Genomic DNA, 57671 nt, shown 5'->3' on the forward strand with positions numbered 1-57671 from the left:
TTCGGCTGAGCCATCCCACGCTCCTCCACAAGCAAACGTGATCAACTCCAGCCACCACCTTGCCACAACAAGATCATTCTGCAAGGACCCCTAAGTACGCACGGGGTCCTGACCAGCAGAAACGGTGCTCACCAGGCCGGGCGGAGCGGGTAGTGGGCGTCGGTGTCGTCCAGCCGGACGCCGAGGACCTGGTGGAGCTGGACGATGTTGCGCTCGAAGCCCAGCCGGCAGGCGGCCATGTAGAGCCGCCACACGCGCGCCCGGTCGAGCCCGGCCTCCGCGACCGCCTCGTCCCAGTGCTCCTCCAGGTTCTTGCACCAGCCGGCCAGCGTCAGCGCGTAGTGCTCCCGGAGGTTCTCCTCGTGGCGCACCTCGAAGCCGTTGTCGTTCATCGCCGACACCAGCGTGCCCACCGGCTCCAGCTCGCCGTCGGGGAACACGTAGCGGCCGATGAACTTGCCCGGCCGCGAGCCGTGGCTGCCGTCCGGCCGGGTGATGCAGTGGTTGAGCAGCCGCCCGCCGGGACGCAGCTTGCTCGCCAGCAGCGAGAAGTAGCCCGGCAGCTGCGCCAGGCCGATGTGCTCGGTGAGCCCGATCGAGCTGACCGCGTCGAAGCCGGTCTCGGCGACGTCGCGGTAGTCCAGGTAGCGCACCTCGGCGAGGTCCGCCAGGCCGCGCTCGGCGATGGCCTTCTGCGCCCACTGCGCCTGCTGCCGCGACAGCGTCACGCCGAGCGCGCGCACGCCGTAGTGCTCGGCCGCGTGCATCACCATGCCGCCCCAGCCGCAACCGACGTCCAGCAGCCGCATGCCTTCCTGCAGGCCGAGCTTGCGAGCCACCAGGTCGTGCTTGGCGAACTGCGCTTCCTCCAAAGTGGACGTCTGCTCGGGGTAGACGGCGCAGGTGTAGGCCATCGACGGGCCCAGCACCCATTCGTAGAACCGGTTGGACACGTCGTAGTGGTACGCGATCGACGTGCTGTCCCGGCGCTTCGAGTGCCGCCAGCCGCGCGGGCGGTGCTCGACCACCGGCGGGCGCACCGGCCACCACAGCCGGTACCCGACGAGCTTCACCGCCAGCTCGCGGCGCAGGCTCGGCGAGATGTCGTCGAGCGCGACGGACGGGAACGCGGCCAGCGCGGTGTACATGTCACCGTGCACCTCGATCGCCCCGGTGACGTAGGCGCGCGCCAGGCCGAGCTCGCCCGGCGCGGCGGCGAGATGCGAAAGCGCAAGCGGTGAACGGATTTCCACGCACACGTCCGCCCCGGGTCGTCCGGCGCGGCTGCCGTCGAACGCGCGGATCTCCACCGAGAGGTCGCTTCCGAGGATGCGCGCGAACACCTCTGCCCAGCCCATCAGCGGATCTCCTTCCTGCTCACTTTTTCCCCACGCATTTCTCGTAGAGGCCGGGAAGCCGGCCCTGCGGGTCGTAGCGCTCCTTCAGCTGCCGGTATGCGGGGCGGTTGTAGAGCTGCCAGAACTCCGCTTCCTCGAAGTAGGAGTCGGAGTACAGCGACTTGTGCCCGTCGAGCTCGGTCACCGCGCGCTCGATGGCCCGGTTGAACCGGCCCGGCGCCTCGCCGCGCCGCAGCGGCACCGTGGCCCAGAAGCCGACGTTGACGTACAGCGCGTCGGGATCCATCGGGTACAGCGGCCAGCCCTTGCCATCGCGCAGCTGCACCGGGCACAACCAGACGGGGGCGATCCCGATGTCGCGGTGGAAGAACTCCAGGAACTCCGGCAGCCGCTCGACCGGGATCTCCACGTCCTGGATCACCGGCTCGTTGAGCCCCTTGCCGCGCAGCGTCGCGATCCGGTCGGTGACCGCGTGGCGGCGGTCCCAGGCCACGATCCGGCGGTACACGTCGGAGCGGCGGTACTGCCGCGGCCAGAACCGGCGGACGAGCGGGTGCTGCGCGCCGAGCGCGCGGGAGCACCAGAACCAGTCGGTGTCCCAGCGCCACAGGTACTCGCGGATGCCCAGGTAGTCGACCTGCCGCTGCTGGATGGACCGGTAGTAGACCTGCTGGCCGGTGTAGTCGCTGACGAACGGCGCCTTGTCCACATAGGACCCGAGCGTCAGGTACTGCTCGCGGGCGCCGAACACGGTGCCGTCGAGGAAGTCGACGGGCTCCCCGTCGTAACTGCGGTCGCGGCAGATCTCGGCGATCGCGGTGGCGCACTCCTGCGCGGAGCCGAAGCGCACGTGCCGCAGCCGGACGTACGGCTTGACCTGCTCCAGCTCGATCTCCAGCCGCAGCGCGTAGCCGAGCGTGCCGTAGGAATTGGGGAATCCGCGGAACAGGTCGGCGTGCTCGTTGTCCGGGCGGGCCCGGACGATCTCACCGGATCCCGTGAGGATCTCCATCTCCCGCACCGATTCGTGCGGGAGGCCGTTGCGGAAGGAGGTGGACTCGATGCCCAGCCCGGCGACCGCGCCGCCGAGCGTGATCGTCTTGAGCTGGGGCACCACGAACGGCATGTGCCCGGACGGCAGCAGCGCGTCGACGATGCTCTCGTAGGTCGCCATGCCCTGCACCTGCGCGGTGCGCCCGGCGGAATCCACTTCCAGCACCCGGTTGAACCGCCCGACGTCCAGCCCCGGCCCCTGCGACGGCGCGCGGAAGCGGAACAGGTTCGAGGTCGGTTTGGCCAGGCGCACCGGCGCGCCGGCCGGCAACCGGCCGTACTGCGCTACCAGAGCGGATACTTCGTCGGAATGGCTTCCTGCCGCGACTGTTCCCCGATCGGCCATGTCCCGACTCTATTGCCGGTCAAGCCCGCAGGCATCCCGCTTTACGCGGCGCGAACACGACCGCAACGCGGACAAAGAGGCCAAATCGACCGGGCCGGAACGAGGCCGCCGACCGGCGGAGATCGCAAAAGGCCAGGTGATCAACGCCGAGCGGCCTTATACCAGGCATACTTGCTTGTCGCATGCAAGTGAAACAGGATTTAGATCACATCGAATGCACCCGTTCGTGTGGCGTCACTCCGATCGGCGCAGCGCCCAGGCCCGCAGGCCGCGGAAGCTCTGCACCTTCGTCGGCCCCACCGAGATCAGCCGGTATTCGGCACGCCCCCGCAGGGCGGCCGCCACCTCCCGGTCGACCAGCACCGAAGCGGGGCGGGCGACCGAGGTGAGCCGGCTCGCGATGTTCACCGTCGACCCGTAGACGTCGCCGAAGCGCGCGAGCACCGGGCCCATCGCGAGCCCGATCCGCAGCGGCGGCAGCAGGTCGGTCTTGGCGATCTCCTCGTTCAGCGTCAGCGCGATCTCGGCGGCCTCCGCCGCGTTGTCGGTCACGAACAGCACCTCGTCGCCGACCGTCTTGACCACCCGGCCGTAGTTCTCGGCGACCACGCCGCCGGCCAGCGACTCGAAGCCGTCGATCAGCCGGGCCAGCTCCAGCTCGGTGAAGTCCCGGATCAACCGGGTGTAGCCGACGAGGTCGGCGAAGCCGATCACCTGCACCCGCTCGTCGGCGCCGGGATCGCGTTCGGCGAGCTCCCGCGCCGCGGTGGCCGCCAGGTGCCGCCGCCACACGTAGTCCTGCATCCGCTCCATCACCGGCAGGATCACGTCGGCGACCTGCGCGGTGGTCGCCACGTCCACCGCGAACTGCTCGCCCAGCAGCGACTTGAAGATCCCGACCTGCCACTCCGCCAGCCTGGACATGGTCTGGGCCAGCGACCGCGCCACCGCCGACTCCAGCTCCGGCGGGATCACCTCCGCCGAGACGAGCTCGACCAGCGAGCGCAGCGCGGCGACGTCGGCGTCGGTGAACACCACGGCGTCGTCTTCGACGTGCGCGAAGCCCATCGCCTGCCACAGCTGCTCGGCGCGGCTCACGGGCACCCCGGCCGCCGCGGCGACCTCGTCCTTGGTGTAGCGCGCGGGCCCGCCGAGGATGGTCTCCTCGACCTCGTGACCGCGCATCGACGGCCTACCGCGCGGTTCGGACAACGAGCACATCGCAATCGGCCCGGCGGCACACCTCGGACGGCACCGAGCCGAGGATGCGCCCCTTCAACGTGTTCAGCCCGCGGCTGCCCACCACCAGCAGGTCGGCGGCCTCCTTCTCGGCGGCGGCCAGCAGCACCGACACCGGCGCCCCGACCGAGGCGAACGTCTCGACCGCCGCCGCACCCGCCGAGCGGGCGACGTCCACCGCCTCGCGCAGGGTGTCCTCGGCCGGGGCCGAACCGATCACCTGGAACGCCTCGTCGCCGAGCGCGTCCTTCGCCTCCTCCACCTCCCGCGCGCTGCTCGGGTAGTAGGCGCAGACGATCACCAGCCGGGCCGTCGATTCGCCGGCGACCCCGGCGGCGCGGGCCACCGCGCGCAACGAGGGCGCCGAGCCGTCGGTCCCGACGACGACGGTTCGGTAACTGGACATCACAACTCTCACTTCCGCCGCGGGGCTGGCCTCGGGTGGACTCCGGCGTGAACACTAACGATCGCGATGCCCGCGGGTCACGGGTCGCTACCGATCAAGCCCGGCTGTGAGGCAGGCTTCGACCCCTCACCGGCCAATTTGTCCGGTCGGCCAAAACGGCCTGGAAACTCTCATCCGACCCCACAAGCAGATTGCGCATCGTCGACGCGTAGGTTTCGCCGCAACGTGCAAACCCATTGGTGATGCAGGACACGGACGACGTTGCGCGGGACGTCCACCGGGCCGGATCACGCCATGTACGTACCGTTTCGCGAGAACAAAATGCATCGGGAGAAGCCGTGACCACACCAAGTCTCCAACCCGGGCGAGGGATATTCCGCCGCAAGCCGATCGACTCGATCATCGAGGACGGCGGTGACACCGGGCTCAAGCGAACGCTGGGCCTGTGGCAGCTCACCGCGATCGGTGTCGGCGGCATCATCGGCGCCGGCATCTTCTCCCTGGCCGGCGCCGTGGCCAACGAGAAGGCCGGGCCTGCGGTGCTGATCTCGTTCCTGATCGCGGGCATCGCCAGCGCGGCCGCGGCGTTCTCCTACGCCGAGTTCGCGGGCATGATCCCCAAGGCCGGTTCGGCCTACACCTACGGCTACGCGGTGCTCGGCGAGGTCGTCGGGTGGCTGATCGGCTGGGACCTGCTGCTGGAGTACACCGCGATCGTCGCGGTGGTCGCCATCGGCATCTCCGGGTACTTCAACGAGCTGCTCGGCTTCCTGAACATCGATCTACCACTGTGGATGATGGGCGCGCCGGGCACCGAGGAGGCCGGCGTAGCGGCGGGCAGCTACAAGATCAACCTGTTCGCGGCGCTGCTGTGCCTGCTGATCGCCTTCATCCTCAACCAGGGCATGAAGAGCGCGGCGCGCTTCGAGACGCTGCTGGTGTACCTCAAGGTCGCCGTGGTGCTGGTCGTGATCGTCGTCGGCGCCTTCCACATCAACGCCGGCAACTACAACCCGTTCTTCCCGTTCGGCATCAGCGGCGCGTTCGCCGGTGCGGCGACGGTGTTCTTCGCGGTGTTCGGCTACGACGCGATGAGCACGGCGGCCGAGGAGTCCAAGGACGCGCAGCGGCACATGCCGAAGGCGATCATGTACTCGCTGGCCATCTCGATGGTGCTCTACGTGCTGGCCTGCCTGGTGCTCACCGGCATGGTCCCGTACCAGCAGATCAGCAGCGAGAGCGCGTTCGCCACCGCCTTCGCCGACGTCGGCCTGCCGGTGCTCGGCGCGATCATCGCGGTCGGCGCCATCCTGGGCATCCTCACCGTGCTGTTCACCTTCATGCTCGGCGTGACCCGCGTGGGCTTCGCGATGAGCCGGGACGGCCTGCTGCCGCAGTGGTTCTCCAAGACCCACCCGGTGAAGCAGGTGCCGAGCCGCTTCACCTGGCTCATCGGCATCGCCTCGGCCGGGATCGCCGGCCTGCTGCCGATCGGCGAGGCCGCGGAGCTGACCAACATCGGCATCCTGCTGGCGTTCGTGATCGTGTGCGCCGCCGTGATCGTGCTCCGCTACAAGCGGCCGGACCTGCCGCGCGGCTTCAAGTGCCCGGGCATGCCGATCGTGCCGATCATCGGCATCGTGTTCTCGATCTGGCTGGTCACGTTCCTCGACCCGGTGACCTGGCTGCGGTTCGCCGCCTGGTTCGCCATCGGCCTGGCGATCTACTTCGCCTACGGCTACCGCAAGTCGAAGCTGAACGAGGTCACCGCGACCGAGCCGCCGAAGTGACCTGCTGACCCCGGTCCACGACCGGAACCCGGAACGCCGGATGACGCCCCTCCCCCTGCGTCGTCCGGCGTTCCGGCGTTCCGGCGCAATTTCAATGGAAATCGAAGGTCCGATTTCCATTGAAATTGCGGAAATGGAAGTTGTTGTCCGCGAAGCGGAATGAGTCGCGATCGATCAAGGGTGTTCGCTGTGTCTCAGCGTGCACTGGATCACAGCGCGGCGGGGCTCCGGCGTCCTAGGGTTTTCCGGGCGTCGCCGGAAGTTCCCGGGGGCGTTGGAGTTCCTGCCGGGCCTCAATGCCGAGGGGTACTTGTGACGCGCGTTCGCGAACTGAGCCCGTATGTCGAGCTGCACCGAGCGCAGTGGCGGGAGCTGCGCGATTCCCTGCCCCTACCGCTGTCCGAGGACGAGCTCGTCGCCCTGCGCGGGCTCGGCGAGCCGGTCGACCTCGCCGAGGTCGCCGACGTCTACCTGCCGCTGTCGCGGCTGATCAGCCTCCAGGTGGCGGCCCGCCAGCGGCTGCACGAGACCACCACGACGTTCCTGGGCGAGGAGACGAACGGCACGAAGGTTCCGTTCGTGATCGGCATCGCGGGCAGCGTCGCGGTCGGCAAGTCGACCACCGCGCGGATCCTGCGCACGCTGCTGGCTCGCTGGCCCGACCACCCGCGGGTCGACCTGGTCACCACCGACGGCTTCCTGTACCCGAAGGCCGAACTGGTGCGCCGCGGTCTGATGCACCGCAAGGGCTTCCCGGAGAGCTACGACCGGCGGGCGCTGCTGCGCTTCGTCACCGAGGTGAAGTCCGGCGCCCCGGAGGTCACCGCGCCGGTCTACTCGCACGTCGCCTACGACATCCTGCCCGGCGAGCGGAACGTGGTCCGCAAGCCGGACATCCTGATCATCGAGGGCCTGAACGTGCTGCAGCCGGGCCCGAGCCTGGCGGTGTCGGACCTGTTCGACTTCTCGATCTACGTCGACGCGCACACCGACCACATCGCCCGCTGGTACACCGACCGCTTCCTGGCACTGCGCAGCACGGCGTTCGCGAACCCGGACTCGCACTTCCACCACTTCTCGGAGCTCTCCGACGAGGAGGCCCGCGCCGAGGCCGAGCACCTGTGGCGCACGATCAACGAGCCGAACCTCGTGGAGAACATCCTCCCGACCCGCCCCCGCGCGACCCTGGTGCTGCGCAAGGACGTCGACCACTCGATCAACCGGGTCCGCCTCCGCAAGCTCTGACGGTCTCCGAGCTCATACCGCGAAGCGGTGCGGGCGGCAGGTGCTCAGACACCCAGCCCGTTACAGCGCGAGCGGCGCGGAGCCGAACGCGACGTTGAAGCGGTCGCACCAGATCACGACGCTGCTCAGACCGGAGACCTGTGCGTCGGCCGGGATCACGTAGTTCTGATTGCCCCGGTTGGCCTTCAACGGGCCGAGCGCGACGTAGCGGCCGTCGTCGTACTTGCCCCAGTCACCGCCGGCGGCCTGATCGGTCAGCCACACGTGCAGGTCCGGGCCGTCGGAAGTGCCGAGCTGATCCAAGCGCAGCAGCAGCGCTCCGTCCGGGAGCCGCAACACCCGAGCCGTCCCGGTCGTCTCGTGCTCCTGCGTGACGAACGCTCCGGCCGCCAGTTCCACCGGCCCCGCAGGCGGCGGAGCCGACGACTCCGCAGGCCGGGCCGTCGGAGACGGCACGACCACCGTCGCCGCGGGCGGCAGCGCCTCGTCAACTGTGCGGCTGGTCCACAACCGCCACGGCTGGAAGGCCCACGCCCCAACCGCGACCACGACGGCGACCACGACCACCACGGCCCAGGTGGCCGGATGCCGCAGCAAGGATCGACGAGTCGTTCTCATGCCCGAACGCTACTGCCACCAAGCCCGATTCGTCCCTTACCGAGTCCTTACGGCCCCGAGCCCGGGAGGCCACCGGTCGAAGCGGTGGGAATGGCGGGGCGCGAGGTGGTGCTCGCGAAGGTGAGGTCGGCGAGGAGCTTCAGCGCCGCTTCCGAGGACGAGCCGGGCTCCGCGTTGAACACCGCGATCCGCTGGCCTTCGTCGTCGGGGATGTGCAGCAGTTCGGTGCCGAGCGTCAACGTTCCGACCAGCGGATGGTGGTACGATCTGCGGTCGTGGGCGCAGCCGCTGACCGGGTGGGCCGCCCACAGCGCGGCGAACTCCGGGCTGTTCATCGTCAGTTCGCCGATCAGCTCGGTCAGCTTCGGATCGTCCGGGTAGCGCCCCGCGATCAGCCGCAGGTCGGCCGCGGTGTCCTTGGCCTTGCGCGCCCAGTCGCCGAACAGCTCGCGCAGGTGCGGGTCGAGGAAGAACAGCCGCGCCCAGTTGGGCCGGTCCGCGACCCGCTGCGGGGCTACGTCGAAGCCGTGGAAACCGACATCCAAGGCCAACGTCTCGCCGCCTGACCGCGCCCACCAGGCCAAACGCACTCGCGAGTGTTTCTTCTGGTAAGAACCGGAATTATCACTCACGAGTGGCAGCAGGTGATCTGCGGCTCAGTGATCGAGACGCCCGGCCTTGGCCTGCCGGAGGAAGCCCGCCCAAGCGGCGGAGCCGAACAACAGCGCGGGACCTTCCGGATCCTTCGAATCCCGCACCCCGGTCACCGAATCCACAAGACCGACCTCGACGCAGTCGCCGCCGTTCGGCCCGCTGTAGCTGCTCTTGCGCCACACCGTGCCAACCTCGACGCACTGGCCGCCACCGTGCCCGCTTCGACTGCTCTTCCGCCAAGTGCCAGCTAACTCCGTGGAATCACGAACGTGGAAGTCGGCCATCGGTCAGCTACCCCTCAAAAGATCGATCAGCAGTCCCTTGGAATCATGCGCGGACAGTGCCTGCTCGCTCAAGTAGCCGAAATCTTCGTTGAACTGCGCGATCTCCTCGGGCTCCTCCAGATAGAGGCCGCCGCGTTGGTTCTCCACGTACACGACACCGGGATCGTTCGGCCGCGGAAATCCGAGCCACTTGAAGGACCCCAGATGTCCTCTGCCCGGCCCCGCGCTGAACGGCATCACCTGGAGCGCGACTTGAGGGTGGTCGCACATCTCGATCAGGTGCTGGAGCTGTTCCTTCAAGACGGAACCGTCACGGTAAGACCGGTGAAGCACGGATTCATCGACGATTGCGTGCAAGGACAATGCATCCGCGTCTCGATGCAGCGCGCTTTGACGTTGCAGACGAGCGTCCACCTGACGTAGCAGCTTGGCCTCAGCCATGAAGTTGGCACCATGGATCATCGACTCCGCGTATGAACGGGTCTGCAACAAGCCGGGAATGAACCCGATATCCCACTGCCGAATCACGCTGGCTCCCCACTCAAGTCCGATGTAGAGGGAGAACCAGTCAGGGATGGCTCGGTTGCCGTCCCACCAGCCCTTCTCCTTCGCGATCTCGGAGAGTTGCAGGTACCAGCCGATGCGCTCCGGCAGTACGCCGAGGAACGGCAGCATCACTTCCAGGTCCGGGCCACTGACCGCGTTCCGCATGCTCTCGATGTGCGCGATCTTCGCCGGATTGCACCGCAGGCGCTTAGCGACGTCGGACTGCTTGAGCCCAGCGGCCTCCCGCAGCCGCTTCAGTTCCTGTGCCAACCAACGTCGTCCGACGGTCGGGCTGATCGTTTGCGGTTCCCGAGACTCGGAGTCGTTCACTGCTCACCTTCCAGGTCCGAGCGATCACCAACCACCCAAACGGGGAACTTGTGTCCGTCAACACTACGCGTCAAATTGACTATAGTCACTCTTGGCTCACGCAACACTACTTTTCGCAACTGTCACCACTGTCTCGGGGAGGCGTTATGCGTTGTGCGATTGCCCTGTACCAGGTCGTGAACCCGGACTCGATAGGCGCTTACGACAAGCTGCTGCTCGCCGAGCCGCTTCCCGGCGACGAGGCACCGGAGGTGTGGCGTGCGTGCCTGCACGACTGGGCCGTGGCGAAGCTCCGGCGCGATGATCATCGGTTCGGGGTGTACTTCGCCGCCGTCGTCCCGGTCGACGAGCGGGGCGAGCCGGACGAGGACAAGATGCACGACCTCGTGCTGAACGATGTCGACCCCGTCGAGCACCACCTGTGGTGGTCCGGCGTCGGCGAGCTCGTCGAGACGTCGTGAGGATTGCGGCGTTTTCGCGCGAAACCGGCGCTTCGCAGGCGTGGCGAACGACGGTTTCGCGCGAAAACGGCGCCTTCAGCGGCGGGCGGCCCGGCGGGACAGCAGCAGCTGGAGGTGGGCGCTCAGGCGTTCCGTCGGGTTGGTGAGGTCGATGCCCGTGATCTCGCCGGCCCGGCGGACCCGGTAGCGCAGCGTGTTCGGGTGCACGTGCAGGCCGTCGCTGGCGCCCCGGACGTCGCCGAACGCCTCCAGGTACGCCAGCAGCGAGCGGGCCAGATCGGTGCCGTGCTCCGCGTCGTGCTCGTGCAGCGCCGCCAGGCGGGAGTCGCGGAAGCGCTCGTTGCCCTGCAGCACCGTCAGGATCTCGCTGATCACCACCTGCGCCCGGACGTCCGAGATCGTCGCGATCTCCGCGCGCAGGTCGTGGGTCATCGCGTCGAGGATGCGGTCCGCCTCGGTGCGCGACTCCGCCACCTCGTCCAGCGTCCGCGCCGCCGAGCCCACGCCCACCTGCACCCGCGCCCGCAGGTGCTGCTTGGCCGCCGCCACGATCTCCCGCGTCAGGCTCAGCGCCGACGCCACCGCCGAGCGTTCCGGCAGATCCGGCAGCAGCACGTACACCCGCGAGCCGATGGTGGTGACCAGCGCGCTGCGGCGGTACGCCGAGGCGTGCACCGAGATCAGGCTGGTCATCTCGGCGCGCTGCAGCTCCAGTTCGGAGCGGTCCGCGCTGGCCTCCGGCGGGCGCAGCGTGAACACCACGACCACCGCGGGCTTCGCCGGGTCCGCGCCGATGTTGTCGGCCACCGACTGGGCGTCGATGAGGCCGTCGAGCAGCCCGGTCAGCAGGTTCTCCCGGAACCGCGGCCCGGCGGTGGCCTCGGTGCGCTGCCGGATCAGCTGCAGCGCCGCCACTCGCGCCGCGCCCAGCAGCGCCCGCTCGGAGTGCTCCGACAGCGGCCGCTTGCCCTCCTGCACCCAGATCGTGCCCAGCGGCTGGGTGCCCGCGTGGATGCCGACCGCCATCCGGCGGCGGATGCCCAGGTCGGGCCGCTCGTCGATCCGCACGACGTCCTCACCGGCGCGCAGCCGCTGGTAGACGCCCCACTCCCGGAGCATCGCCAGGTACGGCTCCGGCCCCTGCCTGCCCAGGATCGACAGCCGGCGCAGCTCGTCGACCTCGTCGTCCGAGCGCGAGTAGGCGAGCACCCGGCTCGCGGTGTCCTCGATCGCGACGATGCCCTCGGTCATCGCCGCCACCGTCTGGGCCAGCGAGAACAGGTCGCCCAGCGCCTCCCCGAGGTCCGCGTCGGTGGTCAGGCGGGCGTTGTCGACGGCCGAGCGCGCGAAGGACTCCAGCCGCTCCCAGCGGACCTCGGGCCGCACGCCCAGCAGCGCGATCCGGCAGTCGATCGCGGTGTCCCGCAGGGCTCGCGCGTCGGATTCGGAGTCGACCTTCACCGCCACGGCCGCCGCGCCGTCGCGCGCCGCCGCGCGCACCAGCCGGGCGGCCGCCCGGCCCCGTGCGCCGATGACCAGCACGAAGTCGCCGTTGCGCCCGCTGCCGGACTCCTCCTCCGGGTCGACAATGACGACGTCGCGCACCTCGACCTCGAAGCCGCGCGGCGCCGCGAGCACGTCGACCAGCGGCTCGCCCACGGCGATCAGGAGTTGGCGCAATGGCACCCCCACCACGGCGACGCCCACCGCGTCCACCGCCGGGGCGTTTTCGACCTCGTCCAACCCACGAACCCCACTTGTTCAACCGGACAATCCGATATTGACAACGATAGCCGAATGGACAAGCCCGGGGCGCTAACGAAACCTTAATCTCCCAAGTAACAGGACCCTTGTCCCAGACAGCGACTCTCGCAAGGAGGCGAAATTGGCCATGGACGCCATCACTTCGGTCCCGGTGCCCTACAACGAGCCGGTCAAGGGCTACGCGCCCGGCTCGCCGGAGCGGGAGTCGTTGCAGAAGCGGGTCGCGGAGCTGGAGTCCGAGCGCATCGAGCTCACCCAGACCATCGGTGGCGTGCAGCGCCTCGGTGGCGGTGACAAGTTCGACGTGGTCCAGCCGCACGACCACCAGCACGTGCTGGGCACCGCCGCGCAGGCCACCACCCAGGACGTCGCCGACGCCGTGCAGGCCGCCAAGGACGCCGCCCCCGCGTGGGCCGCGACGTCGTTCGACGAGCGCGCCGCCGTGCTGCTGCGCGTCGCCGACCTGCTCGCCGGCCCGTGGCGCGACACCATCAACGCCGCCACCATCCTGGGCCAGTCCAAGTCGGTGCAGCAGGCCGAGATCGACGCCGCCTGCGAGTTCATCGACTTCCTGCGGTTCAACGTGCACTACGCGCGGCAGATCATCGCCGAGCAGCCGCGGTCGGTTCCCGGCGAGTGGAACCGCATGGACTACCGCCCGCTGGACGGCTTCGTCACCGCGATCACGCCGTTCAACTTCACCGCCATCGCCGGCAACCTGCCCACCGCGCCCGCGCTGATGGGCAACACCGTGGTGTGGAAGCCGACCCCCTCGCAGCAGTTCGCCGCGCACTTCACCATGCGGCTGTTCGAGGCCGCCGGGCTCCCGGCGGGCGTGATCAACCTCGTCACCGGTGACGGCCAGGCCGTCAGCGAGGTCGCGCTGACCGACCCGGGCTTCGCCGGCCTGCACTTCACCGGCTCCACCGCCACCTTCAAGAAGCTGTGGCGGACCATCGGCGACAACCTCGACAGCTACGGCAGCTACCCGCGCATCGTCGGCGAGACCGGCGGCAAGGACTTCATCGTCGTGCACCCGTCGGCCAACCCGACCCCGCTGGCGACGGCGTTCACCCGCGGCGCGTTCGAGTACCAGGGCCAGAAGTGCTCGGCGGCGTCCCGCGCCTACGTCCCGCGCTCGATCTGGGAAGGCGGCCTGCGCGACGAGCTGGCCGACCTGACCCGCTCCGTCCGCTACGGCGACGTCACCGACTTCTCCTACTTCGGCGGCGCCGTCATCGACGCCCGCGCCTTCGCCAAGCACAAGGCGGCCCTGGACCGCGCGGCCAAGAGCGACTCCATCGAGGTCCTCGCCGGCGGCGGCTACGACGACTCGGTCGGCTACTTCGTCGAGCCCACCGTGCTGGTCTGCGACGACCCGGCCGACGAGGTGTTCACCACCGAGTACTTCGGGCCGATCATCGCCGTGCACGTCTACGACGACGCCAAGTACTCCGAGATCCTCGACGTCGTCGACGCCTCCAGCCCGTACGCGCTGACCGGCGCGGTGTTCGCCACCGACCGCAGCGCCATCGAGCTGGCGCACCAGAAGCTGCGCGGCGCGGCCGGCAACTTCTACGTCAACGACAAGCCCACCGGGTCGATCGTCTCCCGCCAGCCCTTCGGCGGCAGCCGCGCCTCCGGCACCAACGACAAGGCCGGCTCGCTGCTGAACATCCAGCGGTGGACCAGCCCGCGGGCGATCAAGGAAACCTGGGACGCCCCCACCGGTATCTCCTACCCCCACATGGGCTGAGCGTTCGGGGCGCCCTCGGCCGAGGGCGCCCCGAACCCCCGAGCAGTTCCCCACTCCGGACCCTTCGCCCGTTCGGCGAACCGCGGCACGCACTTTCGACTGCAGGCAACGCGGAAGGCAGGAGATCCCCGAAACCCCCGAGCACAGCTGCAAAGAAGGAGACCACGATGCTGCGCAGCACCCTGCTGGCCGCCGCCCGTTCCCAGGGCGTGCGCCGACTCGTGGAGGCCAACCCGCTGACCAAGCCGGTCGTCGAGCGGTTCGTGGCCGGCACCACGCCGGAGGACGCGGTCCGGGCCACCCGAGCCCTGCGTGACCAGAACATGTACGTCACGCTCGACCACCTCGGCGAAGACACCCTCGATGCGCAGCAGGCCACCGACACCGTCCGCGCCTACCAGCAGATGCTGGAGGTGCTCGCCGCCGAGGGCCTGGCCGACCGGGCCGAGGTCTCGGTGAAGCTCTCCGCGGTCGGGCAGTTCCTGCCCACCGACGGCGAGAAGATCGCCCTGGACAACGCGCGGCTGATCTGCGAGGCCGCGGCCGCCGCCGGCACCACGGTGACCCTCGACATGGAGGACCACACCACCACCGACTCGACGCTGGGCATCCTCCGCGACCTGCGGGTGGACTTCCCGTGGGTCGGCGCGGTGCTGCAGGCGTACCTGCACCGCACCGAGCAGGACTGCCGCGACCTGGCCGGCGAGGGCTCCCGGGTCCGGCTGTGCAAGGGCGCCTACTCCGAGCCGGCCTCGGTGGCCTACCAGGGCAAGTCCGAGGTGGACCGCTCGTACGTCCGCTGCCTGAAGATCCTGATGGCGGGCGAGGGCTACCCGATGGTGGCCAGCCACGACCCGCGGATGGTCGCGATCGCCGCCGACCTGGCCGCGCGGTCCGGGCGCAGCGCGGACAGCTACGAGTTCCAGATGCTGTACGGCATCCGGGCCGAGGAGCAGAAGCGGATCGCCGCGGAGGGCAACAAGCTGCGGGTGTACGTGGCCTACGGCGACGAGTGGTACGGCTACTTCATGCGCCGCCTCGCCGAGCGCCCGGCCAACCTGGTCTTCTTCCTGCGTTCGCTGATCTCCCAGAACTGATCCGGCGCCCCCGAACGGCCCGGCCCGATTCCCTTTCGGGCCGGGCCGTTTCCCATGCGCCGCAGATCACGTCGGCACGCCCGGTTCGCCTCGTTAATCTGAATCTTGAAAGATTCTTCGCGTTTCTGGGTGGGACAACATGCGCAGGCCGGCCGCAACGCTCTTCCGGATCGCCGTGGCGCTCGCGGCCGCCGTCGGGATCTACCTGAGCACGAAGGACGGCAGCTTCACCGGCTCCCTGGTGTACTTCACCATCCAGAGCAACGTCGTGGTGGCCGTCGTGTTCGCCTGGGCCGCGGTGGCGACGGCGTGCGGAGCGGGACACCCGCCGAAGTGGCTCAAGGGCGGCACGACGCTCTACATCGCGATCACCGGGCTGGTCTACAACCTGGTGCTGGCCGGGCAGCCGTTCCAGATGACCGCGGCGCTGTCCGGCACCTGGGAACTGGGCAACCAGCTCGTGCACCTGGTCACCCCGATCGCGGCGGCGGTCGACTGGCTGCTGTTCGACGAGCACCGCCGGTTCCGCTGGGCCGACGCGCTGCGCTGGCTCGCCTACCCGTTCGGCTACCTGGCCTTCGCCCTGATCCGGGGCGCGCTGCTGGACCGGTACCCGTACCCGTTCCTGGACGTCAACGCCCTCGGCTACGACGGGATGGCGCTCAACGTGGTGATCTACGGCGGAGCGTTCTGGCTCCTCGGCCTGGCGATGGTGGCCGTCGACCGGGCGCTCCCCCGCAACGCGCCCGCGGTCGCAGCCCCTGCCCTGCCACGCGTCGCGGCGTGACCTTCGCGCGGTTTCAATTGAAACCGCACACCCCACCGGAAACGTGCCTCCCGGGAGATTCCACAGTTTCAATTGAAACTGGGCCTCGGCCGGGGGTGTCCGCAGTTTCGATTGAGCGTTCTCCATCCTGGTCGGCCCGCAGCCGCGGGACGCAAAGCCGCACTTCGATGGATGCCGCATGCGCCGCAGGCGCATAGCCCACCCCCGCAACTGGCACCGCCGCGGGTTCACCGTGCCCACCCCTCCGGGGTTCTCCCGGCGAGGACGGCCCCTCCGCCGTGTATTGGACATACATCAGGAGGGGCACCCACAGCCAGGGAACCTCTGAGGTTCCGCTACCCGCACCGCCACGCAAATTGAGGTTGGAAAAACCTCGATGAAACTGCGGATCATCTGGTCAGGCGCGCTGCTTCCGGCGGTGGTGGAGGTTCGCCAGGGCCGTCACCGCGAAGGCGCACGCGCACGCCACCAGCATCGCCAGGGCCATGCCGAGCTTGTTCGTCGCGATGAACGGCGGCACGAACGCCGGCAGGTAGGCCGTCGCTTCCGAGCCCGTCCAGCCCACCAGCGCGCCGCCCGCCGCCGCGCTCAGCAACGCGCCCGCGAAGACCCGCTTGTCGGCGAACAGGAACGGGTAGGCCGCCTCCACGAAGGTGCCGAAGCCGAAGTTGACCGCCGCGCCCGAGGCCGCCAGCGCGCGCTCGCCGCTGCTGCGCGGCAGCACCACGTTCGCCAGCGTGATCCCGAGGCTGACCATCACCAGGCCCACCATGTCGATGGCGCCGAAGAAGCTGTGCCCCTTCTCCCCCATTTCGACCAGCACGAGCGGCAGGATCACCGCGTGGTAGACGCCGCCGATGATCGCCGGCCACATCACCAGCCCAGCCACCGCACCGGCCAGCAGCGGGTTGAACTCCACCAGCGCCTCGATGCCGGCCTTGACACCGTCGCCGATCGCGCTGGTCAGCGGTGCGAGCGCGAAGTGGACGACGAGCCCGCCGAGCAACCCGGCGAGACCGCCGGTGACGATGTTCGCCGTCGTCGCCGGGAACCGGCGCGCCAGCGTCCAGGTGAGCAGGTACGACGCCAGCACACCGGCGAGCACGCCGCCCACCAGGCCGCCGAGGATGCCGCCCTGCGCCGACAGGATCCCGGCCACCGCACCGGCGACCAGCCCGACCTCGCCGAGCCCGGAGACGCGGCGGGCGGCGACGGCCGCCACGACGATCGGCAGCCCTTCCATGAGCGTGTCGAAGACCGGTGACAGGAAGTCAAGACCGGGGATCTTGCTGATCGCCAGCACCAGGGCCATCGCGATGAACGCCGGGATGCTGCCGACCATGATCCCGCGGATGCTGATCCGCCGCCACGGGCTTCCTTCGGCCACAGTGGACGGTCCACTGCCGATGACCGGCCGGTACTTCAGGCCCCAGCGGCGGGCGAGCCCGGACACGTAGGACACCGCGCGGGTGGCACTGGTCGTGCCGGTGGTGCCGGAGCCGGCGACCAGGTCGACGCCGAGGGCCTGCGCGGTGGCCAGCGAGGTGCCGCCGGTCCCGCTGGCCGGGGCGCGGACCTCCGCAGCCGCGGTGACCGCCTGGCCGTTGGCGCCCGACGGGTCCGCGCTGACCAGGATCAAGCCGTCGATCTCACCGGAGCGCAGCGATTGCGCGAGGCGCTCGTCGTGCCCCGCGGCCGCCTCGTTGACCTCGGCCAGCGAGCCCTGCAAGGCCGGCGCGGGCCCACCGGGTTCCAGCGTCCACAGGGTCGCCGCGGTGTCGTCCGAGGCGCGGTCCATCGACGACTGGGCGGCGACGAACTGCACCGCGGCCAGCTCGATGCCCGCGGCGTCCAGCTGCCGCGCGATGTCGGCCAGCAGCCGGGCCGGGTCGTCGCCGCCATGGCTGTGCAGGTTTCCGCCGCTGCTGCCGATGATCGCGACGCGCTTCGGGCCGTCTCCGGTCGACTGGGCCATCGAACCTCCGGGTGTAGCGGGAGAAACCGCCGGGCAGCGCCCAGGCCGCAGGCATACTAACAACCACTACTCGTCCGATCGGGTGATCGCGAACGGCCGATCGCCCGCACCGCCGACCACCCGACTAGGACTTGGCGGCTTGGCGGCGGGCCCGGTGGTTGGCGACGTTGAGGCGGTTGCCGCACAGCTCGGGCATGCAGTAGCGGCGGCGGCCCGCCCGGCTGGTGTCGACGAAAACCCCGTTGCACACCGGCTAAGCGCAGTCCCGGAACCGGTCGTGCCCCAGCGCGCGCAGAGCGCCGAGCAGCCCGGTTCCCACGAGGACCGCCAGCTCGTCGGCCAGCGACGCGTGCGGCGCGGTCGCGACGTGCCACTGCCACCGGCCGCCGTCGTCGCGGTGCAGCGACGGGCCGGTGGCGGCGCGCGCGACCAGTGCCGTCGCACCTTCGACGAGCCGGTCCTCGTCGGCTTCGATGACGGCCCGGACCTCTTGGCGGAGCGCGCACCTGATCGAGGACGAGCCGCGGGAAACCGCGGCGGCACTGCTCGACTTCTTCGGCCGGCCCTCGGTTTCCGCAGCTCTGCGGCCGTGAGCGTTTTGGGGTGGTATAGCGACACAAAACGCTCACGGCACCGTTCGGGAGCCGCGGAGGACTATTCGGAATTGCTTTTTTCACGGAGCAGGTGCAGTGGCGGAACCGCAGGTCAGTGGCGCCTTGGATGGCATCCTCGGCGATTTGTCAAGTCGGCCTTCGGCCAGAATCCACGGCATTTGTCAAATAGCTCGCTGAACTGGATTTCTGGGCAGCACAACGATTTTTGTGTACCGTTCGTCGGCAGCGGGAAATCATGGCATCGCGGTCGGGGGACAACTGTGCCCGCCGACCGGCCTGAACGGAGGACACCCATTACCGCTCCGGCAAGCACCAGAAGAACCGGCATCCCGGCGCGGCTGCAGGCGACCTTCCGGCCCCACGGCCCGCTGCCGTCCGCCGGGCAGCTCGCCCTGTGGGGCACCGACGACCCGTCCACGGCGGCGGCCGAACTCGGCTTTCCCCTTGGTGCGCAAGGGGAACTGCCGACCGTCCTGCCGTCCGGACGCGGGGTCGGGGCAGCCGACGTGCCCGCCGTGCTGATCCCGGTCGGCGACGCGCTCGCGCCGCTGGCGGCGCTGCCGAGCCCGGACCGGTGGCCGGGCTGGCACCGCCCCGGCGACTCGCTGATCGCCTGGAGCGTCGCGGCGAAACTGGCCCTGGAGCACGTCGCCGCCGGGCACCTCGTGCCCGAGGTGCGCGACGACATCGCCTGCTGGCGCCTGGCCAATCCGCACGACGACCGGCTCGCCGCGCTCGCCGAGGCCCTGCCCCCGGCCGCGCACGCGCTGCGCCGCGGCGACGCGCTCTGGACCGCGGCGGAACTCCTCGTCGCCTTCGGCGACGCCGTCGCGGACGCGTGCGCGCGGAGCGCCGCGATCGCCGGGAACGGCTCCTGGGGAGGCAGGTGGGTCACCGCGCTGACCGGCCCGGATCCGGCGGTGCGGCTCGACGAGCAGGCCAGGTCCGAGGTTCTGGCCTGGGCCCGGCCGCTTCCGGCGGGCCCGGCCGGTCCGCTCGGTGGCCGGCTCCGCCTGCGCCTGGAGGTGCCCGCCGACGACGGCGCGCCGTGGGCGCTGAGCTTCCACCTCCAGGCCGCCGCCGACCGGACGGTGTCGGTGCCGGCCGCGCGGGCCTGGTCGGCGGGCTCCGCGACGCTCCGGTTGCCGGGCGGCTCCATCGGCGCCCCGCAGGATTCGCTGGTGCGCGGGCTGGCCGAGGCGGCCCGGGTCTTCCCGCCGCTGGACGCGGCGCTGTCCGAGCAGCGCCCGACCGAAGCCCTGCTGAACATCTCGCAGGCGGCGAAGTTCCTGGCCACCGGCGAGGCCGAGCTGACCGCCGCGGGCATCGCCGTAGACGTGCCGACCGATCTCACCGGGGTGCGCCGCCTGCGGGCGCGCCTCCACTCCCCGGATTCGGCACGGTTCCGCTGGGAGGCCGCCATCGGCGACCAGGCGTTGACGGCGGACGAGCTCGACGAGCTGATCGCGGCGGGCCGCCCGCTGGTGCGCTGGCGCGGCCGCTGGGTGCGCGTCGACGCGCACGAGGCGAAGAACGTCCGCGCCGTGCTTGGGAAAACGCACACGCTGTCGGATTCCGAAGCGCTGGCGGCGGTTCTGGAGGGGCGCCGGGCCACCGAGCTCGGCGAGGTCGAGGTGTCCGCCGGCGGGCGGCTGCGGACGCTGGTCGAGCGGCTCGGCGAGCCGTCCCGGGAACCACGGCTGACCGGCATCGACGCGACGCTGCGCGGCTACCAGCAGCGCGGCGCGGCCTGGCTGCAGAGCATGGCCGAGCTGGGATTCGGCGCGGTGCTCGCCGACGACATGGGACTCGGCAAGACGCTGCAGACCATCACGCTGCTGGCCGCCCGCGCCGGCGCGCGGCCGCAGCTGGTGGTGTGCCCGACGTCGGTGGTCGACAACTGGCAGCGCGAGCTCAACCGATTCGCCCCGAAGCTGCCGGTCGTGCGCCACCACGGCCCGCGGCGACCCATCACGCCGGAGGCGTTCACTCCCGGCTCCGTCGTGATCACCACCTATCCCCTGCTGCGCACCGACGCCGCACTCCTGTCCGAAGTGGACTGGGAGGTCGTTGTGCTGGACGAGGCGCAGCAGATCAAGAACCACGCCGGGCAGACCGCACAGGCCGCCCGCCGGCTGCGCGCGGGCGCCCGGGTGGCGCTGACCGGCACGCCGGTGGAGAACCGGCTCGCCGAGCTGTGGTCGATCATGAACTTCGCGAATCCCGGCCTGCTGGGCGGTTTTCCCCGCTTCAAGGAGCGGTTCGCGGTGCCGGTCGAGCGCTGGCAGGACGCCGACGCCGCGCGGCGGCTGCGTTCGGTCGTCGCGCCGTTCCTGCTGCGCCGCCTCAAGACCGAGGTCGCCACCGACCTGCCGCCGAAGGTCGAGTCGGTGGTCACCTGCACGCTGACCGACGAGCAGGCCGCGCTGTACCGGAAGACGGTGCGGGAAACCTTCGACGACGGCCTGGGCGCCGGCATCGGGCGACGCGGGCGCATCCTCAAGCTGCTGACAGCGCTCAAGCAGATCTGCAACCACCCCGCGCACTTCCTCGGCGAGACCGGGCCGCTCCCGGGTCGCTCCGGGAAGCTCACCCGCGCCACCGAGATGCTGGCCGAGGTGGTGGCGGCCGACGACCGGGCGCTGGTGTTCACCCAGTACCGGGTGATGGGCGAGCTGCTCGCCGAGCACCTGGCCGCCGAGTTGGGCCTGCCCGCGGTGCCGTTCCTGCACGGCGGCGTCTCGACGGCGCGGCGGCAGGCGATGGTGGACGCCTTCCAGCACGACGACACCGCCCCGCCACTGCTGATCATCAGCCTGAAGGCGGGCGGCACCGGCCTGAACCTGACCCGCGCGACGCACGTCGTGCACTACGACCGGTGGTGGAATCCGGCGGTGGAGGACCAGGCGACCGACCGCGCGCACCGGATCGGCCAGTCCCGCCGCGTGCACGTCCACAAGCTGGTCGCGCACGGGACGCTCGAAGAGCGGATCGCCGACCTGCTGGAGCAGAAGCGCGCCCTGGCCGACGCGGTGATCGGCAGCGGCGAGGCGTGGCTGGCCGAACTGACCGACGACGCGCTGCGCGAACTCGTCGAACTGTCCGCGGAGGACTCATGAGCGAAAACGGCTTCCCCGTTCATGAGATCCGACCGCAAGATACGGAGGGCTCATGAGCGGCCCTGTGTCGACCTCAGTCCTCCTCAACCGCACCCCAGGGACCGTGACGCAAACCAGCCACGAGAAACCACGTAACGGGAGATTGGGCTGAACGCAACCACCACTGTGAATCGCGGAGAGGCGGACCAGTCATGAGCGGCAAGCAGCGGACGGAATCCTTCGGCGCGACGTGGTGGGGACGGCGCTGGCGGCGCGCGCTGGAGTCGCTCGGCGCCACCTACCCCAATCCGCGCCTACCCCACGGAAGATCGCTGGCGCGCAAAGGCGCGGTGCAGGACCTGGTCGTCGAGCCGGGCCGGATCCGGGCCCAGGCGCACGGGCGCGGCCGTGCGCACGACATCGTCCTGTCGCTTCCGGTTTTCTCCGACTCCGATTGGGAAACGGCCGTCGAGGCGCTCGCCGGTAAGCTCCGGCACGCCGCCGCCCTCCTGCAGGGCGAGCTGCCGGAGGACGTCGACGAGACGCTGCGCGAGGTCGATCTGTCGCTGTTCCCGCGAACCGGCGAACTCGGCTCGACGTGCACATGCACCAGCAAGAACGACCCGTGCGCGCACGCCGCGGCGGTGCACTACGTGCTGGCCCCGATGCTGGACGCCGACCCGTTCCTGCTCACCAGGCTGCGCGGCCGCGACCGGGAACCGCTGCTGGCCGCGTTGCGCGCGGCGCGCTCCGGCTCGGCCGAACCGGAGCGCCCGACGATCGACCGGCTCGACCCGGAAGCCCTGTTCACCGCGCGCGGCGACCTGGCAGCGATCGCCGTCCACCCGCACCGGCCGGACGGCCGGGTGCCGGAGGCGCTGCGGCTGCTCGGCGAGATCCGGGGCATCGACCGGGAAAGCTGGCAGCACCTCGTGTCCGCCGGTCAGCACGCCCGCAACCGCGCATGGGGCCTTGCGGAAGGCTCGTGAGTGGTTCCTCCGGTAAGGACCGGAATCACCGCTCACGAGCGCGCCGCGTGGATCACCGACGGGATGCCGACCGCGACCTCGGGCATCCCGAACAATCGGCTGACGGTCAGCGTGGTGCTCTGCGTCGGGCGAGGGAACTGACCGTGGCCGAGTTGTGGACGGTGAAGGAGACGGTTCCGGGGAGGAAGCGGTCCTCCGACCACAACAGGGGTGCGCCGGTGGGGTCGGTGGCCCGGCGGACTTCGCGGAGAAGGCCGGTTCCCTCGGCACAGCCCAGCAGGTGGGCATCGGTCTCATCGGCAGCGACGATGTCGATGGTGTGCTCACTGTCCGCGAAGACGACGCCGGACGCATCGAGGGCGCCGGTGTGCGAGAGCGAATCCGGCGCCAGGGCTTCGACGACCGCACCGACCCGTACCGGGTAGACGGTGCGTTCAAGCATGACCGGAACGCGTCCGAGGAACCTGAGACGGAGCACTTCGGTGATGTCGTCCCCCGGATCGAGCTGCAGGCGCTCTCCCTCGACCGCGGTCGCTGCGCGAACGCGAGCATGGATGGTCCGGGCGCTGGGCTCCTCGCCCAGGGAGCGTGCCCAGTTGGTGAAACTCAGCAGTTCATGGAAGCTCTGGGTACGCGCGGTCCCCAGGATCACCCGCCGGGTTCCCCTGCGGGAGGTGACCAGCCCATTCGCTCGAAGCAGCGCCAGGGCATTGCGAACGGTGCCACGGGAGACCCCGTACTGTTCCGCGAGACTCTCCTCACTGGGCAGGCGCCCGTCGTTGCCGAACCTTCCGGCCTCAATCGCGCGACGCATGTCGGCTGCCAACTTCTGATACCGAACGGCGCCTGCCCCGCTCCGCTTGCCGTTCCCTTCGGCTGTTTCGCTGACCATCCACCCAAGGTATCCCGTTGCGCCTCTTTGCCGTGCGGATGCACGTTTTTCCATCGACTGCCCGCCGACAGTTCCTCCTCTCGCACCCATCCGTTCACCGGCATGACACCCGGCCCGGCGACAGTCGTAGCCGCAACTTGTATAGCCAACTTTAGGGGACTTCGATGAAAGCGACCCTCCGTCGCGTCAGCGCCATCGGTGCCGCGGCCCTGCTGCTGTCCGGGCTGGCTGCGTGTTCGTCCGGGAATGGCGCCTCCGACCCAACGGATGGCGTCTGGCGCACCGCGACCTCGGTCGAAGAAGGCGGCGGCATGGATGCCCTGATCGCCGCCGCGAAGAAGGAGGGGAAGCTGAACGCCATCGCGCTTCCGAAGGACTGGGCCAACTACGGCGAGGTCATCTCCACCTTCGAGAAGAAGTACGGCATCAAGGTCGAGGTCGAGAACCCGGATGCCTCCAGCCAGGACGAGATCACCGCGGTGTCTTCCCGCAAGGGCCAGGAACGCTCGCCGGACGTCATCGACGTCGGGCACGATTTCGACGTCGCTGCCGCGAAACAAGGCCTGCTCGCCCCGTACAAGGTGACGTCCTTCGGCAAGATCCCGGACTCCCAGAAGGACGCCACGGGTCTTTGGTACAACGACATGGGCGGCTACGTCTCCATCGGCTGCGATGCCGGTCGCGTGGCGAAGTGCCCCACCAAGTTCTCGGAGCTCCTGGACCCGCAGTACAAGGGCAAGGTCGCGCTCACGGGCAACCCGGTGGAGTCCGCTTCCGCTTTCGGCGCCGTGTTCGCCGCCGCTCTCGCGAACGGCGGGTCCTTCGACAACATCCGGCCCGGCATCGACTTCTTCGCGAAGCTGAAGCAGGCCGGCAACTTCAACCCCGTCGAGGCGACACCCGCGACGATGGAAAAGGGCGAGACGCCCATCGCCGTCGTCTGGGACTACCGCAACGCGGCTTACTCCGATGAGCTGAAGGCCAAGGGAATCGAGTGGAAGGTCACCGTCCCCGAAGACGGAGTTTTCGCCCAGTACTACTCCCAGGCGATCGTCAAGTGGGCGCCGCACCCGGCCGCCGCTCGCCTGTGGCAGGAATTCCTCTACAGCACCGAGGGGCAGAATCTCTGGCTGAAGGGCTACGCCCGCCCCGTGCTGCTGCCCGTCATGGTCGCCGACGGCACGGTGGACAAGAGCTCGCTCGACCGCCTGCCTCAGGTCGATGAGGACGAGGTTTCCTTCCCGACGGAGGCTCAGGGCCAGGCGGCCAAGACCGCAGTATCCAACGACTGGGCGAAGGCCGTCTCCTGATGCCGGCTACCGCACCCACCGTCATCGCCGATGCGCCCAGCGTGTCCCGGCGCCAGGAGCCCGAGGCGCCCCGGGCGCCCCGGCGCCGAGGCCGCAGGCCTGCCACCGGCTGGCTCGGCGTCGCCCCTCTGATGGCCTTCGCCGTGATCGTGCTCGGCCTGCCCGTGACGGCCATGGCCGTCGGCTCGGTCACCATCACGACCGACACCGGCGCCACCGAGCTCACCGGGGCCAACTTCGCCGCCTCCTTCGACGGCCCGTATCTGGAGAGCCTGCTGGGAAGCGTCAAGCTCGCCGCGCTCTCCGCCTTCATCGCGACAGTCGTCAGCCTGCCGATCGCCCATGCCATCGTCACCTCGCGCTTCCGCGGGTTGCGCGAGGCGGTGCTCTCGGCTTCCGGTGTGATCGCGAACTTCGGCGGCGTACCCCTGGCCTTCGCCTTCGTCGCCACCCTGGGTAATGCCGGCGTCCTCACCGGATTCTTCGGTCTCGCGGACAAAGGCTGGAGCCTGTACTCCTTCTGGGGACTGGCGATCGTCTACCTGTACTTCCTCATCCCGCTCATGGTGCTCACCTTGACGCCGGCACTGGACGGCCTCAAACCCCAATGGCGGGAGGCCGCGCAGAACAACCGCGCCACCGGCTTCCAGTACTGGCGGCACGTGGCCTTCGCCATCCTGTTCCCGACGCTGCTCAGCGGCTTCGTTCTGCTGTTCGGCAGCGCCTTCAGCGCCTACGCGACGGCCGCCGCCATGGTGGGGAGCTCCATCCCTCTGGTGACCGTGAAGATCGCCTCGGCATTGACGGGTGACGTCCTCGTGGGCCAGGGCAATGTCGCCCTCGCACTCGGCATGAACATGATCATCGTGGCCGGGATCGTCATGGCCATTCAGCTCCTGCTGCAGCGAAGGAGTTCGAAATGGCTGTCCTGACCGGCTCGCGCTCGGTACCGACCAAGGAATCCCGGCTCGGCCCCAACGTCGTCCTCACCGCCGCCGGGGTCTACTTCCTGGTCCCCATCCTCTGCGCACTGGCCTTCACCTTCGGGTTCGGCGACTCTCGCCGGACGCCCAGCCTGGACGCCTACCTCGCGATCTTCACCACCGAATGGCTCGCTGAAAGCCTCGGCCTGACACTGCTCCTGGCAGCCGCCACGATCCTGCTCGTCCTCGGCCTGCTGCTCCCGGCCCTGCTCGCCGTACGCCTTGCCGTCCCCCGCGCGAAAGCCGTGGTCGCGGTCGTCTGCATGCTCCCGCTCGTCGTCCCGGCGGTGGCTCTCGGTGCCGGCATCACCACGGTCCTGCGCTGGGGAACCGACTGGCTCTACGACACCCCGGGATTCGCCGTACTTGCCGCCCTCCAGCAGGCCGAATTCCCGCTGATCCTGGTGCTCGCCTATGCGCTCATGGCCCTGCCCCTGGCCTACGTCACCCTGGAATCCGGACTGACCGCGATCGACCTGAAGGTCCTGGTCGAGGCCGCGCGGTCCTGCCGGGCGTCCTGGCCCCGGGCCCTGTTCCTCGTGATCCTCCCGAACCTCCGGGAAGCCTTGCTGAACACCGCCTTCCTGACCATCGCCCTGGTCCTCGGGGAATACGCCGTCTCCGCACTGCTCGGCTTCCAGCCCTTCGCCGTCTGGACCGTTGCGATCAGCGGCGCCCACGCCCAGCTGTCCGTCGCCGTCTCCATGGTCGGCCTGATCGGCACCTGGCTCATCCTCCTTGCGGTCGCGAAGCTCGGCCGCTCCAAAGCGTCGAAGGAGTCTCGATGACGCCCACCATCAGCTCCCGGCCCCCAGCCGCCACCTGCAGCTCGGGCCTGGAGTTCCGCGAACTGCGCCGATCCTTCGGCACCACCACGGCCCTCGACGGACTCAGCCTCACGATCAACCCCGGCGAGATGCTCGCCCTCCTCGGCCCTTCCGGCTGCGGGAAGACCACGGCGCTGCGCATGATCGCCGGTTTCGAGCACCCTGACTCCGGCGAGGTCCTGGTGGACGGCAGCGACATCACGGGGCTCCCCGCACACCGCCGTGACGTCGGCATCGTGTTCCAGTCCTACAGCCTCTTCCCCCACCTCACCGTCGCCGACAACGTCGCTTTCGGAATGCGCATGCAAGGCGTCCCCCGCGCAAAGCGCCGGACCCGGGCCCACGAACTCCTCGAACTCGTCGGGCTGCCCACCCAGGCCGGCCGCTACCCACGACAACTCTCCGGCGGCCAGCAGCAACGGGTGGCCCTCGCCCGTGCCCTCGCCCTGAAGCCCCGGGTGCTGCTGCTGGATGAGCCGCTCTCCGCCCTCGACGCGAAAGTCCGGCAGTCCCTGCGCGACGAGATTCGCCGTCTCCAGCTGGACCTGGGCATCACCACTCTGTTCGTCACCCACGACCAGGAAGAGGCACTGTCCATATCGGACCGCGTGGCCGTCATGCGGGCAGGCGGCCTGGAACATTGCGCCACACCGGACGAGCTGTACAACGCACCTGCCACCCCCTTCGTCGCCGAGTTCGTCGGCACCATGAGCCGCCTGCCCGGCCGTCTCAACAGCGACGGCACCCAGGTGGACGTTCTGGGCCTCACCCGCCCTGTCCAGGCACACCTCCCCGCCCGGAGCGGCAGCACGGCCACCGCGCACGACACCGGCGACATCGACGTCCTCGTCCGGCCCGAAGCTCTCGTTGTCAGCGCTGCCCAGGAAAGCCGGTCACAAGTGGTGGCTGCGTCCTTCCGGGGAGCGACGACGCGCCTCACGGTGCGCCTGGCCAGCGGCCAGGAAGCCCTCGCCGATGTTCCCACCGCCGTGGCGTCCGCCGTTCCGGTCGGTTCACGTGTCCGGCTCAGCCTCCCGGAACGCCCCGTCCTGATCGACCGGGCCAGGGAGCAGGAGGCCGCCGCATGATGCCGCACCAGGACACCACCGCCCTGCCCGGCGGCGCGCCGGCCCACACGGCACTGGAAAGCGCCGGAGTGGCTCTGCCGGCAGCTGTGCTCTTCGACATGGACGGCACCCTCGTGGACACCGAACGCCTGTGGTGGGACGCCGTCGAGACGGTGGCGCGCAACCTGGGCAGGACGCTCGGGCCGGAGGACCAACCCGATGTCGTGGGGCGCCCGTCCCAGCACACGGCCGCGTACCTGGTGTCCACAATGGCCACCCCGCTGCCGGCCGGCGCACTCGCCGCACGGCTCGACGAGACCTTCACGGCCCTCGTGGCCCAAGAGGTCGCGCCCAGGCCAGGAGCCCTGCAGCTCCTCCACCTCCTGGCGGGGCAGGGAATCCCGGCGGCCATCGTGTCGGCCTCGCCCCGCCGCGTGGTGGAGCTGGTCCGGGAACGGCTCGGCCGTGAGCTGTTCACGCTCATCGTGGCCTTCGAGGACACCGCCGTCTCGAAGCCCGCCCCTGATCCCTACCTGGAGGCCGCGCGACAGCTGGGAGCCCGGCCTGCCGAGTGCGTGGTGGTGGAGGACTCACCCGTCGGCCTCGCCGCAGCGGAGGCGGCCGGCTGCCCCGTCGTCGTCGTACCCTCCACCGTCCCGATCGACGCCACCCCCGGCCGCACGATCATCACTTCCCTCGAAGAGGTCACGCTCCCGCTCCTGGCACAGGCAAGAGGCTCCGAGCGATGAACACCCCGACCACGAAACCGGTGACGACAGTGAACACCCCCACCCGCCCTACGCCTCCTGCCGCCGGCCGGCCCCGGATCATCCTGCTGGGCATCGACGGGCTCCGCTGGGACCTCGCAGCGGATTCCCCGGCCGCCCCGGCTTTGCGCGCCATGGCCGCCGAGGGCGAACTTCAGCCCATGGTGATGGAAGTGCCCACCATCTCCGGCCCGGGATGGTCCTCCATCCTCACCGGGACGACGCACGCCGAGCACGGGGTGAAGGACAATTCCTTCGTGGGGCACCGGCTCTTCAGCCATCCGGACCTGCTCTCCCGAGCCTTCTACCAGGACCTTTCGACCAGGACTTTCGCTGCCGCGGGCTGGCCGCCGCTCGTCTCCCCGGAAGGGCTGGGGCCGGTCATCCACCAGCGGCTCGAGCAGCAGAAGGCCGGGCTGCACGCCGTCATCTCCCGCGACGGCGAAACCCACGGATACGTCGGCATCGACGCCGAGATCACCGATTTCACCCTCGCGGCGCTCACGTCCCACCGCGTTCCCGATGTGTCCTTCGTGTACTTCTGCGATGTGGACGATGCCGGGCACGTCTACGGCGCCCGCAGCGAGCAGTACCAGGCGGCACTGGCCCGGGTTGACCGGCACATCAGCCGCATCCGCCAGGCCGTGCGGGCCCGGGCGGATGAACACGCCGAGAACTGGCTCCTCGTGGTGGCGGCGGATCACGGGCATCTGGACGAGGGAGGGCACGGCGGGAGCACGCCCGAGGAACGGAACTCCTTCATCCTGCGCTGGCAGGCCGGCGGATCGCTCACCCCCTGGCCCGAGACGGTCTCGCCTCACGAACTGCTGGAACTCCTGCTGGACGAGAGCTCCCGGGAGCGGTAGCGCCCAGCATCGGCGGTCACGCGCGTGATGGATTGGGCGAGAAGGGCCCACCTGCGAGCATTCGTGCGAAACCGCACACCGGAGATCGGCTCTCAGACGGCGGTGGGCCCCGTCCGCAGACCAGGCCCACCGACCGAATGCTCGTCACTGCCGCGGCGCCACCCGGACCAGCACCGTGCCGTGCGCCGGAACGTCGGCCGAGATCTCACCGTTCGTCGTGGAGTCCGCGTGCTTCCACAAGTCGCGGACCGCGTAGGAGTCGGCGACCGGCAAACCGGCATCGGTGGCCTTGGTGGAAATCTTCACCTGCTCGTCGGTTTCGTTGAACAGGGCGACCACCCGGGAACCGTCCTGCATCTCCTTGCTCACAACCCAGCGGCCGTCGTGCTGGGAGATCACCTTGCCCTGCTTGCCCAGCGGGTCCTGGTCGACGGCGATGACCTCGCGGTTGCCCAGGATCTCCATCGTCGCCTCGTCCGCGTGGCGCAGGTCGGAACCGATCAGCAGCGGCGCAGCCATGATCGACCACATCGAGAAGTGCGTGCGGTACTCGGTGTCGGTCATCCCGCCATTGCCGACTTCCAGCATGTCGGGGTCGTTCCAGCGGCCGGGGCCCGCGTACTCGTCGAGCTCCAGGTTCGCCTTCATGATCGACAGCATGCTGTCCCAGCTGTCGCTGATGTCACCGGTCGTGCGCCACAGCTGGCCGAGATCTCCCGCCCACTCCCAGGGCTTGTTCTCGCCCCACTCGCAGATGCTGTAGACGATGGGACGCCCGGTCTCCTTGAGCGCGTTGGCCATGTCGGTGTAGCGCTTCCGGGCGTCCACGCCCAAGTTGTTGCAGTTGTCGTACTTGAGGTAGTCCACGCCCCAGTCCGCGAACTGCTGGGCATCGGACTTCTCGTGGCCGAGCCCACCGGGGAAGCCGTCCACGTTGCAGGTCTTCGTACCGGCGCTGGTGTAGATGCCGAACTTCAGCCCCTTGGAATGGACGTAGTCGGCAACGGCCTTGATGCCATTGGGGAAACGCTCGGGGTCGGGCACCAGCTTGCCGTTCACGTCCCGCACGGGAAGCGCCCAGCAGTCGTCGAGGTTGACGTACTCGTAGCCGGCGTCCTTCAGCCCCTTCTCGACGAAGATGTCGGCGATCCCCTTGACCATCTCCTCGTTGAACTCCGGCCCGCAGTGGGTCGTGTTCCAGTTGTTGAACCCCATGGGAGGCGTCAAAGCGAGACCGTCACCGCCCTCAGCGGGGGCGTACTGCGCAGGGCCGGCCAGTGACAGCCCCGCACCGCACAGCACGGCGACGGTCAGTCCGCCGAGCAGTCTGTTGCGAGCACCAGTCCTACGTCGTCTCGGAGATTCTTCGAATGAGCGCTTCGCAAGCTTCATTGCCGCTCCTCGTCGAGGACATGTCAGCATAGACCTACATTCACACACATCACCGATCAACGGTCAACATCAGCAAACCGTTCAAGGCCGGGCGACATTTACCGAAATTCCCACAGCGAGAGCAGCGTGGGCACCAGAGACCACGCAGAATCCCCTCTGCTGCCGGAAAAACTGGCAATCCGCATATGCGGCGGAGTCAGCGGACGGCGACGCACGCTCCCCCATCAGAATGTCTATTCATGTTGGATTGGCTACTGGCGGAGATGCCCGGGCGTGCTCGCAGCCAAACCTTCGGCGGGAGGCATGTGGGTTCAGCTGGTGAGGAACTGGGGGCATCGGTATGGCCCCACCGTGCGGTTGGGGCCGACGAGGGTGACCTGGACTTCGTCGGGACGGGTCCCGTGCAGGAGGGATTCGGCACGGGCCAGGGTGCAGACCACTTGCCCGGTGAAGATTCCCGGGGAGGTTTCGACCGGTGTGCCGGGCAGTTCGACGGTGACCTGGCCTCGGTCGGAGGTCGCGTGGAGTTCCTGGTCGTCCCGCAAGAGGGTGGACAGCCCACTGTGCAGCTCGGTCTCGTTGGGGCCGCCGAGGAGCAGTTTGATGGCCACGCGGAGATCGTCGATCTCCACGCCGGGGCGTGCTACGCCGCGCAGCCCGGAGTCGGAGGCGAAGTACACGCGCATGCCCTGGGGAAGGCCGGTGGCCGGTTCGCCGGCACCGAGTACGTCGGTGGGCTGGACGCCACAGCCGGCGAGTGCCGCGACGAGGGGGACGACGGCAGCCAGGACGGCGCGACTGCGGATCACGGTGTTCCTTCCACGTGGCGGGGCAGGCGCAGGGTGAACACGGCGCCGCCTTCGGGACGGTTGCCGGCGTGGATCGTTCCACAGTGGAGGCGGGCGTTCTCCTGGGCGATGGCCATGCCCAGGCCGCTGCCTTCGGATCGGGTGCGTGCGGTGTCGGCTTTGTAGAAGCGGTCGAACACGTGCCGGATGACCTCCGGGTCGAGCCCCGGGCCGTGGTCGGTGACCTCGATGGTGATCTCCGCGTCGGATGCGCGCAGCGTGACGGTGACGGGGTGCGCACCGTGGCGCAGGGCGTTGCCGACCAGGTTGGCCACGATCACGTCCAGCCGGCGGCGGTCGAGCAGGGCGCGGACGCTCTCGCCGGGTAGGTCGGTGCGGACGTCGTCATGCCAGCCGCGGACGGTGAGGGTGGAGCGGATGGTGTCGCCGACGTCGATCTCATCGCGGTTGAGGTGGATGGCTTTGGCGTCGAACCGGGAGATTTCGATGAGGTCGTCGACGAGTCGCGCCAGCTTGGCGGTTTCCGCGCTGACGGTGCGCATCGCGGTCGCGCTGTCCGGCGGGAGCTGGTCGGCTTCTTCGTCGAGCACGTTGGACACGATGGTCATCGCGGTGAGTGGCGTGCGCAGCTCGTGGGAGACGTCCGCGGCGAACCGGCGTGCCGTGGCCTCCTGCTCGCGCAGGTCGGTGACGCTGGTCTGCAGGGCTTGGGCGGTGGCGTTGAAGGTGTGCGCCAGGTCGGCCAGTTCGTCGCGGCCGGTCGGCTGGGCTCGGGCACCGAGTTCTCCGGCGGCGAGCCTGCGGGTGGCGTCGCCCAGGTTCCGCACCGGGCGCAGGACGGTGCGTGCGGCAAGCAGAGCCAGGACGGCGGCGAGGACGATGGTGGGGATCGTGCCGTTGCGGACCGTGCGCAGCAGGTCGCTGACGTCGCGTTCCTCGTCCTGGAGGGACACGATGGCGTAGACCTCGAGTCCGGACGCGCGGCGGGATTCCTCGAAGGTGACCGGGGTACCGAGCACCAGCCAGGGCCGCCCGTCCTTCGTGATGCGTTGGACGTTGAGCCGGTCCCCCGTCCGGACAGCTGCTCGCATCGTGGGCGTGATGCGCGATTCGTCCGCCCCGGGACGGGACGATGCGGTGAGGCCCTGGTAGTCGACGATGACGTCGGCATCGCGGAGACCGGCCTGGGACACGTCATCGGCGAAGCGCTTGAGCGTCTGCCGACCGGGGGGAACGTCGAATTCCCGCGCGAGGCCGCTGACGCGCTGTCGGAATTCCTGTTCGAGCGCGGTTTGGGTGCGGGTCACGATGAAGTTCCGCGACTCGTGGTAGGCCAGGGCCGTAGCCGTGACCGCGCTCAGCGCTGCGACCAGTACGAAAGCGGCTATCAGCCGGGTGCGCAGGCTTCCGAGCAGCGGCATCGCCCGGTTCGCCACCTGGACTGCCTGCCTGGAGCGGATGCGTGCACGTGCGCGGAGCCCTCGACGGGAATCGAACCGGCTCATGGCCGCCCGAAGCGGTAGCCGAACCCGCGCACGGTCTGGATGTAGCGGGGTTGTGCGGGGATGTCCTCGATCTTGGCGCGCAGCCGTCTGACGCAGGCGTCGACCAGCCGGGAGTCGCCCAGGAAGCCGTGCTGCCACACCAACTCGAGGAGCTGTTCGCGACTGAGGACCCGGCCGGATGCACCTGAGAGCTCCAGCAACAGCCGCAGTTCGGTGGGCGGCAGCACGATCGGCGTGCCGTGTTTGGTGACGGTCAACGCGGCCCGGTCGATCACTAGGCCGTCCAACTCGGTGGTGTCGGTGCGGGCCGGTTCGACGCGGCGGAGCACGGCGCGGATGCGAGCCTCCAGCACGCGGGCGGTGATCGGCTTCACGACGTAGTCGTCGGCGCCCGCCTCGAGGCCGCTGACGATGTCGAGGTCGTCGCCGCGGGCGGTGAGCATGATGATCGGTGTCGCGCCCAGGGCCCGGGTGCGGCGGCACACCTCGAAGCCGTCCATACCGGGCAGCATCAGGTCGAGCACCACGATCTCGATCTGGTTTCCGACGGGCCGTGAGCGCAGCAGGGCCACTCCTTCCTCACCGGTGCCGACTGCGTGCACCTGGTGGTTGTGCCGGCGCAGGACGAGTTCGATGCCGTTTCGCACGGAGTGGTCGTCTTCGATGAGCAGGACGTGCGGCATGACGCCCATTATGGGCACGGCGACCTGCGTCCTCCGATCTTTGTTACGTGCTCATCACACCGCCATGGGGGTGCCATCACGTCGGGGCGCGAGGGTGAATCCCATGACCCGATTCGACGGCGCGAGCCGCAAACCCCCCGGCATGCGTGCTGCGCCCCTGATCGTCGCTGCCCTTGCCGCGCTTCTGGCCGCATGCGGCGGGCAGGACCAGCCCGGCGGCGGAATCGCCTCGGCCGGCGACCCGCCGCCCGTTTCCCCGGCAGCGGGGGAGCCGGCCCCGACCGGCCGGCAGGGCGGCAAGAGCGCCTTCTTCGACGCGCAGCTCAAGTACGTGCAGTGCGTGCGAAGGAACGGTATCGAGGACTGGCCGGATCCCAAGCTGAGCGGCTATCCCGACTGGCCGAAGATCGAGGTCGTCCAGGCAAAGCTGCAGTCCGGGCCGAACGCCCGGCAGGGCCAGGACAAGCTCACTGAAGCCATGCGGACCTGCATGCCGGAGATGCAGGCGGCGGATGCGCTCGAACCCCAGCGGGACGCCCAGCGGGAGTACGAGTCGATGTTGGAGCACGCCAAGTGCATGCGCAACAACGGCGTGTCCGCCTTCGCCAATCCCACGATGCAGGGCGGCCGGGTCATACCCGGTGGCAACGCGAATCCCACCGGCTCGTCGATCGATCAGGACTCGCCCGCTTACAAGCAGGCTCGCGAGGCGTGCAAGGACAAGCTGCTCGACGGTCTGGACGGCATGCAGTGAATCGACGCACGGCAATCCGGAGCGCCGCCGTTGCGATGGCCGCGGCGGCGGTGGGGGGCAGCACGCTGGTGCTGGCCGGTTGCGGGAACCAGGAGTCCAATGAGGACAGCGCAGCTGCGCTGCCCCCTTCCACCACCGAGATCACCCGGACCGACCTGGTGGAGAGCAAGACCGTGGACGGTTACTGGGACTTCGCCTCGCGCCGCGCGGTGAAGGCGGCGGTGGACGGCACCGTGACCACGGCCGCCACCGTGGGCAAGACGGTGGAGCGCGGTCAGGCGCTCTACAGCTTGAATGCCAGGCCGGTCGTGCTGCTCTACGGCACGACGCCGGTCTTCCGCGACATGAAGCTCGGCGACAAAGGGCCGGATGTCCGGCAGCTCCACCAGAACCTGCGTGCTCTGGGCTACGGCCGCGGGCTCAAGGCCACCCAGGAGTTCGACGGCGCCACCGAGGCCGCGGTGAAATCCTGGCAGAAGGACCTCGGCATCATCGACCCCAGCGGCGTGGTCGGCCAGGGCGATGTCGTCTTCCAGCCGGAGGCCGTCCGGGTGGTGTCCGCGGACGCACCGCTCGCCGAGCGGGTCGGCCCGGACAAACCGGTGCTCACGGTGGCATCTCCGCAACCGATCATCCTGGCCGACCTCGATCAGTCCGATCAGGACCTGGCCAGAACGGGGACCAAGGTCGAGGTCACCCTGCCGGAAGGCACGACCGTCCACGGCGAGGTCTCCAAAACCATCCAGCCCGCCGCCACCGCTGATCCCGGCGGCGGCGGGACAAGCGGCAGTTCCACGCAGCCGGGCCTCAAGGTGGAGATCACCCTGGCCGAGTCGGTGCAGAACGCGGGCGCCCAGGGCACGGCGAGCGTGCGGTTCGTCCAGGAAAGCCGCCAAGGCGTGCTGACGGTCCCGGTGGAGGCGATCGTGGCGCTTCGGGAAGGCGGGTACGGGCTTCAGGTCGTGACCGGCGACCAGGTTCGGGTCGTCCGGGTCGAGCCCGGCATGACCGCCGACGGGCGTATCGAGGTGACCGGGCCAGGCTTGGCCGAAGGCATGAAGGTCGGGGTGGCCACGACGTGAACAACCCGGCACCGGCCGTCATCGAGCTGCGGGAAGCCACCAAGACCTACCCCGGCGGCGTTCATGCCCTTCGCAGCGTGAACATGCGGGTGTGCCAGGGCGAGCTGGTGGCGATAGTCGGTCCATCCGGATCCGGTAAGTCGACGCTGCTCAACCTGATCGGCACCCTGGACAGGGCATCGAGTGGCCAGGTCAAGGTCGCGGGGTACGACGTGGGCGCGTTGTCCGACACCGAGCTCTCAGCGCTGCGCGCCCGGCACATCGGGTTCGTCTTCCAGCATTTCCACCTCGCCCCAGGACGCGATGCGGTGACCAACGTGGCCGACGGACTCCTCTACGCGGGCGTCCCCCGCAGGCAGCGTCGCGACCGCGCCCGCACCGCTCTGGAACGGGTCGGGCTGGGACACCGGCTCGGCCACGAGCCGAATCAGCTCTCCGGCGGGGAGAAACAACGGGTGGCGATCGCCCGCGCCCTGGTCGGCGCCCCGGACCTGCTGTTGGCCGACGAGCCCACCGGCGCGCTGGACACCGCATCCGGTGAGGTGGTCATGGAGCTGCTGCGCGAGCTTCACCGGGCAGGCACGACCGTCGCCGTGATCACCCACGACAACGACATCGCCGATGCGATGCCACGACAGATCCGGTTTCGAGACGGTGAGATCGTCTCCGATGCGTGCACGAGTACCGGGGTCGTCGCGCGCCAGGAGGTAAGCCGATGAGCGGGAGGCTTACCGCCGCACGCATGTCGCCTGCCGACATCCTGCGGACCGGCGCGACCGGCTTGCGAGCCCGGCGCACCCGGGTTGTGCTTTCCGCCCTGGGCATCGCGATCGGCATCGCGACGATGGTGGCCGTCATCGGCCTGTCCACGTCCAGCCGGGCGGATCTCATGTCGCAACTGGATCGGCTGGGCACCAACCTGCTCACCGCCGAGGCAGGCAAGGACTTGGACGGCAATCCGGTCAAACTGCCCGAGAACGTGGTCGCCATGGTGAATCGGATCGGGCCTGTCGAGAAGGCCACCGCGACCGCCGAAGTCGATGCGCGGGTCCGCCGCAGCGACGTGGTCCCCAAGGAAATGCCCGCGGGCGTGACCGTGCAAGCGGCCCGCTTGGACCTGCTGGATGCCTTGAACGCTCAGGTCGACGGCGGAATCTGGTTCACGCCGGCCAGTGAGAACCTGCCCGCAGCAGTACTCGGGCACATCGCCGCCGAACGCCTGGGGGTGACCGTTGCCGGCGAGAGAATCCTCCTCGACGACACCTGGTTCGTCGTCATCGGCGTACTCGCCCCGGTTGAACTCGTGCCGCAGTTGGACCGGGTAGCCATGGTCGGGTTCCCCGCCGCCGAGCGCTACCTCGGGTTCGACGGGCACCCCACCACGGTCTTCGAACGATCCTCGGACGAATCGGTGGAAGCCGTCCGCGGTGTCCTCGCCCGCACCGTCAACCCCGGCGCCCCGGAATCGGTCAACGTCAGCCGGCCCTCCGACGCGCTCGCCGCTCGCGCAGCCACCGACAAGGGACTGACCACGCTCATGCTGGGGCTGGGCGCCGTGGCGCTGCTCGTCGGCGGTGTCGGCATCGCCAACACGATGATCATCTCCGTTCTGGAACGCCGGCAGGAGATCGGTCTGCGTCGCGCCCTCGGCGCGACCAAAGGCCACATCCGGATGCAGTTCCTCACCGAATCCCTGCTGCTGTCCGTGCTCGGCGGCGCGACCGGTGCGGCATTGGGAGCGATCGCAACCGCCATCTTCGCCGCCGCACAGGGATGGACCGCGGTCGTCCCGGCGTGGGCGCTGGGGGGCGGCATCGGGGCAACACTGGTCATCGGCGTTGTCGCCGGTCTCTACCCGGCCATCCGCGCCTCACGACTGCATCCCACGGTCGCTCTCAACACCACATGAACCGCAAGACGGCACGCAGGCGAGCAGAGCGCGGGAGGTCATTGCCGATGATCCTTTCAGCTCGTCCGCCCGGTCACATCGGCGGCGCGATGAACAGGCCTCGGTCGACGTCGTTGTGCGAGCGGGCGGCGATGAACTCGTCCATCTCGTTCGCGGTGCCCCACTGGTCGGCGTTGGCGGGATCGGTCAGGTCGTAGATGTGCGGGTGCCAGGTGTCCTCGTCGATGATCTCGAGCTCGGTCGTGTATTCGACGGTATTCCCGGCGTGGTCGAGGAAGTAGCTGAACGAGTTGTCCCCGGCACGGTGCCGTCCCGGTCCCCAGAGACGCTCGAAGCCAAGGCGGTGCAGGCGCCCGGTGCCACGCATGAACTCGTCGACGCCGCGCATCTCGAACGAGGCATGGTGGAAAGCGGCATGCGGACCGCGTACGAAGCCGAAGCTGTGGTGGAAGGTGTTGCACCGCAAGAACCACATGATCTCGCGGTCGCCGACGCGCATCGTGTCGGACAGCCGGAACCCGAGGTTTTCGACGTACCAGCGGACGGTCACTTCCGGGGTGGGCGTGTTCATCAGCACGTGCGAAAGCCGTACCGGCACGGACTCGCGCTCCTCGATCCTGCGGTGCGCCCGGACCGCGACGTCCGCGGAGACCTCGACGACTCGCCCCTCGTTGTCGAAGAACCGGACGCCGTAGCCGCCGCCTGGTGTGTCCAGCACGCGGGGTTCGTGGACGAGCGTCACTCCCTTGCCGATCAGCCGCTCGGTCAGGGTATCCACGTCGGCGGGGCCGGCGGCCCCGAACGCGACGAGGTCCGTGCGCTTCTGGTCGCCCTCGCGCAGCCGGACGACGTACAGCTCCGGGGAGCCCTCGGCGGCGAGAAAGGAAACCCCCGAGTCATTGGCCGTCTCCGTCAGCCCCCACGTCTCACGGTAGAACGTGCGCTGTTCGGCGAAGTTCGGCATCGCGATGCCGACGTGCCGCAGGTGTGTGATCAGACCGGTGGCGTGCATATCAGTTCCCTTCTGTTGCCGGTAGGCCGAGCCGGTCGGTCAGCCAGTCGACGATGGCCGGCAGGACGGGGCCGGAACCCATGTGCCCGCCGGGAAAGAGCCGCGCGGTCTTCGGGTCACCGTGCTCGAGGGCGAGGTGGATGTCGGCGGCGGCGTTCTGCTGATCGTCCTTTCCGTTTACCAGCAGCAGCGGGCACGACTTCAGGTCCAGAATCCCCTGTTCCAGCAAGGAAAGTTCGGGGCAGCGCGCGACGTAGTCCGCGAAGGTGGTGCCGCCGAAGATGCGAGCGCGGGCGGGCATGAGGTCCATCAGGTAGGACGAGGCGTTCCGGGACTTCTCCTGCCATTCCGGCTGGAACGTCAGGTGCACCCCGCCACCCCAGTTGACCGCGGCGGTGAGATGTTCGCGGTGCGTGTGCGCCAGTTTCATCGCCCAGTACCCGCCGAAGGACAGCCCGAGGGCCGCGACCCGATCCGCGTCGAGGTCGTTCCTGCTCCGCAGCCAGTCGAACACCGGATCCCACTGGCGTTCCGCGTCCGGGCCGGCCAGCACCGGAGACTGCCCGACACCCGGCTTGTCGATGTGCACCGTGGCGAAACCACGTTCGCGCAGTAGCCGACCGCGGGCGTAGCTCTCCTCCTTCCACACGTCGATTCCGCCCCACATCAGCACGATCGGTGACCTGGCCGCGCCGGAGCCGGGTGGCCGGGCCACCAGGAACGAGACGGAGTCGCCTTCGCCCGCGCGGCCGTCGAACGGGACTCTGACCTGCTCGACGGGCGTGTTCTCCAGTTCGCAGACCCGGGCGAAGTAGGTCCGAGCCAGCTCGTACGCGGCCAGCTTGGCAGGATGGATGGGCGATGGGTATCGCCCGAGGAACGCGAACTGGTATGCCTGCCACCAGTTCTCCAGCGCGGTGCCGCGGTCGCCGTCGACCTCGGCCCGCTCGGCCGCCGCCGCGAACTCCGCCGCGCCGCCGAGCCAGTGCTCCGCCCAACGGACCGGGTCGACGCCGGGAAGCGTCTCGATGTACCGGGAAGCCGCGGCCTCGCCGATGGCGTTGAACGGGTTGCGCCGCTGCGCGAGATGCGTGCGCAACCACGACTTCGCCGCGGGCAGGGACGGGGCGGTTTCGTCGGGCAACCGGACCTCCTCATTGACGTCGGTCATGCCGGCAGCGCCATCCGTTGGTGGCACGCCTCGATGAGCGGATACGAATCGCGATGTCGTTGCTCCTGCTCGAGGCCTGCGATCGCGACCGATGTCTTCACCAAGACCGCGCACCGTTCCCGACGGCGGTCCATGAATGCCTTGAGGGCCTTCCGGGTGTCCTGGCAACGGTCCAACTCCTGCGCCAGGACCAGGCCGTCCTCGATGGCGAGTGCGGCCCCGCTGGCCATCTGCGGCGAGGGCGCGTGCGCGGCGTCGCCGATGACGATGCTGGCCCCGTCGGACCACGACGTGTCGACGAACGCGGTCTGCACGGGCCGTCGAATCACCGAATCGGACCGTGCGACCTGGGGGTGAATCTCGGCGACGCGGCCGGAGAACGGTGCCAGCAGCTCTCCCATCCGCGGGGCGAGGCCGGCATCCGGAAGCACGTCCGGTCGAACCCCGTTCTCGGTGAGGAAGACGTATGCCTGGCTCGGGGAGATCGGCACGACTCCCGTCTGGTGGCCGGCACCGGCGAAGGTGTGGATGCTGGTGGCCCAGTCGGGACGCGGCACGAGGGCCCGCCACACCATCTGGCCGTGATAGTGAATCGGAGTAGGACGGCCGATGAGGTCACGAACGACCGAACGAATGCCGTCGGCACCCACGAGCAGGTCGACGGTTCGCACCGTTGCGTCGGTCAGTTCGGCGCGTGCCTGACCGTCCCCCTCGTCCAGGCGGGAAACGCTGAGTCCATAGTGGATCCGTGCACCGAGCCGCAGCGCCTCGGTGCGCAGGATTCGGTGCAGTTCTGGGCGCGCGATTCCCGCCATGGCCGGGCGATCCTGGCCGATCAGGCGCGGGAGCTCGATCGGGTTCGCCACCCCGTTCGCGTCGACGTTGGTGATCACGCTCATGCCGTATCCGGCGGCAAGGCACTGATCGGCCAGCCCCAGGCCGTCGAGCGCACGAAGCGAAGGGCCGGTCAGGCTCAGCCCCCATCCGGCGGCGGCACCCTCGGCGCCCGTCTCGATGACCTCGACGAGCCATCCCCGCCGAGCCAGGGCGCTCGCTGTGGTCAATCCCGCGATGCCGGCACCGACGATCAGCGCTGAACGCGCGCCGTCACTGTTCTCCATAGGTCCTCCATGCCGCTGTGCTCGGCCAAGCTAGGTCGGCAGGCCCCGGTTCCCAATCCGGTTCAGGCGGATGTTGTCCGGTTCCGGCAACGGTTCCGGAATCGGATGACGACGTCTGGAACCGGACAACGACCTCGTGGCCGCCGACCTAGCTTGGCCGGCAGGAGGACGACACGTGCGCATCGGCAACCTTGCAGGACGTCTCGACGCCGCGGGATGATTGCCTCGCCTATCAAGGAGGTGAGCAGTGCCGTCGGGTCCCCTCCGTGATTTCGTCATCACGAAGTCCGGCAATCCGGTGAACCTGCTCCACTCGGCGGCCCGGCTCTTCGGCGGGGCGGTCACCACCAGCCCCCTCGGCCCCCTCGCCGGCGGTGAGCACGAGGTACGCGGTGTCGCGGCCGCGGACTTCGCCGTTGGCTACTTCGCCTCCTCGTTGGCGGTGCGGGTCGGCACGGCGCCCGGCAGGGACTCGTACTTCGTCAACCTGGGCCTGGCCGGTGAGATTTCCGCGAGCCGTGGCGGCAGGCAAGCCGTCCTCAGCCGGGCAAGGGCCGGGGTGTTCAATCCGGGCGACGCCCAGGAACTTCGCCCGAACCGGCCGGGGACGAGATTCCTGGGCCTGCGGATCGACGCCGGACTCGTCCGGCGAGAACTCGCGGCGCTCACCGGGCGCCCGACCGGTTCCGCCGTGCGTTTCGACCTTCCGCTCGACCTGTCCGAACCGCGGGGCAGGGCGGTGAAGCTGCTGATCGGGTCATTGATCGAGCAACTCGACTCCGGCGACCCGCTGTTCCAGCGGGAGGAACTGCAACGGAGCCAGTTGCGCTGCATCGTGACCGCGCTGCTGCTGGCCCAGTCACACACCCATACCGCCACGCTGCGCGGCGTCCCCGGGGTGCCGCATCCCAGAGCGCTGCGTGCGGCAGTCGCCTTCGTCGAAGCCAACCTGCCGGAACCGATCTCCCTCGGCCAGATCGCGGAGGCAGCCGGGTGCAGCGCGCGGACGATCAGCAGCGCGTTCCGGGAGAAACTCGGGACATCTCCGATGGGTTACGTCCGCAACCTCCGGCTGGACCGGATACGCCACGACATACTGTCGACCGGTGACCGGATCGGAGAAATAGCGTATCGCTGGGGCATGACCCATCTTGGCCGATTCGCAGGCGAGTACCGTTCGCGGTTCGGCGAGCTTCCGTCGACCACCGCCGCCCGGAGGTAATTCCCACAGTCCTGGAGGCAGTCCGTGGGCGAATCGCGATCCGCCCCGACTGCTCGACGCATCCCGGAGGGCTCCGGCCGATGTCGAGCGCCACCCGGCAGTCCTTGAGACCGAAGGTTCGGGCGATGGCGTCGATCAGCTCGACATGATCATCCATCCAGGGTTTCGCACCTGGGAATATTGATGGTGCGCGATACTGGGATTGAACCAGTGACCTCTACCGTGTCAAGGTAGACATCAACATCGCCCTGACCTGCGGTTTTAGAGATCCCGCAGGTCAGGGCGGTTCCGTTGTGGACGGTTCAATGCAGTTTGATGCAGTTGAGCGCACATCGATCCTCCCAAAATCCTCCCAAGTTGTCGCTCCCACCCCAAACATCGAGGACCAAAGTCCCGGCAATGACCGGACGGGCGGTGCCGTTGCCTGCCCGCTACGGCAGCAGTTCGCGCGCCAATTCTGAAGCGAGCCAGGGGCTGGACAACACGGCCGTCGAGCCCTCACTACGAGCCGCGGTCGTTCCCCACACTCGACCGGTACCGCTGCCAACGACGCCAGCGAACTCGACCCGATTGGGTGATCGTCATGGGATACACACGTTTGCGCTACACAAGTTACGGCGACCCGCGCTACACCGCCTATTACTGGAACCTCCGCGGCCGACAACGCTCCGCGGGCACCTTCGCGCGGCAGCGCGACGCAGAGCGGGCGTGGCGGCGCGCAGAGGCGCAGATCGCCGACGGCAAGTTCGTCAACCTCGCCACCGGACGTCAGCGCTTCACCCGCTACGTAACCGAGGTGTGGCTACCCAACCACGTCATGGAACTCAACACCCGCCAGGGCTACCAACAGATCACCCAGAAGTATCTGCTGGACGAGTTCGGGGCGATGCGGATGAACGAGATCCTGCCCGACCACATCCGCGACTTCCTCCGCCGCCTCCACGCCGACGGGGCGTCGGCGCACACCCTGGCCCGGTGCAAGACAGTGCTCTCCGCGATCTTCACCACCGCACTCAACGACCAGGTCATCTACTTCCACCCCTGCACCGGAGTCAAGGTCCCGTCAGCACCGAAACGCCCCCTGCGCATCCTGACACCCACCGAGTTCAACGACCTCGTCGAGGCCCTGCCCAACGAGAAGTGGAAACTGCTGATCGAACTCGCCCTCGAATCCGGCGCACGCTGGGGCGAGCTGACCGAACTCCGCCCCTGTGACTTCCATGCCGCCATCCGAACCTTGACCATCGCGCGCACCGTCGTCGAAGTCCACCCGCCGTCGGCGACCGGGCAGCGGTTCGTTGTCAAGCACTACCCCAAGAACGCCGAGTACCGGCAGCTGCGGCTCGGCAGCACCCTCACCGATCGGATCATCGCCCACATCCGCGAGCACGACCTTGGCGACTACGACCTACTCTTCCCATTCCCCACCAGCAACGGTCAAGATTCACCACCAAGCACACCCATCCCGACGCTCAGTGAGCCTTCGCTTCCCGGGCACGGCAGTCTCACCCGCTACAACCAAGGCTGCCGCTGCACCCACTGCCGCCACACCCTCGCCACCTACCGAGCCAGACGCCGCGCCCACGGCAAAGACCGTCCTAACCAGGGTCGCAGTCGTGACACCGACGGTCATCTGCCCCGCGACTGGTTCCGTCTCCAGATCTGGTATCCGGCCCAAACCCGAGCCGGCCTCACCCGCAGAGTCCGCATGCACGACCTACGCCACACCCACGCATCCTGGCTACTCGCCGGCGGCGCAGATGTGGAAACCGTCCGCGAACGCCTCGGCCACGCCAGCCTCCGCGCCACCGAACGCTACCTCCACACCCTCCCCCACCACGGAGACACCGCCATCACCGCACTCAACACCATTCGGAATGCTGCATATGCGGCATGAGTGCCGCCGCCACGGTCACTCATGGTGGTGACCAAGGCGGTGACGATCACGCCGAGGACGGTCCCGGCAGCAGCCGCCGCGGAATTCTGGGGAGGCAGGTTCGCCGGCTGGAAGCCGAAAGCGCTGGGTGTGGACGTCACCACCAGCAACCGCCGGCGTGGGCCAGGCAGCAGAGTCAGACACAAGCGAGTCACTTCTCTCGTTACGTTCGCATCGCCGGCATCCAGGGCGTAGGTTGTGCCGGGCACTGGAACCAGCACCGCTGGTGGTACTGGAGCTTTGATGCGTAGAGAGGTTCGTGAGTGACTCCGCAGCCGGGATTGTTCCCTGTTCTCTCTGCCCAGCGGGAACGCCATAACCTGGCCGGGTACTCGGACGTGGACGCTCAGCGAGCGGCACAGGAACTTGGGTGGGGCTCACGGTTGGCGCCGAGGAGAACGCTGCTGGGCGCCGATGTGCATCCGGTGGTCGAGATCGACGCTCGGGCGCACGCCATGCGGAAGCGAAACGGCCAGCCTCCCACCCTGGATCGGGACACGCTGGCCATGTGGGAATGGCCGGAAGCCGCGTCCGTGCGTGCGCCTGAAGTCGTCAGGGTCGTGGGCGTGCTGAGCAGGGGGCGGTCGTGGCGTCCCGCTTTGTCGGGCGCTGCCCGGCTGCGAGGCTTCTGCAGCACAGCTGTGCTGGCGGACTCCCCCATGGGCGCCGAAGAATCCGAGTGCTTGCTTGAGTGCAAGCTTCGGGGCGTGGGCCTGGTGCAGATCGAGGATTCAGGTGACCTCCGTGTTGTGGAGCCCGCCCGGCGGGGACGGGCTCCACAGGCACGGCGGAGCACGCTCGATCGGTGGATCGAGGAACTGCTTTACCGGGACCTCATCGAGACCGGGGTTTTTGACTGAGTGGTTTCTGCCGCGGGGCGGCGCCTACCACCTTCGTCCATGCAGTCAAGAAGTCAGGCGTCGACCAGTCGCGGTACAGCCGGCCTGACGTGAGTCCTCCGATCTCCTCGTAGTGGAATGCTGCGATCTTGCACTGCTCGATCCAGCTGTTGCGCCGTGCCGCTGGCGTCAACCGCGACAGGAACAACTCGTCTTTGATGTCGAGCAGCCGTTGGAACGAGTGGCAGAACGCGGCGTCGACCCGCTCCTCGGTGTCTTCGATCATGACGAAATGATCGAGCCGTCGACCGTTGCAGGTGTCGCACACACACTCCCAGTAATTCGCTTGATCCGGCGTTAGCGGGATCGCACCGGCAACCTTGTCCGTCCCCACATAGGAAAGGCAGTGCGGCACCAGAATCGACACGGGCCGCTCACCAGGGCGACCGCCACCCTTGGACGTGACCGGGTAGAGGTGTCGAAGCGTGGGTGTAGTGCCAACTGCGGCAGACAGCGCCCCAAAGCACAATGCGCCCAGCGCCGAAACGTCGCTGCGCAGCAGTAGGACCGGGGTGTCGAGCGCGAGCAGCCGGAGAAGTCCTCGCAAAGCAGCCTGCACCCCGAGCGGGTCGCCTTGGTGCTCCAGGACGAGAGCGACCGCGACGTCATATGCCGCGATCTCGTCGCACAGCTTCTCCACATTGTCACGGCTCTTCAGCCAACTCAGGTGGAGTGGCAGACAGGCGATGGCGTCGTCGCCAAGCCCGCGGGTTTGCGCCAGAACGCTCTGAAGGCCCGCGTGGTCTTCCTCGCCGATGTATCCGGAGTCTGTGAGGACAGGTCCTTGTAGCCGACGCTGCGAAGCGATCCACTGCTCGTCGAACGTCGCGTCGGCGAGGTAGCGATTCTTGCCCTTGTACCGCTGGGCGTCGCACAAGATCGGCCGTTCGAATCCGTGCTTCTTGAGGGCCAGACCGTCCCGTGGTGCATCCGCTCCGGTGAGTACGAGGCCGGATCCGGGACGCTCCCTCACGAGTTCCGATGCGGCGGCTGCCTGGTCGGTTCGGCATTGAACGAACAGCGTTCCCTGAAGATCGTCCTTCCATCGGAAACGCCTCTCTGCCGATGCCGGTGCCTCAGCTGGCTGGCTTGCTGGGAACGGCAGGGATTGGGCGGTAACGGACGAGTTCGCAGCGGCGCATCGATCAGTACCCGACATAGCCCCTCTCACGGTCGCGCAGCCGGGCGCGTGGCCCGCAGGACCGCTGTCGCCGCGAGCCCACCGTCGGGGGCTTGCGGCGCCTTGTAAGCTGCGGGTAGCCAAACCATCAGCCTTCAAGGCGATCCTGACCCGACATCCGTGTCGGGTATCACAGAGAGTACTGGCCACGCCCGACAGAACCAGGGCATGCCAGCGGGATCCTGTGCTTGGAAGCAACTCCGACTCCATGCCTCGGAGACCATCGCCTGACGTTTCAGCAGGCAGCTCATTGAGAAAGGCAAGCTGAATGGGGCGCCTGGAGATCAAACTCACTCAGAAGAATGTGTCACATGTCATATGATGGATGCGGTTTGATCGCCTAGGATCCCGATCTTCGTAGATCGACTGCGGACGGTCACGTCCTCGCCGGTTCGCCATGGTGCGTTCCACGCAGGGGGAATCTCGGCTCGGAGTTCGCGGATCCCGGCCAACAGCGTCACGCAGGCGGCATTTGTCTGGCCGAGCTCGCCTTGGAAACCGGTGCGCGCTGGGGCGAGCGGAACCGAACTGCGATGCGGCGACCTCCACGCCGCGACCAGGACAGTGACCATGTCCGGGTCGCGGACGACCCCACGCACCACTGGATGTCGACGCGCCGTTCCGACCGGTGTTGCCACGTCGAGCGCCCCCGCTCCGTGGACAGTACTGTGCCGGGCCCGCCCCGCTGCTCGGGGCGCGTAAAGCCTGGTTGCGCCTGGCGTCAGCTCGCCGCATCCGACATCGCATCGCTGCCCGCCCACCTGGCCCGGTAGCTGCCAGGGACGCTGATGGCCAGCATGCCCCGCGCGAACAACAACCGGCCATCAGCGCAACGGACTCTGGTTATGCAACAGGTTCTCCCACCAATGCCCGACCCCGTACTCCAGGATGTAGATGCTGCACACCGGACCTGCTCGCGTCCACAGTTGACACTGGAGCCCCGGCGGGCTCAATGCTCGTCGTAGTGGTCGCCGTGGACAGCGTGGCGATGTCCGTCGTGGATGTAGTCGACGTGGTCACCGTGGGGAACGGCGACGTGGCCGCAGCCTTCACCATGAGCGTGCTCATGCCCATCGTGCACGACGTGCTCGCCTTGCTCGCACTCGTCATAGTGATCGTCGTGCACCCGGTGCAGGTGCCCATCATGCACGTAGTCGACATGGTCACCGTGGGGAACCACCACGTGCCCGCAGACTTCACCATGAGCGTGCTCGTGCGCGGGGTGCACTTGATGCGCCATCGTCACCATCGACCTTTCGCTCATTCCGGTCCTTTCATTGACCCGAAAAGCCTAATCCCAGATGCGGCAATGCGCATAGAGAAATGCGACCAGCGCAGACCAGAACCCCGCTGGCCCAGCTCGCACTACAGGAGAGCTGAGACAGCGTGGTGGATCGTCGTCAGGACCGCGTTGCGGTGCGGTACGAGGTAGAAGTGATCGCCCGGGAGGACCACGACGTTGCACCGCTTCCGGGTGAGCCGCCTCCAGCCCTGCACCTCCGCCACGGTGATCTCGGTGTCGTCGGCGGCGCACAACGCTGTGATCGGGCAGTCAAGCAGGGAAGGCGTGTTCACCAGCTGGTAGGTCTCGTCCACCTGGTAGTCCGCGCGGACCGCAGGCAGGAGGAGGCTTCGCACCCCCGGGGACGCCAGGACGTCCGCGCGGTCGGGCATGAGCCTGGCGAGCTCGGTGCACAGCTCGTCGTCCGAGCGCTGGTGGAAATCGTCGGCGCGGTGGCGGTGCGGTGGCTCTTTCGCCGAGACGAGGAGATGGCTTGCTTCCCGGCCCAGCTCGCGATGCAGGGCCTGCGCCGTCTCGTAGGCGACGGTGGCACCCAGGCTGTGCCCGAAAAAGACGAACGGTTGGTCGAGCCGGTCGCGGATACCGGCGACGACGTCCTCGACGAGTTCCGACATCGCGCCGCAGGCCGGCACGTTCCAGCGGTCTTCCCGTCCCGGGTACTGGATCGCGCAGACCTCGATGTCCGGCGGCAGCGATGACGACCACGACCGGAAGAAGCTCGCCGCGCCGCCGGCGTGCGGCATGCAGAACAGCCTCACCCGAGCCGCGGGCCTCGGGTCGTAGCAGCGCAGCGCCGAATCCGAATGCTGCAGCACAGGCCATCCTCTCCTGGTTGATCGACTTGGCGTCACCAGTCGTCACCATCCGTGTTCACCCTTGACACGGCCGCGATCGTTCGGAGCATAATTGAAAACGATTGTCGTTTTCTTGTCTAGTGCGCTGACGCTCTGTGATCAGAATCCGACCTCGCCTGATCTCCGAAGGAGGACCATGAGCGCGACCCCGACGGGATCGTCGGTCGACCTCGCTGCCGTTGCCGCGGCCCTCGCCGAGGTGATGGACGTGCCCACCAGCACGATCGAGACCGACACACCCCTCGTCGAGCTGGGCCTGGAGTCGTTCACCGCGGTGCGGCTGCGCCGCCGGCTTCGCGAGGAGCTCGATCTCGATCTCCCGCTCACCGCTTTCCTCGGCGCGGCAACGGTTCGCTCGATCGCCGAGGGCGTGGTCGAGCCGAGTGAGGCCACCGGGTCGTTCCCGCTCACCCCGATCCAGTCGGCCTACTGGGTCGGCTGCGACTCGGCGTTCCCGCTCGGCGGGGTGGCGACTTTCTTCTACCGGGAGTACGACCGGATCCCTGCCGCAGCCCCGGAATCCGATCTGGACCGCCTGACCTCGGCGTGGAACACGTTGGTTCGGCGGCATCCGATGCTTCGCATGGTCGTGGGTGAAGACGCCCGGCAGCGCGTGCTGGATTCCGTGCCGCGCTACGAGATTCCCATCACCGACCTGCGGGGCGTTGACCCGGCGACCGCCGAACGCACCGCCGCTGAGTTGCGGCAAGCATGGTCGCACCAGGTGCGCCCGGCCGACCGCTGGCCGTTGTTCGACATCCAGGCGATTCTGCTGCCCGATGGCCGGACGCGGCTGTGCATGGGGATCGACGTGCTCGCGCTGGATCTGGCCGGGTTGATGCAGTTGCTCGCCGAATGGGGCGCGTTGGTCGAGGATCCGTCGGCAGAGCTGCCCGCACTGCGCACGACTTTCGCCGATGTGGTCCGCAAGCGGGAGTCCGACGCTGACGAGCAGCGACGCCGGGAGCGCGATCGTGCCTACTGGGCGGAACGTGTCCCGTCGCTTCCGCCCGGCCCGGTCTTGCCGTTGGCGTGCGACGTCGACCAGGTGCGCAACCACCGGTTCAGCAGGGCGTCGACGACGCTGGCGCCGGCGGACTGGGAGGCGCTGCGCGCGAGTGCGGCCGATCACGGTCTCAGCCCGACCGGGGTGCTGCTCGCGGCTTTCGGACTCACCCTGGCTCGGTGGGGAGCGACGGAGCCGTTCTGCCTGAACACCACGCTGTTCGACCGGCCCGACGACCCCGACCTGGAGTCGCTGGTCGGCGACTTCACCTCGACCGCGCTCGTCGCGATGCCCGAGCTGGATCCCGCGCGGTGGGCGGGTTTCGCAGACTACGCGACGCGCGCGAACCGGCAGTTCTGGGCCGACCTGGACCACCGGGCGGTGTCCGGCATGGAGGCGCAGCACTCCGCCGGGGAGCCCACGACGACACCGAAGTACCCCGTCGTCTTCACCAGCGGGCTGGGACTGTCCGATGAACAAAACAATCCGGCCGGGTGGCTCGGAGCAGAGGTCTTCGGCATCTCGCAAACCCCGCAGGTGTTGCTGGACCACATCGTCTATGCAGAAAGCGGCGCCCTGAAACTGTGCTGGGACTCGGTCGACGGCGCCTTCCCCGAAGGCTTCGTCAGCGGCATGCTCGACGCCCACACCCGGCTGCTGCACCGGCTGGCCCACGACCCCGCCGCCTGGACCGACACCACCCTCGGCTGGGACCCATCGTTCCTGCCGGCGGAAAAGCTGACGAGTGCGCCGTTCGGCCCGGTCGGCTCGCTGCTCGACGATCCGCTGCGGGCAGCCGCCGAACGATGTCCTGACGAGGCAGCTCTCCTGGACCCCGAGAATTCACTCAGCCACAAGGAGATTTCGTCGAACGCTGCGCAGACGGCTGCTGTGCTCGCGGCAGCCGGTGCCGGTCCGGGTGATCTCGTCGCGGTCGCGGTCGAGAAGAGCGCGGCGCAGATCACCGCGATCCTCGGGGTGTGCGCCAGCGGTGCGGGATATGTTCCGGTGGAGCCGTCGTGGCCGGGGAACCGCATCGCCTCCGCCTGCGCCCAGGCCGGCATCCGGCATGCCGTGGTAGGCCCCAGCGCACAGGTGGAATGGCCCGAAGACGTCACGGTGCACCGCTTACCGGAAAGCGGCGCGCTTCTCGATGAAGCGGCGGAAACGCCGGCGTTGCGGCGGCCGGAACCAGATGACCTGGCCTATGTCATCTTCACGTCCGGGTCCACCGGGCTCCCCAAGGGTGTCGCGATCGAGCACCGGGCCGCTCGCACCACGATCGACGACCTCGTCGACCGCTTCCCGATCGGTGCTGAGGACCGGATGCTGGCGCTGTCGGCGGTCAGCTTCGACCTGTCCGTGCACGACATCTTCGCCGTGCTCGGGGTCGGCGGAGCTCTGGTGCTTCCCGACGCCGAACGGCAGCGAGACCCGGGCCATTGGCTGGAGCTGATGCGTCAGCACCGGGTGACGTTGTGGAATACCGCTCCGGCGTTGTTGGAAATGCTGGTGGAGTACGCCGAGGTCGACCCCGAGCTGGCCCGGGAGGCGTTCGCACCGCTGCGGTTGGTGTTCCTGTCCGGGGACTGGATCCCGGTCACGTTGCCGGACCGGGTGCGCGCGCTCGCCCCGAACGCGCAGATCGTCAGCCTCGGCGGCGCGACCGAGGCGTCGATCTGGTCGATCTGCCATCCCGTCGGCGACGTGGAGCCCGAGTGGCGCAGCATTCCCTACGGTCGCGCGCTTCGGGGACAGCTGTTCCACATCCTCGACGAGCACGGTCGCCCGCAGCCTGTCGGCGTGCCCGGTGAACTGCACATCGGCGGCGGCGGCCTGGCGCGCGGCTACGTCGGGGATCCGAAGCAGACCGCCGACCGGTTCATCACCCACCCGCAGCTAGGTCTGCGGTTCTATCGCACCGGGGACATGGGGCACTGGCGCCACGACGGGACGATCGAGTTCCTCGGGCGCCTGGACCGGCAGGTCAAGATCCGCGGGCACCGCATCGAACTGGGCGAAGTCGAATCCGTGCTGGACCGGCTGCCCGGGATCCGCAAGTCGGTGGCGCTGTCGGTACCGGGCCCCGACGACCGGCCCCGCCTGGTGGCCTACGTCGTCCGGCACGCCGACGCCGAGATGACCGACGAGGACATGCGCCAGCGCCTGCGCGAGAACCTTCCCGAGTACATGGTGCCCACCCGTTTCGTCACGATGGACGAATTCCCGGTCACCGCCAACGGGAAGATCGATTACAAGGCGTTGCAGAACCCGTACCGACGAGACGCCGCGAACGATGCCGCCGGTGCGCCCGTCGCGACTCCTGCGGTGGCCGATTCGCGGCCCGATCGCGAAGCCGACCAGCCCGTCGAACGGGGTGTCGCGTTCGGGTTCGACGCGGCGCTCAACGACGCCACCGCCCGCGGCCTGGATGTCGCGATCACTTTCTCACCCGGCGCGTTGTCGCTGGCGGATGCGCTGTCCGCGGCGGGTGAAGGCGGCAAGCAGCTGCTGTCGGCCGCCGCGGCCGCCGGCCTGCGCACGACCGAGCGGTTGCGGGACGGGGCCCTCCTCGAACTCACTTTCACCCGCGACGCGGCTTCAGCCGCACCACTGGCGGTGATCACGTCGCCGGCTGCCGCGCCCGCTACGCCACCACCCACTCCGCCGCCTCCGGCAGCACTGCCGAGGCAGGTGGCGGAGGCCGAGGCGGCCGTCCAGAAGGTGTTCGGTGACCTCTTGAAGTCCGAAGTGGACGCCACGACGCAGTTCTTCGAGCTGGGTGCCACGTCGCTCACCCTGGTGCAAGCCCAACGCCGGCTCAGCGCGGAGCTCGATCCGAACCTGACGGTGGTCGACTTTCTGACCAATCCCACGGTCCGCGACCTGGCCGCAGTGATCGCGCAGCGAACGGAACCGGCGCCTGCTCGGCCCGCCTCGCCGGTTTCGGGTCGCCGCGCCGCCCGCGCGCATGCCGCGGAGTTGGCCCGATGATCGCCGTCACGGGCCTGGCCTGCCGCTTCCCTGGAGCTCAGGATGCCGCCGCGTTCTGGGAGATGCTGGTCACGGGCCGGGAAGGGCTGACGCGGTTCTCCGAAGAGGAGTTGGCGGCCCGCGGTGTTCCGCAGCGGCTGCGCGCCCATCCGGACTACGTGCCGGTCGGCGGGCTGATCGACGGGCAGGACCTGTTCGACCCCGAGCCGTTCGGCCTCACCGATGCCGAAGCCGCACTGCTCGACCCCCAGCAACGGCTCTTCCTGGAAGCGGCCTGGCAAGCGCTGGAACAGGCCGGGCACGGCTGTGGGCTGGGCGCCGGCTCGGTCGGGGTTTTCGCCGGGGCGGCGCACAGTTCCTACCTGGCCAGCAACCTCGCCGACCGGTGGAGCCCGACCGGCGGCGGCGCCGATCCGGTGGGCAGTCTGCAGACCGCGATGGCCACGCACACCGACTACCTGCCGCTGCAGGTGGCCTACCGGTTGAACCTGACCGGCCCGGCCATCGCGGTGAACACGACGTGCTCGACGTCGCTGGTCGCCGTGCACACCGCCGCGCAGTCGCTGCTCAACGAGGAATGCGATACCACCGTCGCAGGCGGGGTTTCGCTGATCGTCCCGCAGGGACACGGATATCTGCACGTGGCCGAGGGGATCTATTCCGCCGATGGCAGGGTGCGTCCCTTCTCCGCCGACGGCAGCGGCATCGTGTACTCGCAAGGAGTCGGCGCCGTCGTGCTGCGACGGCTGGAAGACGCGTTGGCCGACGGCGATCCGGTGTTGGCGGTCCTGCACGGCTCCGCGGTCAACAACGACGGTGCCGACAAGGCTGGATTCACCGCGCCGTCGTTGCGCGGGCAAGCTCGGGTGATCGCCGAGGCGCAGGCGATCGCCGGTATCGATCCCCGGCAGGTCGGCTACGTCGAGGCGCACGGAACCGCCACACGGCTCGGAGACCCTGTCGAAACCGCCGCGCTCCGGCGGGTCTTCGGCGACGCAGGTCCGGCCTGGTGCGGGCTGGGATCGGTGAAGAGCAACATCGGGCACGCCAACACCGCGGCAGGCATCGCCTCGTTCATCAAGACGACGTTGGCGATCCAGCACGGGATTCTGCCCGCGTCGCTGCACGCCGAACCTCTCAACGACCTGCTGCGGTTGGACGGTTCGCCGTTCGAGGTGCTCACCGAGACCAAGCAGTGGCAGGGCCCTGAATTGGCCGGGGTCAGCTCGTTCGGCATCGGCGGCACGAACTGCCACGTCGTGCTGGGCCCCGCGCCGAGCCGCGCCGCGGCGCAACCAGACTCTCGACCGCAGATCCTGACTGCGTCCGCACACAGCCGCGCAGCGGCCGAACAGACCGCAACGGCCATCGCAGAAGCCGAGCCCGCGGATGTGGCGGACCTCGCCCACACCCTGCAATCCGGACGGCCGGCACTCCCCTACCGCGTGGCCACCGCCGTGCGCGCTGGGCACAGCGCGGCCGCTTCACCGAGCGGAACCGCGGTCCAGGCCCTTTCCGCGCCACCACGCGTGGTCTTCGCCTTCCCCGGCGCCGGAAGCCAGTACCCGGGTATGGGTTCGCGGCTCTACGCAGAGGAGCCGGTGTTCCGGGGCTGTGTCGACGAATGCGCTGACCTGCTGCGCCCTTTGCTGGGAACCGACATTCGCGAGGTGGTGATCGGCGAGGCCACGGAGCAACGAGTCCGCGACGCCGCCTACGGCCTGCCCGCGTTGTTCGCGGGGTCGTTGGCGACCGCTCGACTGCTGGACTCCTGGGGTGTGCGGCCGGACGTGGTGCTCGGCCACAGCCTCGGTGAGTACACCGCCGCTGTGGTAGCCGGGGGGCTCTCATTGCAGGATGCCGCTCGGCTAGTCGCGGTCCGGTGCACCGGGGCGTCCCGTGCCGCGGGCGGCGGGAGCATGCTCGCGATCCAGCTCCCGGAAACCGAGGTGGCCAGGCTGCTGGCCAACCATCCCGAAGTCGACCTCGCTGTGGTCAACGCGCCGGATTCCTGTGTGGTTTCCGGGCCACGAGCGGCTGTCGAAGCACTCGCCGCGGATCTGGACGACGGCCACCGGTCAGCGTTGCTCCGCGTTGATGCGGCGCTGCACTCGCGGTTGGTGGAGCCCGCGATGCCAGCGGTTCGGGCCGCCGCCGAAGGCTTGCCGCCGCGGTCGCTGGCGGTGCCGATGGTCACGACCGTCACCGGCACCTACGCGGATGCGGAGCTGAGCACGGCAGACCACTGGGTTCGCCAGCTGCGGAACACCGTGCGGTTCTCCGATGCACTGCACACCGCCGTCGACCACGAAACCCCGACGATCGTGCTGCAGGTCGGGCCAGGCAGTGCGCTCGCCGGCCTCGCGCGGCGCAACAGTCTCGCCGCGCTGCACACCGCTCTGACCACCTTCACCACGGAAGAACCCGACGAGGCGATCTCCATCCGGGACGCCGTCGGCCAGCTGTGGGCGCACGGGCACGACATCGACTTCGCCGCTCAGCACACCGAGCCGCGTCGCCGAATCGCCGCGCCGGGTTACGCCTTCCAGCGGCGGAGACTGTGGATCGATCCGCCCGAACCCCGCCAGGCCCGCGCCGAAGTCGAGCCCGATCCCGCAGAGCCGCTGCAGATCGCGCGCTGGCAACAGCTTCCGCCAGCCGATCAACCAATCTCGTTGCCTGGCTGCTGGGTACTCGCCGCTGCTGCTGACGATGCCTTGGCCGCTGCTGTGCAGCGGGAGCTGAAGACGCAGGGCGGCGACTGCGTCACTGTCGACGAACTCAGTGGCGTCACCAGGCCCGTCGCTGGTGTGCTCGTGCTCGCAGACGGCGACGACGTGACGACCGGCATCCTCCGCCACGCCGAACTGGCGCGTGCCCTTTCCGAACTGGAACCGATCCCGCTGCTGCTGCATGTCACCAGGGGCGCTGAACAGGTCGACAGCCAAGACCGGCCCGACCCCGTGCAGGGCGCGCTTCGCGTTCTCCCACGGGTGCTCGGCCAGGAACTGCGCGGCCTGCGGTGGCGCACGCTCGACCTTCCGACCGGCTCGGAGGACGCCGCAGCAGTCGTGGCGGAGCTTGCCGACCTCAGTGGCGCGGAGCGGTCCTCCGGCTCGGAAATGGCGGTGCGAGGCGGTTCGCGGTGGCTGCGGACGATCGTGCCGTGGCGGCCGCGCAGAGCCATCCCCACACCGCAGACCGGTCGGACCGCGCTGATCACGGGTGGGCTGGGCGATGTCGGGCTGACCGCGGCCGAACACCTCGCGCGCCACGGGTACCGAGTCGTGATCACCTCGCGCTCCGGCCTGCCCGCCCGGCCGGAGCCCGGCAGCACCGCGGAGCAACGGCTCCAGGCCATCGAGCGGCTGACCGCAACCGGTGCCCAGATCGAGGTTCGTGCGCTTGATGCCACGGATGTTCCTGGCACAACGGCACTCCTGCAAGAACTGTCCAAAGAGGGGTGCCTCGACGTCGTGATCCACGCGGCCGGTGTCGTCGCGACCACTGCGGCGACACCACTGCGGGAAACCACCGCTGAGCACGTCACCGCCCACATCACCGCCAAGGCCGGCGGAGCGCTCGCACTGCGCGCGGCGATCGACGAGCTCCCGACCGAGCTGCGGCCTCGCACGGTGTTGCTGATGTCGTCGGTGACCACGCTGGTCGGTGGCATCGGTATGGGCCCATACGCGGCGGCCAACGGCTTCCTCGACGCCCTGGCGATGTCCGCCGGTGACGACTCGACCCGCTGGGTGAGCGCGGTGTGGGACGGCTGGCGGGTCGGCCCGCTGGGCTCGGAACGCACAGTCGTGCTCGACCACGCGCTGGACGCCGAGACCGGCATGGCCGCGCTGGACCGGCTCCTCGCCGGCGCGACGCCGCCGGTGGTGGCGGTCGCCGCCACCGGGCTGGCCGACCGGATGGCGCAGGCCGCCTTCACCGAACGCGGCGAGACTGCCGGGAACCTGGCCGACCCCGTCGAAGGCGCGGTCGCCGAGCTGTGGAGCGAGCTGTTCGGGTCGCCGGTGACCTCGGCCGATGCGGATTTCTTCCTGCTCGGCGGGCATTCTCTGCTGGCGACGCGGATGCTGGCGGCGGTGCGGGAGCGCTTCGGCGTTGATCTGCGGCTGCGCGATCTGCTCGCCCAGCCGACCGTCGCTGCCATCGCCGCCCGCATCAGCACAGCCGGTCCCGTACCTGAACCCGCTCCCCCGCTGACGGTGGAGGCCACGGCCCCGGACGGCACGTTCCCGCTGACGCGCGTGCAGCACGCCTACTGGGTGGGCCGCGACGGCGGCTACGAATGGGGCGACGTGCCCTGCCACTTCTACCTGGAGTACGACTGCCAGGACCTCGACGTCGACAGGTACGAACGGGCCTGGAACCAGGTGCTCGCGCGCCATTCCATGCTGCGGACCATCATCACCCCGCAGGGCGTGGCGAAGGTGCTCGACGACGTGCCCGCCTACCGCATCCGCGTGCACGACCTGACCTCGCTGCCGGAGCAGCGCAGGGCGGCTCGGCTGGAGCGGCTGCGCGAGCGCATCAGCCGCCAGCCGGGACCTGCGGATCGGTGGCCGCTGGTGCAGGTCCAGGCGGCGCGACTGCCCGGTGGCCGGGTCCGGTTGTTCATCGGCGTGGACGTGCTGATCTGCGATGCGGCGAGCTGGTGGATCATCGACCGCGAGCTGCGGCACTTCTACCGGTCCCCGGATCAGCCGCTGCCGGACATCGGCGTCGACTTCGCCTCGTGCGCGGCGGCGTTGGAGCAGCGGCACCAGGGCGAACGCGGGCAGCAGGCCGCCGCCTACTGGCGCGACAAGCTCGACTCGCTACCCGGTGCGCCCGCGCTGCCGGTGCGCGAATCCGAGGCGCCGACGCGATTCGTCCGGCGAGCCGCGACACTGGAACCGGACGACTGGGCCGCATTGCAGACCGTAGCCGCCCGGCACCGGGTGACGCCCACGGCCGCGCTGCTCACCGCCTACACCGAGACGCTTTCGGCGTGGTCCGGCAGCGACCGGTTCTCGATCATGCTGACGTTGTTCGACCGCCCGGACATCCATCCGCAGGTGTCCGAAGTGGTCGGTGATTTCACGTCGCTGGTGCTGCACGCGGTGGACCACTCCCAGCCGGCCTCCTTCCTGGAGAGGGCCCGGGCCGCGCAGGCCCTGCTGTTCGCCGACCTGGACCACCGGGACTTCTCGGGCCTCGAAGTGCTGGCCGAGCGGTCATCCCGCCTCGGCCGCCGGGTCTCGGTGCCCGTGGTGTTCACCAGCGCGCTGGGGCTGCAGGACGTCATCGGCGCGGAACACGACCCGGAGTGGGCCGGCACCCAGGTGGCGGCGCTCAGCCAGACGCCCCAGACACTGCTGGACCACCAGGCACTGGAGCAAGGCGGACGGCTCTTGCTGCAGTGGGACGCGCTGGAACCGGTCCTGCCACCGGATCAGCTCGACCAGGCCTTCGCCGACTACGTGCAGCGCGTCGAGCAGCTGGCCACCGATCCGTCCGCATGGGACGGCGCGGACGTCGCCGACGAGGACATCGCCTTGCCGGTCCGACCGGGCGGTGGCCGGCACACGCTGTTCTTGATGCACCCCTCCGGCGGTGACGTGGTCTGCTACGCCGAACTCGCCCGGCTGCTCGACGACCGGGTCGACGTGGTGGCACTGACCGATCCGGAGCTGGTCGACGGCCGCGGCGCCACCGAC

General features: G+C 69.1%; 45 protein-coding genes (1 of these 45 running past the window's edge). 23 read left to right on the top strand and 22 right to left on the bottom strand.

The features are described 5' to 3' along the window. Window positions 1-128 precede the first annotated feature (128 nt). The 4 genes from AC07EQ_RS33685 to AC07EQ_RS33700 form a co-directional block, all read right to left on the bottom strand. Window positions 129-1358, bottom strand: a complete 1230-nt coding sequence (locus tag AC07EQ_RS33685) for a class I SAM-dependent methyltransferase (protein WP_478391866.1) — start codon at window positions 1356-1358, stop codon at window positions 129-131. 19 nt (window positions 1359-1377) lie between these two features. Then, the gene (locus tag AC07EQ_RS33690; protein ID WP_478391867.1) at window positions 1378-2757 is read right to left on the bottom strand and encodes an FAD-binding oxidoreductase; all 1380 of its coding nucleotides are present in this window, start codon (window positions 2755-2757) and stop codon (window positions 1378-1380) included. Between the two features lie 234 nt (window positions 2758-2991). Beyond that, window positions 2992-3942, bottom strand: coding sequence for an adenylate/guanylate cyclase domain-containing protein (locus tag AC07EQ_RS33695; protein WP_478391868.1), 951 nt, complete (start codon window positions 3940-3942; stop codon window positions 2992-2994). A 7-nt stretch (window positions 3943-3949) separates the two neighbouring features. After that, on the bottom strand, window positions 3950-4402 hold the full coding sequence (locus tag AC07EQ_RS33700; RefSeq protein ID WP_478391869.1) for a universal stress protein: 453 nt from the start codon (window positions 4400-4402) through the stop codon (window positions 3950-3952). 338 nt (window positions 4403-4740) lie between these two features. Between AC07EQ_RS33700 and AC07EQ_RS33705 the strand changes: the two genes are divergently transcribed. From AC07EQ_RS33705 to coaA, 3 genes are all read left to right on the top strand, one after another. Further along, on the top strand, window positions 4741-6192 hold the full coding sequence (locus tag AC07EQ_RS33705) for an amino acid permease (RefSeq protein ID WP_478391870.1): 1452 nt from the start codon (window positions 4741-4743) through the stop codon (window positions 6190-6192). A gap of 40 nt (window positions 6193-6232) precedes the next feature. Continuing rightward, window positions 6233-6355, top strand: coding sequence for a hypothetical protein (locus AC07EQ_RS33710; RefSeq protein ID WP_268951823.1), 123 nt, complete (start codon window positions 6233-6235; stop codon window positions 6353-6355). Between the two features lie 149 nt (window positions 6356-6504). Continuing rightward, window positions 6505-7437, top strand: a complete 933-nt coding sequence (coaA, locus tag AC07EQ_RS33715; RefSeq protein ID WP_478391871.1) for a type I pantothenate kinase — start codon at window positions 6505-6507, stop codon at window positions 7435-7437. 60 nt (window positions 7438-7497) lie between these two features. Here the strand turns inward: coaA and AC07EQ_RS33720 are convergent, their stop codons facing one another. The 4 genes from AC07EQ_RS33720 to AC07EQ_RS33735 form a co-directional block, all read right to left on the bottom strand. Beyond that, window positions 7498-8055: a DM13 domain-containing protein gene (locus AC07EQ_RS33720; protein ID WP_478391872.1), complete on the bottom strand. Its 558-nt coding sequence runs from the start codon at window positions 8053-8055 to the stop codon at window positions 7498-7500. Window positions 8056-8102: 47 nt separating this feature from the next. After that, window positions 8103-8606 carry an MmyB family transcriptional regulator gene (locus AC07EQ_RS33725; protein WP_478391873.1) on the bottom strand — a complete coding sequence of 168 codons (504 nt, stop codon included), beginning with the start codon at window positions 8604-8606 and terminating at the stop codon, window positions 8103-8105. 105 nt (window positions 8607-8711) lie between these two features. Further along, window positions 8712-8993, bottom strand: coding sequence for a DUF397 domain-containing protein (locus tag AC07EQ_RS33730; protein WP_478391874.1), 282 nt, complete (start codon window positions 8991-8993; stop codon window positions 8712-8714). Between the two features lie 3 nt (window positions 8994-8996). After that, window positions 8997-9869, bottom strand: a complete 873-nt coding sequence (locus AC07EQ_RS33735) for a helix-turn-helix domain-containing protein (protein WP_478391875.1) — start codon at window positions 9867-9869, stop codon at window positions 8997-8999. 146 nt (window positions 9870-10015) lie between these two features. On the opposite strand from AC07EQ_RS33735, the gene AC07EQ_RS33740 reads away from it, so the two are divergent. Further along, a complete protein-coding gene (locus AC07EQ_RS33740; RefSeq protein ID WP_478391876.1) occupies window positions 10016-10330 on the top strand; it encodes a hypothetical protein in 315 nt (104 codons plus the stop codon). A 75-nt stretch (window positions 10331-10405) separates the two neighbouring features. On the opposite strand, the gene AC07EQ_RS33745 is transcribed toward AC07EQ_RS33740, so the two are convergent. Further along, window positions 10406-12016, bottom strand: a complete 1611-nt coding sequence (locus tag AC07EQ_RS33745) for a PucR family transcriptional regulator (RefSeq protein WP_478391950.1) — start codon at window positions 12014-12016, stop codon at window positions 10406-10408. 205 nt (window positions 12017-12221) lie between these two features. On the opposite strand from AC07EQ_RS33745, the gene pruA reads away from it, so the two are divergent. From pruA to AC07EQ_RS33760, 3 genes are all read left to right on the top strand, one after another. Then, window positions 12222-13850, top strand: a complete 1629-nt coding sequence (gene pruA, locus AC07EQ_RS33750; RefSeq protein WP_478391877.1) for an L-glutamate gamma-semialdehyde dehydrogenase — start codon at window positions 12222-12224, stop codon at window positions 13848-13850. A 167-nt stretch (window positions 13851-14017) separates the two neighbouring features. Then, entirely contained in the window at window positions 14018-14947 is a 930-nt protein-coding gene (locus AC07EQ_RS33755) for a proline dehydrogenase family protein (protein ID WP_478391878.1), read from the top strand. A 139-nt stretch (window positions 14948-15086) separates the two neighbouring features. Then, window positions 15087-15734, top strand: coding sequence for a Pr6Pr family membrane protein (locus tag AC07EQ_RS33760; protein WP_478391879.1), 648 nt, complete (start codon window positions 15087-15089; stop codon window positions 15732-15734). Between the two features lie 397 nt (window positions 15735-16131). On the opposite strand, the gene AC07EQ_RS33765 is transcribed toward AC07EQ_RS33760, so the two are convergent. Next, window positions 16132-17709: a hypothetical protein gene (locus AC07EQ_RS33765; RefSeq protein WP_478391880.1), complete on the bottom strand. Its 1578-nt coding sequence runs from the start codon at window positions 17707-17709 to the stop codon at window positions 16132-16134. 124 nt (window positions 17710-17833) lie between these two features. After that, the gene (locus AC07EQ_RS33770) at window positions 17834-17959 is read right to left on the bottom strand and encodes a CGNR zinc finger domain-containing protein (RefSeq protein WP_478391881.1); all 126 of its coding nucleotides are present in this window, start codon (window positions 17957-17959) and stop codon (window positions 17834-17836) included. A 624-nt stretch (window positions 17960-18583) separates the two neighbouring features. Between AC07EQ_RS33770 and AC07EQ_RS33775 the strand changes: the two genes are divergently transcribed. Together AC07EQ_RS33775 and AC07EQ_RS33780 are read left to right on the top strand one after the other, a co-directional pair. Continuing rightward, a complete protein-coding gene (locus tag AC07EQ_RS33775; protein ID WP_478391882.1) occupies window positions 18584-21442 on the top strand; it encodes a DEAD/DEAH box helicase in 2859 nt (952 codons plus the stop codon). 191 nt (window positions 21443-21633) lie between these two features. Then, window positions 21634-22410: an SWIM zinc finger family protein gene (locus AC07EQ_RS33780; protein ID WP_478391883.1), complete on the top strand. Its 777-nt coding sequence runs from the start codon at window positions 21634-21636 to the stop codon at window positions 22408-22410. A gap of 106 nt (window positions 22411-22516) precedes the next feature. Here the strand turns inward: AC07EQ_RS33780 and AC07EQ_RS33785 are convergent, their stop codons facing one another. Next, on the bottom strand, window positions 22517-23302 hold the full coding sequence (locus AC07EQ_RS33785; RefSeq protein WP_478391884.1) for a GntR family transcriptional regulator: 786 nt from the start codon (window positions 23300-23302) through the stop codon (window positions 22517-22519). Between the two features lie 164 nt (window positions 23303-23466). Between AC07EQ_RS33785 and AC07EQ_RS33790 the strand changes: the two genes are divergently transcribed. Genes AC07EQ_RS33790 through AC07EQ_RS33815 form a run of 6 tightly spaced genes read left to right on the top strand, consistent with a single transcriptional unit; the run spans window position 23467 to window position 29122 of the window. Next, window positions 23467-24612, top strand: a complete 1146-nt coding sequence (locus AC07EQ_RS33790) for an ABC transporter substrate-binding protein (RefSeq protein WP_478391885.1) — start codon at window positions 23467-23469, stop codon at window positions 24610-24612. Further along, window positions 24612-25544, top strand: a complete 933-nt coding sequence (locus AC07EQ_RS33795; protein WP_478391886.1) for an ABC transporter permease — start codon at window positions 24612-24614, stop codon at window positions 25542-25544. Before AC07EQ_RS33790 ends, AC07EQ_RS33795 begins: the two co-directional genes overlap by 1 nt. Next, window positions 25532-26383, top strand: coding sequence for an ABC transporter permease subunit (locus AC07EQ_RS33800; RefSeq protein ID WP_478391887.1), 852 nt, complete (start codon window positions 25532-25534; stop codon window positions 26381-26383). The genes AC07EQ_RS33795 and AC07EQ_RS33800 overlap by 13 nt, the downstream gene beginning before the upstream one ends. Beyond that, the gene (locus tag AC07EQ_RS33805) at window positions 26380-27510 is read left to right on the top strand and encodes an ABC transporter ATP-binding protein (protein ID WP_478391888.1); all 1131 of its coding nucleotides are present in this window, start codon (window positions 26380-26382) and stop codon (window positions 27508-27510) included. Before AC07EQ_RS33800 ends, AC07EQ_RS33805 begins: the two co-directional genes overlap by 4 nt. Next, window positions 27507-28238 (top strand): HAD family hydrolase, encoded by a 732-nt coding sequence (locus tag AC07EQ_RS33810; protein ID WP_478391889.1) that lies wholly within the window; start codon window positions 27507-27509, stop codon window positions 28236-28238. Before AC07EQ_RS33805 ends, AC07EQ_RS33810 begins: the two co-directional genes overlap by 4 nt. After that, complete coding sequence (locus tag AC07EQ_RS33815; RefSeq protein ID WP_478391890.1) at window positions 28235-29122, top strand: alkaline phosphatase family protein; 888 nt, start codon at window positions 28235-28237, stop codon at window positions 29120-29122. The genes AC07EQ_RS33810 and AC07EQ_RS33815 overlap by 4 nt, the downstream gene beginning before the upstream one ends. A gap of 144 nt (window positions 29123-29266) precedes the next feature. Here AC07EQ_RS33815 and AC07EQ_RS33820 read toward each other — a convergent pair whose 3' ends face one another. The 4 genes from AC07EQ_RS33820 to AC07EQ_RS33835 all read right to left on the bottom strand — a co-directional run bounded on the left by AC07EQ_RS33820 (window position 29267) and on the right by AC07EQ_RS33835 (window position 33511). Beyond that, window positions 29267-30349: a glycoside hydrolase family 27 protein gene (locus AC07EQ_RS33820; RefSeq protein ID WP_478391891.1), complete on the bottom strand. Its 1083-nt coding sequence runs from the start codon at window positions 30347-30349 to the stop codon at window positions 29267-29269. 476 nt (window positions 30350-30825) lie between these two features. Continuing rightward, window positions 30826-31323: a GerMN domain-containing protein gene (locus AC07EQ_RS33825; RefSeq protein WP_478391892.1), complete on the bottom strand. Its 498-nt coding sequence runs from the start codon at window positions 31321-31323 to the stop codon at window positions 30826-30828. Beyond that, complete coding sequence (locus AC07EQ_RS33830; RefSeq protein WP_478391893.1) at window positions 31320-32744, bottom strand: ATP-binding protein; 1425 nt, start codon at window positions 32742-32744, stop codon at window positions 31320-31322. The genes AC07EQ_RS33825 and AC07EQ_RS33830 overlap by 4 nt, the downstream gene beginning before the upstream one ends. An 80-nt stretch (window positions 32745-32824) precedes the next feature. Then, the gene (locus tag AC07EQ_RS33835) at window positions 32825-33511 is read right to left on the bottom strand and encodes a winged helix-turn-helix domain-containing protein (protein ID WP_478391894.1); all 687 of its coding nucleotides are present in this window, start codon (window positions 33509-33511) and stop codon (window positions 32825-32827) included. 103 nt (window positions 33512-33614) lie between these two features. On the opposite strand from AC07EQ_RS33835, the gene AC07EQ_RS33840 reads away from it, so the two are divergent. From AC07EQ_RS33840 to AC07EQ_RS33855, 4 genes are read left to right on the top strand one after another with little or no spacing between them, the layout of a single operon-like run. Continuing rightward, a complete protein-coding gene (locus tag AC07EQ_RS33840; RefSeq protein WP_478391895.1) occupies window positions 33615-34265 on the top strand; it encodes a hypothetical protein in 651 nt (216 codons plus the stop codon). Window positions 34266-34300: 35 nt separating this feature from the next. Further along, complete coding sequence (locus AC07EQ_RS33845) at window positions 34301-35347, top strand: peptidoglycan-binding protein (RefSeq protein WP_478391896.1); 1047 nt, start codon at window positions 34301-34303, stop codon at window positions 35345-35347. Next, entirely contained in the window at window positions 35344-36066 is a 723-nt protein-coding gene (locus AC07EQ_RS33850) for an ABC transporter ATP-binding protein (protein WP_478391897.1), read from the top strand. Before AC07EQ_RS33845 ends, AC07EQ_RS33850 begins: the two co-directional genes overlap by 4 nt. Then, window positions 36063-37256: an ABC transporter permease gene (locus AC07EQ_RS33855; protein WP_478391898.1), complete on the top strand. Its 1194-nt coding sequence runs from the start codon at window positions 36063-36065 to the stop codon at window positions 37254-37256. Before AC07EQ_RS33850 ends, AC07EQ_RS33855 begins: the two co-directional genes overlap by 4 nt. 73 nt (window positions 37257-37329) lie before the next feature. Here the strand turns inward: AC07EQ_RS33855 and AC07EQ_RS33860 are convergent, their stop codons facing one another. Genes AC07EQ_RS33860 through AC07EQ_RS33870 form a run of 3 tightly spaced genes read right to left on the bottom strand, consistent with a single transcriptional unit; the run spans window position 37330 to window position 40560 of the window. Then, complete coding sequence (locus tag AC07EQ_RS33860) at window positions 37330-38268, bottom strand: VOC family protein (protein ID WP_478391899.1); 939 nt, start codon at window positions 38266-38268, stop codon at window positions 37330-37332. A 1-nt stretch (window position 38269) separates the two neighbouring features. Then, the gene (locus AC07EQ_RS33865; RefSeq protein WP_478391900.1) at window positions 38270-39439 is read right to left on the bottom strand and encodes an alpha/beta hydrolase family protein; all 1170 of its coding nucleotides are present in this window, start codon (window positions 39437-39439) and stop codon (window positions 38270-38272) included. After that, on the bottom strand, window positions 39436-40560 hold the full coding sequence (locus tag AC07EQ_RS33870; RefSeq protein ID WP_478391901.1) for an FAD-dependent monooxygenase: 1125 nt from the start codon (window positions 40558-40560) through the stop codon (window positions 39436-39438). Before AC07EQ_RS33870 ends, AC07EQ_RS33865 begins: the two co-directional genes overlap by 4 nt. A gap of 247 nt (window positions 40561-40807) precedes the next feature. Between AC07EQ_RS33870 and AC07EQ_RS33875 the strand changes: the two genes are divergently transcribed. Together AC07EQ_RS33875 and AC07EQ_RS33880 are read left to right on the top strand one after the other, a co-directional pair. After that, window positions 40808-41782 (top strand): helix-turn-helix transcriptional regulator, encoded by a 975-nt coding sequence (locus AC07EQ_RS33875; RefSeq protein WP_478391902.1) that lies wholly within the window; start codon window positions 40808-40810, stop codon window positions 41780-41782. A 583-nt stretch (window positions 41783-42365) separates the two neighbouring features. Beyond that, window positions 42366-43679 (top strand): tyrosine-type recombinase/integrase, encoded by a 1314-nt coding sequence (locus tag AC07EQ_RS33880; RefSeq protein ID WP_478391903.1) that lies wholly within the window; start codon window positions 42366-42368, stop codon window positions 43677-43679. An 873-nt stretch (window positions 43680-44552) separates the two neighbouring features. On the opposite strand, the gene AC07EQ_RS33885 is transcribed toward AC07EQ_RS33880, so the two are convergent. From AC07EQ_RS33885 to AC07EQ_RS33895, 3 genes are all read right to left on the bottom strand, one after another. Then, the gene (locus tag AC07EQ_RS33885; RefSeq protein WP_478391904.1) at window positions 44553-45776 is read right to left on the bottom strand and encodes a hypothetical protein; all 1224 of its coding nucleotides are present in this window, start codon (window positions 45774-45776) and stop codon (window positions 44553-44555) included. A 970-nt stretch (window positions 45777-46746) separates the two neighbouring features. After that, complete coding sequence (locus AC07EQ_RS33890) at window positions 46747-47046, bottom strand: hypothetical protein (protein WP_478391905.1); 300 nt, start codon at window positions 47044-47046, stop codon at window positions 46747-46749. Between the two features lie 116 nt (window positions 47047-47162). Next, window positions 47163-47915, bottom strand: coding sequence for a thioesterase II family protein (locus tag AC07EQ_RS33895; RefSeq protein WP_478391906.1), 753 nt, complete (start codon window positions 47913-47915; stop codon window positions 47163-47165). A 91-nt stretch (window positions 47916-48006) separates the two neighbouring features. On the opposite strand from AC07EQ_RS33895, the gene AC07EQ_RS33900 reads away from it, so the two are divergent. Next, window positions 48007-51954, top strand: a complete 3948-nt coding sequence (locus tag AC07EQ_RS33900) for a non-ribosomal peptide synthetase (protein ID WP_478391907.1) — start codon at window positions 48007-48009, stop codon at window positions 51952-51954. Continuing rightward, a protein-coding gene (locus AC07EQ_RS33905) for an SDR family NAD(P)-dependent oxidoreductase (protein WP_478391908.1) crosses the window boundary here: on the top strand, window positions 51951-57671 show its 5' portion. 717 nt of this gene lie beyond the right edge of the window; the window shows 5721 of its 6438 coding nt (coding positions 1-5721); the start codon lies at window positions 51951-51953; its stop codon lies beyond the right edge, outside the window. Before AC07EQ_RS33900 ends, AC07EQ_RS33905 begins: the two co-directional genes overlap by 4 nt.

Source organism: Saccharopolyspora sp. NPDC045839 (assembly GCF_056431645.1).

Bases quoted from the DNA above. Each gene is read 5' to 3' on its own strand.
- AC07EQ_RS33685 (WP_478391866.1), bottom strand. From the start codon at position 1,358: ATGGGCTGGGCAGAGGTGTTCGCGCGCATCCTCGGAAGCGACCTCTCG.
- AC07EQ_RS33690 (WP_478391867.1), bottom strand. From the start codon at position 2,757: ATGGCCGATCGGGGAACAGTCGCGGCAGGAAGCCATTCCGACGAAGTA.
- AC07EQ_RS33695 (WP_478391868.1), bottom strand. From the start codon at position 3,942: ATGCGCGGTCACGAGGTCGAGGAGACCATCCTCGGCGGGCCCGCGCGC.
- AC07EQ_RS33700 (WP_478391869.1), bottom strand. From the start codon at position 4,402: ATGTCCAGTTACCGAACCGTCGTCGTCGGGACCGACGGCTCGGCGCCC.
- AC07EQ_RS33710 (WP_268951823.1), top strand. From the start codon at position 6,233: ATGACGCCCCTCCCCCTGCGTCGTCCGGCGTTCCGGCGTTCCGGCGCA.
- AC07EQ_RS33720 (WP_478391872.1), bottom strand. From the start codon at position 8,055: ATGAGAACGACTCGTCGATCCTTGCTGCGGCATCCGGCCACCTGGGCC.
- AC07EQ_RS33730 (WP_478391874.1), bottom strand. From the start codon at position 8,993: ATGGCCGACTTCCACGTTCGTGATTCCACGGAGTTAGCTGGCACTTGG.
- AC07EQ_RS33740 (WP_478391876.1), top strand. From the start codon at position 10,016: ATGCGTTGTGCGATTGCCCTGTACCAGGTCGTGAACCCGGACTCGATA.
- pruA (WP_478391877.1), top strand. From the start codon at position 12,222: ATGGACGCCATCACTTCGGTCCCGGTGCCCTACAACGAGCCGGTCAAG.
- AC07EQ_RS33755 (WP_478391878.1), top strand. From the start codon at position 14,018: ATGCTGCGCAGCACCCTGCTGGCCGCCGCCCGTTCCCAGGGCGTGCGC.
- AC07EQ_RS33760 (WP_478391879.1), top strand. From the start codon at position 15,087: ATGCGCAGGCCGGCCGCAACGCTCTTCCGGATCGCCGTGGCGCTCGCG.
- AC07EQ_RS33765 (WP_478391880.1), bottom strand. From the start codon at position 17,709: ATGGCCCAGTCGACCGGAGACGGCCCGAAGCGCGTCGCGATCATCGGC.
- AC07EQ_RS33780 (WP_478391883.1), top strand. From the start codon at position 21,634: ATGAGCGGCAAGCAGCGGACGGAATCCTTCGGCGCGACGTGGTGGGGA.
- AC07EQ_RS33785 (WP_478391884.1), bottom strand. From the start codon at position 23,302: ATGGTCAGCGAAACAGCCGAAGGGAACGGCAAGCGGAGCGGGGCAGGC.
- AC07EQ_RS33790 (WP_478391885.1), top strand. From the start codon at position 23,467: ATGAAAGCGACCCTCCGTCGCGTCAGCGCCATCGGTGCCGCGGCCCTG.
- AC07EQ_RS33795 (WP_478391886.1), top strand. From the start codon at position 24,612: ATGCCGGCTACCGCACCCACCGTCATCGCCGATGCGCCCAGCGTGTCC.
- AC07EQ_RS33800 (WP_478391887.1), top strand. From the start codon at position 25,532: ATGGCTGTCCTGACCGGCTCGCGCTCGGTACCGACCAAGGAATCCCGG.
- AC07EQ_RS33805 (WP_478391888.1), top strand. From the start codon at position 26,380: ATGACGCCCACCATCAGCTCCCGGCCCCCAGCCGCCACCTGCAGCTCG.
- AC07EQ_RS33810 (WP_478391889.1), top strand. From the start codon at position 27,507: ATGATGCCGCACCAGGACACCACCGCCCTGCCCGGCGGCGCGCCGGCC.
- AC07EQ_RS33815 (WP_478391890.1), top strand. From the start codon at position 28,235: ATGAACACCCCGACCACGAAACCGGTGACGACAGTGAACACCCCCACC.
- AC07EQ_RS33830 (WP_478391893.1), bottom strand. From the start codon at position 32,744: ATGCCGCTGCTCGGAAGCCTGCGCACCCGGCTGATAGCCGCTTTCGTA.
- AC07EQ_RS33835 (WP_478391894.1), bottom strand. From the start codon at position 33,511: ATGCCGCACGTCCTGCTCATCGAAGACGACCACTCCGTGCGAAACGGC.
- AC07EQ_RS33840 (WP_478391895.1), top strand. From the start codon at position 33,615: ATGACCCGATTCGACGGCGCGAGCCGCAAACCCCCCGGCATGCGTGCT.
- AC07EQ_RS33845 (WP_478391896.1), top strand. From the start codon at position 34,301: ATGGCCGCGGCGGCGGTGGGGGGCAGCACGCTGGTGCTGGCCGGTTGC.
- AC07EQ_RS33855 (WP_478391898.1), top strand. From the start codon at position 36,063: ATGAGCGGGAGGCTTACCGCCGCACGCATGTCGCCTGCCGACATCCTG.
- AC07EQ_RS33860 (WP_478391899.1), bottom strand. From the start codon at position 38,268: ATGCACGCCACCGGTCTGATCACACACCTGCGGCACGTCGGCATCGCG.
- AC07EQ_RS33865 (WP_478391900.1), bottom strand. From the start codon at position 39,439: ATGACCGACGTCAATGAGGAGGTCCGGTTGCCCGACGAAACCGCCCCG.
- AC07EQ_RS33870 (WP_478391901.1), bottom strand. From the start codon at position 40,560: ATGGAGAACAGTGACGGCGCGCGTTCAGCGCTGATCGTCGGTGCCGGC.
- AC07EQ_RS33880 (WP_478391903.1), top strand. From the start codon at position 42,366: ATGGGATACACACGTTTGCGCTACACAAGTTACGGCGACCCGCGCTAC.
- AC07EQ_RS33885 (WP_478391904.1), bottom strand. From the start codon at position 45,776: ATGTCGGGTACTGATCGATGCGCCGCTGCGAACTCGTCCGTTACCGCC.
- AC07EQ_RS33890 (WP_478391905.1), bottom strand. From the start codon at position 47,046: ATGGTGACGATGGCGCATCAAGTGCACCCCGCGCACGAGCACGCTCAT.